Here is a 56,708-nt window from a genome sequence, read left to right as displayed (position 1 = left end):
ATGTAGGAGGGGGCCGCATAGACGTGCATGTGAACGGTGAACAGCTTGCGCTGGATCAGATCGGACTGCACCGGCTGACGTAGACGGATGGCGCAATCCGCGTAACGCATGTTGACGTCGACTTCCTCGTTGTCGAGGATCAGCTGGATCTGGACGTCCGGATAGAGCTGCATGAACTCCTGGATCTTGTCCGTCAGCCACCCTTGGCCGAGGCCGACCGTCGTGGTGACGCGCAGCTTTCCGGTCGGCGTCTCCGTCGTTTCGGTCAGCTGCATCTTCACGGTTTCGAGCTTCAGCAGCACGTCGTGAGCGGTGCGATAGAGCAGTTCGCCCTGTTCCGTCAGGATCAGACCGCGCGCATGGCGGTGGAAGAGCTTGGTGCCGACATCCTGCTCTAGCGCGCTTACCTGGCGGCTGATCGCGGACTGAGATAGGTGCAGTTTATCCGCAGCGTGCGTGAAAGAACCCGCTTCGGCAGCCGCGTGAAAGATACGCAGCTTGTCCCAATCCAATGGCATTCCACCACCCCTCATAGCCGATCCTACTCCGCGGCCACGGCAACGGGCATATGACCCGTCAGATATCGTTCGGCTTCGAGAGCTGCCATGCATCCCATGCCGGCGGCGGTTATCGCCTGGCGGAACGTATCGTCGGTCACGTCACCTGCGGCATAAACACCTTCGAGGCTGGTCGCCGTCGAATCCGGTGCGGTCCAGAGATAGCCATTGTCCTTCAGCTTCAGCTTGCCCTTGAAGAGCTCAGTCGCCGGAGCGTGGCCGATTGCAACAAAGACGCCGTCGACCGCAACCTCGGTGATTGCACCCGTGCGCGTGTCGCGCAGGCGAGCGCCCGTAACGGACGGCGGCATTGGCGGCTTGGACGGCGTGCCGGTGATTTCCGCGACCTCGGTGTTCCAGAGGACTTTTATGTTTTCCTTCGAGAACAGACGTTCCTGAAGGATTTTCTCCGAACGGAAGCCGTCGCGACGATGCACGACCGTCACCGACTTGGCGATGTTCGAGAGGTAGAGGGCTTCCTCCACAGCACTGTTGCCGCCGCCGACGACGATGACGTCCTTGTTCCGATAGAAGAAGCCGTCGCAGGTCGCGCAAGCCGAGACGCCGAAGCCTTGGAAATGTTGCTCACTCTCGATCCCCAGCCACTTCGCCTTGGCGCCGGTCGCGATGATCAGCGTATCGGCTGTCCAGACCTGACCGGTATCCGTGCGGGCCACGAACGGGCGCTGGTTCATCTCGACTTCGGTGACGATGTCGTTGACGATCTCCGCTCCGACATGCTTTGCCTGCTGGAGCATCTGATCCATAAGCCATGGTCCCTGTATGGGATCGGCAAAGCCCGGATAGTTCTCCACATCGGTAGTGATCATCAGCTGTCCGCCTTGCTCCATGCCGGCGATCAGAACTGGCTTCAGCATTGCACGGGCTGCATAGACGGCAGCCGTGTAGCCGGCAGGGCCGGAGCCGATAATGAGCACCTTGGTGTGGCGGGCGGACATGGGTATTTCCTTTCGACTGTCAGGAGAGCGGCGGCTAAGAGGCGAATGAGGCCGTTTCGCGATCCATTCGCCATTTATGAACGTCCAGTGCTTTTATTCAAGGGCAGCCTTGCGTTACCAACAAGGCTTTCTCGGGCGCGCTGTGCAACGATCCATCGCTGAGTTGAAACTTTCTTGCGAATTCCGTCGCTTTATATAGAAGCTGGCGATCACGAATTAAAGGAAGGGCAGGATTGTGCTTCGCGCCGAACTCGATGCCATCGATATAAAGATACTGCGTGAGCTGCAGGCAGACGGACGGATGACCAATGTCGAGCTCGCCGACCGCGTCGGCATTTCGGCACCGCCTTGCCTTCGCCGGGTGCGAAAGCTCGAAGAGACGGGCGTCATCGAAGGCTATCACGCGATGCTGAACAGCCCGAAGCTCGGCTTCGATCTTGTTGCCTTCTGCATGGTTGGCCTCAAGCATCAGTCGGAGGCCAACCTCAAGGCCTTCGCGGCGGCGACGGCGCAGTGGCCTCTGGTGCGTCAGGCCTGGATGGTTTCAGGAGACAGCGACTTCCTTCTGCATTGTGTGGCAGAGAACCTGACGCGCTTCCAGGACTTCGTTATCGAGGTGCTGACGGCGAACGAGCACGTCGATACCGTCCGGACGATGCTGACGATCAGACAGGTTAAGCGCGTGGGCTTGGTCGAAGTCTGAGCGGCCAAAGAGCAGCAAGCAATGCTCTATGAATGAAACGGCTTATGCCTTAATGAAGGCGCTTTGCTAGCCGTTTTGCCACGAAAGAAGACACGAAGCTCGTTCAATGTCCAAGTTGCCTATTTCCGCGTTCATCATTTGCTTGAACGAAGAAGCGTACCTCGGCAATTGCATCGAGAGCCTGGATAAGTGCGCGGAGATTGTGGTCGTTGACTCTGGTTCGACGGACGGCACCGTTGCCCTGCTGCAATCCTACATCGACAAGGGATGGCCGATCCGGTTGTTTCACGAGAGGTGGCGTGGCTACGCGGGGCAGAAGCAATTTGCGCTTGATCAGTGCACGCAGCCCTGGCGCTTGAATATTGATTCCGATGAACGGCTCGATGCGCCGTTGAGAAAGCTTTTGCCAGAGCTTATTGCCGCTTCAGACGATATCGTTGGCTGGCGTGTAGCGCGCCGCCCCTATCTGATCGGCTACGGTTATACGCCCGAGCATGTGCACGAGCGGAAGAACCTACGGCTCATCCGCAAAGGCAGAGGCGCTTATGATCTCACGCAAACTGTTCACGAAGGCATCGTGCCGACCGGGCGGGTTCAGGATGCCCCATCGGGGAGCCTGCTTCACTACCGGCCACTGGTCATCGACGAGCAAATCCTCAAGGAGAACAAATACTCGACCTTGAAGGCTGACCAGCACTTCGCCTTGGGCGAGGGTACAACCTTTGTCAGGCTAATTTTCAGTCCGTTGCTCTATTTCTGGCGTCTGTATTTTCACAACGGCCTGTGGCGCTGCGGACAATCGGGCTTTATCGAGGCAATGACTGGCGCGGTCTACGCGTTTCTCACGCAGGCGAAGTTGTATCAGCGCAGGGCCGCGGAGCGGCATCCGAGCTTTGACGACGCAGGAAGACACTAAGGTTCCATCGCGATGAAGGTAATGCATATTCATTTCGGCAAGGAGGGTGGTGCCGAGCGTTTCTTTGTCAACCTCGTCAACGCGCTCCACGATCGTGACATCGAGCAACGCGCGCTCATTCGCCCCGATCGCAGCTGGCGCAAGGATATAGAAAAATGCGGCGAGGTTTATGAGGGGACGTTTCGGCGCATTTCGCTCTCGCGCTTTATCTTATCGGCGCGCATGCGCGCCATCCTGAATGAATTTCAGCCAGATGTGATCATGTCGTGGCAATTGCGCGCGAGCCGTTTCATGCCGCGGTACAAGAACGCTCGGCGCATTTCGCGGCTCGGAGATTATCCGGAGCACCTCGGCTACTATCGCAATTCCGAAACGCTCATTTGTATTACGCCCGATATCGCCAAGCGGGTACGCGAACTCGGCTGGACGCGCGGCGTTGAAGTCATTGCAAATTTCACCCGCTCGGCTCCAAGCGAGCCAATTGCTCGGGAAGCACTGCAAACACCTGCCGATGCCTTCGTCGTCATCGGCATGGGGCGCTTCGTAAAGCGGAAGGGCTTCGATGTGCTGATCAAGGCCATCGCAAAGACACAGGGCGCATTTCTGTGGCTGCTGGGCGATGGGCCAGAGCGCGAGAATCTTGAAAAACTTACTGATGAGCTCGGCTTGCGAGACCGTGTTCGATTTGCGGGATGGCAGATCAACGCCTATGCGTATCTTGCGTCCGCCGATGTCTTTACAGTGACCTCGCTGCACGAGCCGCTTGGGAACGTGTGCCTTGAAGGGTGGGGCGCCGGCAAGCCTACGATTGGTTCTCGCGCCGAGGGGCCGAGCTGGGTGATGACGGACGGCAAGGACGCGCTGATGGTCGATTGCGGCGATGTCGATGGGCTTGCGAATGCGATCGCGCGCGTTCGCGACGATCCGGCCCTGCGCACCTCGTTGATCAAAGGCGGCCAAGACACCCTTGCGAACCGTTTCTCCGAGGAAGCGATCACGCAGGCTTACATCCGTTTGTTCGAAACCGGGAAGAGCGAACCGTGAGGGTGATGCATTTCCACTTTGGCAAGGATGGCGGAGCCGAGCGGTTCTTCGTGCATCTTGTCAACGCTTTGGCCCTGCGCGGTGTCGAGCAGAGCGCGGTCATCCGGCCCGATCGGATCTGGCGCAAGGATCTACCGGCTTCAGTCGGGATTTATGAAAGCAACTTCCGCAACCTGTCGCTGGATCGGATTCTCCTGCCGCTGAGAGTTGCTCGTGAGGCCCGACGGGTTCGGCCAGATGCGATCATGGCCTGGGCACCTCGCGCGAGCGAACTGATGCCTGACCACAAGGGATGCATCAAGATCTCCAGGCTGGGGGATTATCCGACCAATCTCAGCTATTTCAAAAACTCCGACATTCTCGTCTGCAACACGCCTGGCATTGCCGAACATGTGCGCGAGCTGGGCTGGACGAGGGGAGTCGAGGTGATCTCGAACTTCACGAGCACTGGGCAAGTGCCCCCGGTCGATCGTGCGACGTTCGACACGCCAGCGGATGCGCCCGTCGTGATGTCAATGGGCCGTTTCGTGCCGCGCAAGGAGTTCGCGCTGCTGACGGCGGCGGTTGCGAAGCTTCCGGGCGTCTATTTGTGGCTGGCGGGCGAAGGCGAGGAACTGGAGAACGTCAAGAAGGTTGCGGCGGATCTTGGCGTGACGGACAGGGTGCGTTTTCTCGGCTGGCAGAAGGACACGCGACCGTTCGTGGCGGCTGCCGATATCTTCGTCATGCCGTCAAACCACGAGCCGCTTGGCAATGTCATTCTGGAGGCCTGGGCGCAGGGCAAGCCCGTCGTTTCCAGCCACTCCGAAGGCCCTTCCTGGTTCATGCGGGATGGCGACAATGGGCTTCTCGTTGATATCGGGAATACTGATGGGTTCTCGCAGGCCATCGAAAGGCTAATCGACAATCCGGTGCTCGCCGCAAAGGTTGCCGCGGGTGGGCGCGAAACGCTGATGAAGCAGTTCTCCGAAGAAGCGATTGCCAACGCCTATCTTGAGCTTTTCAGGCGCAAACCTTGAGGCTGTCGCTCAAAGCGACTGGTAGACCGCGCTGAGCTTTCGAGCTTCACCTTCAATGCTGAAGGCAGCGGCTGTGTGGGCGCGCGCGCGAACCGAGGCCTGCTGGCGGCGGTTTTCGTTGTCCATGAAGAGACCGGAGGTTTGAACCATTGCATCGAGATCGTCGCGCGGGACGATAACGCCGGTTTCGTCGGCGCCCGTTACCAGCAGTTCCGGGAATGCGCCGACGTCGGTGGCGACAACAGGGACGGCCGTTGCCATCGCTTCGAGCGGCGTCAGACCAAAACCTTCCCAGCGCTGCGGCGCAATGAAGAGGTCGAGCGTTCGGTACCAATCGTTGATATTGGTGTGTTCGCCGACGAAAAGAATACGCTCGACCAGGCCGGCTGTAGCGACACGCGCTTTCAGTTCCTTCTCGAACTCGGCGTGCTGGGCTGTTGCGCGTCCGGCAACAATGGCGATCCAATCCGGCCGGGTTGGCAGCAGGCGGATCATGCCGTCGACAAAAAGATCCGTGCCCTTCTGATGGCGCACGCGGCCGAAGCAGCCGACGATCTTCTTCGTGGCATCGAGACCAAGCAACTGTTTGGCAATTACCTTGTCATCAGCCGGCGAGAAGCGGGTCGTATCTATTCCGTGCAGCACGACCGTGTTCGGGACTTCCAGATAGTTCGCCGTCTTACCGCTGGTTGCGATGACGGCATCCATTCTGGAGATCAGCCATTTGGTCCAGCCGGTGTGGCGGCGCTGAGAGGCTGACGTGAAGACGATCTTCAACGGCATGCGCAGGATATCGCGCATCAGAATGGCAGGCAGCATCTCGATGTTGCGACGGGCGTGCCATATGCGAAAGCGCTTGCCACGCGGCGGCTGCCATAGCTTCAACAAGTCACGAAAGTGGATATGCGGCAGGGATGCCGGAAGGCCCGGTCCAAGAGCGGCAATCTTCTCGCCGAGTGCGCGCTGGACCGGAATCAACTGAATGATGGTTGAGGTGACGCCGGAGAGCCGCTTTTTGAAGTTCGGCGCAATAATCTCGACGTCACTAACGTTGACGATAGCCGGTTGGCCGAGACCGTCCACGGATCAATCAGCCCCAGGAAATGGAAAGGACTTCGTAGGCCTTGGAGCCGCCGGGCGCATTGACTTCGATGGAGTCGCCGACTTCCTTGCCGATCAGTGCACGAGCGATCGGGGACGAGATGGAAATTCGCCCGGCCTTAACGTCGGCTTCTTGATCGCCAACGATCTGATAGGTCTTTTCTTCTTCGGTGTCCTCGTCGACGAGTTTCACCCTGGCGCCGAACTTGATCTTGTCACCGGACATCTTCGACAGGTCGATGACTTCGGCGCGCGCAGTCAGGTCTTCGAGCTCGCTGATCCGGCCTTCGTTGTGGCTTTGGGCTTCCTTGGCGGCATGGTATTCGGCATTTTCCGAAAGGTCACCATGCGCGCGGGCTTCGGCGATCGCCTCGATGATCCGGGGACGCTCCTCCTGCTGACGCCAGCGCAGTTCTTCCTGCAGCTTGACGAAACCACCCTGCGTCATCGGTACCTTATCAACCATTTTTTTGTCCTTCACTCCCCGCATCCGCTTAGCCGCGGACACAAAAGAAAACAGGTCCCGAAGGGGAACTTCGGAACCGTGCAACAATCCTAACTTTTCTCCTTATAGCAGATCGCCACCGCTGATTTCCATAAAATTCGTATCGCTACTCGAAGGCGCGCTGTTTGCGACTGTAAACCCGGGCAATCTGACTTTTGGGGACTGAAACCCATAGTGAATAGAGGATGGTAGGTTCTGAATGTAGAGCATTACCGCTGTCAGCTACAGCAGGCGGAGCCAAGGCTGGTGATCTCAACGGGCCGCGGCATTGTTTGCGCTCTCGGGTTGCGGTCGAGCGTTGGCGTCTTCGGGTTGAATCTGTAAGCTGATACGATCGTCCTAGGCGGTATGGGCTGGTTGGCGCAGGAGGGGAAGATGAGCGACAACTATATCATCAGTGCCAGAAAGCGGTCCGGCGATGCATTAATTGCCGAACCTGGACCGATTAAATTTCTGAAGGTACCTGCTGCGCTCGACAGCTACGATGCGCGCCAGGCAGTCTCCAGCGCGAAGGACTGGGTCGCGGAGGTGCAGGGGCTTGCGGATGGGGACGAAAACCCGAACTCGATCGGTCCGCGCGGCGATGTGCTCATCTTCGTGCACGGCTACAACAACGACATTCCGACGGTTTTAAAACGCATCAGGCAGCTTCGCGCCGACATGCGCGCGGAAGGCTGGCATGGCGAGATCGTGGCCTTCGACTGGCCGAGCGACAATCAGACACTGAACTATCTGGAGGACCGATCGGATGCCGCCGCTGTCGCAAGCGAGCTTGTGGCCAAGGGTATTCGTCTCCTGAAGCAGAGCCAGCAGACAGGCTGCGAAACCAATGTGCATCTGCTTGGTCATTCCACCGGCTGCTATGTGATCATGGACGCCTTTGCACAATCGGACAAACAGGGCGATCTTTTCAAGGCAGACTGGCGCATCGGCCAGGTGGCGTTTATTGGTGGCGATGTCTCTACCGACAGCCTATCGCTTGCGAGCGATTGGAACCAGCCGATGTTCCGCCGGATCATGCGGCTCACCAACTATTCCAACCCCTTTGATTCCGTGCTTGCCGTTTCCAACGCGAAGAGGCTCGGTGTCGCGCCCCGCGTCGGTCGTGTCGGACTGCCGGCGTCCGTCAACGCCAAGGCGGTGGATGTCAATTGCGGTGAATATTTCAAGACGGTCGATCCAGCTTCGCAGCCGCAGATTGGTTCATGGACCCACTCATGGCACATCGGCAATCGGGTTTTTGCCCGCGACCTTGCCATGACGCTGGAAGGTGCGATCGATCGCCACGCCATTCCGACGCGGCGTGAAGAAGGGGGTAAGCTCATTTTGCAGGATCGGCCGCGACCGGCCTTTCAGGATGCCTGGAACGTCAAGGCGGACGCGCAGGATGCGAGGGCGCGAATCTAACGATTTCGACGCCGCAAGAAGAAAGGCCGGCGCTGATGGCGCGCCGGCAGCCGGCGCTGATGGCGCGCCGGCCTTATTTATCAGAAGTAGCTCTGCAGCGGACGAACTTCGAGGTTGCCGGCTCGTAGTGCCTTGATCGCCTGGGCGGCTGCCTCAGCGCCGGCCATGGTGGTGTAGTAGGGGACCTTCTGCATCAGCGTTGCACGACGCAGCGACTTAGAGTCCGAGATCGCCTTGTTGCCGTCGGTGGTGTTGATCACCAGTTGGACCTGGCGGTTGCGGATGGCGTCCTCGATATGCGGGCGACCTTCCAGAACCTTGTTGACCTTCGTCGCGGTGATCCCGTTTTCGGCCAGGAAACGCTGCGTGCCGCCGGTCGCCAGCACCTTGAAGCCTTCGCCGACGAGAACGCGGATCGCAGGCAGAACGCCTGCCTTGTCCGCATCGCGGACGGAAACAAAGACGGTGCCTTCACGCGGCAGCTCAACGCCCGCCCCGAGCTGCGACTTGGCGAAGGCTAGCGCAAAATCGGTGTCGAGGCCGATGACTTCACCGGTCGAACGCATTTCCGGGCCGAGCAGGGTATCGACGCCCGGGAAGCGCGCAAACGGGAAGACGGCTTCCTTGACGGCAATATGCTTGAGCGCGCGCGGATCCGGCTTTTCGCCGTAGGCGGCAAAAGTGGCGTCCAGCTTCTCGCCTGCCATGACGCGCGCGGCGATTTTGGCAATCGGAGCCCCAATCGTCTTTGCGACGAAGGGCACGGTTCGCGATGCGCGCGGGTTCACTTCGAGCACATAGACGGTGCCGTCCTTGATGGCGAACTGTACGTTCATCAGACCGCCGACGTTCAGGGCCTTGGCCATGGCCTTCGCCTGACGCTCCAGCTCGTCGATCAGCTCCTTTGAGAGCGACCGCGGTGGCAGCGAGCAGGCGCTGTCACCGGAGTGAATGCCAGCTTCCTCGATATGCTCCATGATGCCGGCGACATAGACGTCATCGCCGTCGCAGAGGCAGTCGACGTCGACTTCGATGGCGTTGGTCAGGTAGCTGTCGAAAAGCAGCGGGTTCTTGCCGAGCAGCGTGTTGATCTGGCCCGTCTTGTCGTTCGGATAGCGCTGCTTGATGTCTTCAGGCACGAGTTCCGGAACCGTGTCCAGCAGATAGGTCTGCAACTGGCTTTCGGCGTGGATGATCTGCATGGCGCGACCGCCCAGAACGTAGGACGGACGCACGACTAGCGGGAAGCCGATTTCGGCGGCGACAAGGCGGGCTTGCTCGACCGAGTAAGCGATGCCGTTGTTCGGCTGGTTGAGATCGAGCTTCATCAGAAGCTTCTGGAAGCGGTCGCGGTCTTCGGCGAGGTCGATCATATCAGGTGCGGTGCCGAGGATCGGGATGCCATTCTTCTCGAGCGCTTCGGCAAGCTTCAGCGGCGTCTGGCCGCCGAACTGGACGATGACGCCGACGACTTCGCCCTTTTCCTGCTCGGCGCGCAGGATCTCGATCACGTCTTCGGCCGTTAGCGGCTCAAAATAGAGCCGGTCTGAAGTGTCGTAGTCTGTTGAGACCGTTTCCGGGTTGCAGTTGATCATGATCGCTTCATAACCGGCATCCTTCAGCGCGAAGGCGGCATGGCAGCAGCAATAGTCGAACTCGATGCCCTGACCGATACGGTTCGGACCGCCACCGAGGATGACGACCTTCTTGCGGTCGGAAACCTGGGCTTCGGAGCGCAGCGCGCCGACGAAGGGCGTTTCGTAGGTCGAGTACATGTAGGCGGTTGGCGAGGCGAACTCGGCAGCGCAGGTGTCGATGCGCTTGAAGACCGGACGGACGTTCAGGCTGTTGCGGAGCTCGGCGATTTCCTTCGGGCGCTTGCCCGTCAACGTGGCGAGGCGGGCGTCGGAGAAGCCCATGGCTTTCAGCATGCGCAGGTTCGCGGCGTCGGTCGGAAGACCATGTTCGCGGATGCGGGCTTCCATGTCGACGATCGACTTGAACTGGGCGATGAACCACGGGTCGATCTTGGAGCCTTCGTGTACCTCTTCCGGGCTCATGCCGGTGCGAAGCGCCTGGGCGACCATGCGCAGACGGTCGGGTGTCGGCGTGCCGATTGCGGCTCGGATTGCGTTCTGGCTGGATTCGCCTTCCTCAACATCCGGAATTTCGATCTCGTCGAGACCGGTGAGGCCGGTTTCCAGACCGCGAAGTGCCTTCTGCAGCGATTCGGCGAAGGTGCGGCCGATTGCCATGACTTCGCCGACAGACTTCATCGCGGTGGTGAGCACCGGCGAGGCGCCAGGGAACTTCTCGAAGGCAAAGCGCGGGATCTTGGTGACGACATAGTCGATCGACGGCTCGAACGACGCTGGCGTTGCGCCGCCGGTGATGTCGTTTTCCAGTTCGTCCAGCGTGTAGCCGATGGCGAGCTTGGCGGCGACCTTGGCGATGGGAAAGCCGGTGGCCTTCGAGGCGAGGGCGGACGAGCGCGAAACGCGGGGGTTCATTTCGATGACGACGAGGCGGCCATCCGCTGGGTTGACGGCGAACTGCACGTTCGAGCCGCCGGTTTCGACGCCGATCTCGCGCAGCACCGCGATCGAGGCGTTACGCATGATCTGGTATTCCTTGTCGGTCAGCGTTAGCGCAGGCGCAACGGTGATCGAGTCGCCCGTATGGACGCCCATCGGGTCGATGTTCTCGATCGAGCAGATGATGATGCAGTTGTCCGCCTTGTCGCGGACGACTTCCATCTCGTACTCTTTCCAACCAAGCACCGACTCTTCGATCAGAACTTCGGTGGTCGGCGAGGCGTCGAGGCCGCTGTTGACGATCTCGAAGAATTCCGAGCGGTTGTAGGCAATGCCGCCGCCGGTGCCGCCGAGCGTGAAGGACGGGCGGATGATAGCCGGCAGGCCAACGTGATCAAGCGCCTGTGCGCCGATTGCCATGGCGTGTGCCATGTAGCGCTGCTTGCGGTCGCTCTCTCCGAGGTTCCAGTGGTTTTCCAGCTCGTCGAGCGCCCTGTCGAGCTCGGCGCCTGAGAGGCTCTCGCGCAGCTTGGCGCGCTCGGCTTCATGGGTCTTGCGGTCGGCGTCCTTGATGTCGGTGGCGTTTGCCAGCATCGAGCGCGGGGTTTCGAGGCCGATCTTTGCCATCGCCTCGCGGAAGAGGGCGCGATCCTCTGCCTTGTCAATGGCGGCGGGCTTCGCGCCAATCATCTCGACATTGTATCGATCGAGAACGCCCATGCGTTTCAGCGACAAGGCGGTGTTAAGTGCCGTCTGCCCACCCATGGTCGGCAGCAGCGCATCGGGCCGTTCCTTGGCGATGATCTTGGCGACGACCTCAGGAGTGATCGGCTCGACATAGGTGGCGTCGGCAAGACCCGGGTCGGTCATGATCGTTGCCGGGTTGGAGTTGACGAGGATGACGCGGTAGCCTTCCTCTTTCAGCGCCTTGCAGGCCTGGGTGCCGGAGTAGTCGAATTCACAAGCCTGGCCAATGACGATCGGTCCCGCGCCGATGATGAGGATCGATTTGATATCTTGGCGCTTCGGCATGGGCTTTTTTCCGTTTCCTAGCTGCGCAGAAAGCCGGCCAGGGTGGGAGGCACCGGCCGGGTCGCGCATGTGATGGTCTTTTCAGGCTAGAAGCGGCTTATAGGCAAATGTATTTGTAAACGGAACCCCATAAATTGCGGAATCGACAGGAATTGGCAGAGCTTGCGAGAGCCTAGTCGATACCCGGTACGACAAGCGCCCTGATCTCGCCCCTGCGGGCGGGGTTGGAGATGGCTTCGACTGCCGCCTCGAGGCCGATTCGACGGGAGATCAGCGGCTCGACCTTGATGGTTCCTGACGCGATGAGATCGGCGGCTCGCCGGTGCGTGAACGGATTGATAAACGAGCTTGTAAGCTTGATCTCTCGAAAGAGGAGATCGAACGGTTCGATCTCGACTTTCACACCCTGCGGCATGACCCCGAGGATGATGACCGTGCCACCGCGACGCGCGAGGCCCGGCGCTTGCTCGATCGTCTCGGCAACGCCAGCGCATTCGATCACGACGTCGCCGCCGCCGGGCAGCAAGCCGTTTGCCGCCGTCAGCTGTGCGACGATGTCCCCAATCGAGGGGTCCGCGCTGGCGGTCGCGCCGAGCTTCTCGGCGAGCACGCGCTTCTCCTCGCTGCGAGTCGCGAGGACGACGTTGGTCGCTCCCGCGAGCCGGGCCAGCTGGACGACGAGCAAACCGATCACGCCGCCACCGAGCACGATGACGGAAGAGCCGGTGCGAATTTCGGCCAGGTCGACTCCGTGGATGCAGCAGGCAAGCGGCTCGCAAAAGGCGCCGTAGAGGGGAGGCAGCGTGTCGGGCAGCTCGAAGGCCTGCTGCTGCGGGATGCAGACATACTCTGCAAAGCCGCCGTCGCGATGGATGCCGATCGCCTGCAGGTTATGGCAGAGATTGACACGGCCGCGCTGGCATTCGGGGCAGCGACCGCAGACAATATTCGGATCGCCGGTGACACGCATGCCTTCGCGAAAGCCGCTGACACCGTCACCTACCTTTTCGATGATCCCGGCGAACTCGTGGCCGAGCGTGACCGGGGACTTGGATGGAAACTCTCCGAGGAACAGATGGCGATCGGTGCCGCAAATACCGCAGGCCTCCACGCGAACAAGCAATTCACCGTGAGCTGGTTCTGGCCGCTCCATCTCACGCAAGGCCAGCTTTCCGGGCCTTTCGAGCCGCACTGCTTTCATCGCCTGTCTCCTCTCAGACTTCCTTGCGCAAAGAGGCCCGATCGCCGGTCCTTCGTCAAGGAGCCCGGCTTTGGAAGTGCTCGTTGCCTTGCACGAAGAAAATATTCGTTCTGGCTCGTGTTTTTAACTGCGCTGGTTCGTAAAAATTAATAATTAGGGTGCTTTCTATTTGTCATCGCATACCGGAGGGCGGATTGCTTGCGGGGCGTCTTGAATCAACAATGGCTAATCGCGACAAAAAACTTACAAATCTCAGAGGTTGGTCTTTCGAGTTGCTGTCGCATGTTTGCGCTCGGGTCGGAGCGGACTGCTGGCTCTATTTGGCGGTTGCAGCCTATTTCGCAATCGGTGTCGTGTTGTTGGCCACATATGGTCACGCCGAGATAGCGTCCTACGCGCTATACTTCGACCAATGGACCTATCTTTTCCTGTTTCTGATGCCACTTATGGCCGCGATCTTTGACTACGCGTGGATTTTGCTTCGTTTTGAAGGGAAACGGTCGCTCGCTGCGCGAAGGACATTCTCGCCCCACAGGTTGGCTCATCTTCTTTCCGGCATGTTGCTGCTGATGGCGCTTATGGTCTTTCAGGGCACGTTCACGTCAATTAAGAATCTGTTGCCGATCATTCGAGGCGGCTTTCTCTACGATGAGGGACTCGCAAAGATCGATGCACTGCTGTCGTTTGGCCCGGATCCGTGGAAAATCCCGCCGTCGATTGCCGGGCACGCTGCGATCGTCAAGATTGTGGACTGGAATTACAGCGTATTGTGGTTCGTGGTTTGCTTCGGAGCGCTTTTCTACGTGGCAACCTCGCCGCGGGCTAGGTCGGTGCGCGTCCGCTATGTCTGCATGTTCATGTTTGTTTGGGTGGTCTGTGGAAACATCTTTGCCGGAATCTTCATATCCGCTGGGCCGGTCTTCTACAGCGCAGCAACCGGCGACAGCCAGCGCTTTGCAGAACTGGCGAACTTCCTGGCATCGCCTGATGGTCCCACGACAGCGAGCATGTTTCAGCATTACCTATGGTCGCTTCACGAGCACGGATCGTCTGGACTCGGCTCGGGCATCTCGGCGTTCCCGAGCGTACATGTTGGGCTGATCGCCCTGAATGCTTTTTTCGCTGCAGAGGTCTCGCGCAGGCTGGGGATCATCGCCTTTGGTTACACGGCATTTGTGATAGCAAGCTCCGTTTATCTCGGTTGGCACTACGCGATTGATGGCTATGCGTCGCTGCTTATCGTTGGGTCAGGCCATTTTGCTCTCAAGACGCTGATGGATCGCGAATCGAGATCGGTCTCGGACACTCGACAGGTTAGCGCCGCAACCGCCTAATGGACTGAGCAGAACCGAACCTCGGGCCAGATTGTTCGATCGTTCTCTGCCAACAACAGCTCCCTCGGGTAACTGGAATTTCCTGATTGCCGGGATATATACATTACCCTGTAACGACCGAAGGTTTAGCTCGAGGGAGCAGTCATGGAATGGAAAGGCCGGCGTCAGTCCGACAACATCGAGGATCGTCGTGGCGATCCTTCCATGGGCGGATTGGGCAGAGGTGGAGGCTTCAGTTTTCCATCCGGTGGCGGCATGGGCCGGCGTGGCGGTGGCTTGAGCATCGGCACGATCATCTTCCTCGTCGTCATCTACCTTATCTTCAAGGCCATGGGCATCGACCTGCTGCAGGTCCTTGACGGCGGCATGACCACCGGCGGACCGGGCTACGAGCAGAACGAATCGGGAGGCCAGACACCCGCCAACGACGAAATGACTGCATTCGTTCGCACCGTGCTTGCCGAGACTGAGGACACCTGGAACGGGATCTTCCAGTCCATGGGCCGTCAGTACGAAGAGCCTCGCCTCGTCCTCTTTTCCGGGCAGACGCAGTCTGCCTGCGGCTTTGCCTCGGCGGCGACCGGTCCCTTCTACTGCCCGAGCGACCACAAGGTCTATCTCGACACGGCCTTCTTCAGCCAGCTCAGCCGCCAATTCGGCGCCTCCGGCGATTTCGCCGAAGCCTACGTCGTTGCGCATGAAGTCGGCCATCACGTTCAGAACCTGCTGGGCATCCTGCCGAAATTCAACCAGGCACGTCAGCGGATGAGCGAGGCGGAGGCTAACAAGATGTCCGTTCGCGTCGAACTGCAGGCTGATTGTCTTGCCGGCATCTGGGGTAAGTTCACTGATCAGAAGGGCATTCTCGAAGCCGGCGATCTTGAGGAGGCGTTGAACGCAGCCCAGCAAATTGGCGATGACACGCTGCAGAAGCGCAGTCAGGGCTACGTGGTGCCTGAGAGTTTCAACCACGGTACCTCGGAGCAGCGGGCGCGGTGGTTCAAGCGCGGCTTCGACAGCGGGCAGCTGACCGCCTGCGATACGCTGTCAGGGCCTGTGTGATCTGAAGCAGCCTCTCCGTGCGGAGAGGCTGGCCATCATCACTTCTCGCTGTCCATGTGCTTGAGCTGTGCGTCGGGATAGCGGGCACCGGCTGCGGCATCCTTCGGTACGGCTCTTTCGATAGTAGTCATGTCCTCGGCCGACAATTGCACGCCGCGCGAACCGAGTGCTTCGGTCAGCCGGTCGCGTCTGCGCGCACCGACGAGAGGCACGATATCCTGCCCTTGAGCGGCCACCCAGGCTATGGCGATCTGAGCGACAGAAACCCGCTTTGCGTCCGCGATCTTGCGCAGTTCCTCGACGAGCGCGAGGTTCTGATCGACATTGCCGTCCTGAAACCGCGGGCTCATGCCGCGGAAATCGCCTGCGCCGCGTCCTTGCCCCTTTTGCCAATGCCCGCTGATCAGGCCGCGAGAGAGAACGCCGTAGGCGGTGATGGAGATGCCGAGCTCGCGGCAGGTCGGCAGGATCTGCTCCTCGATGCCGCGTGAGATCAGCGAGTATTCGATCTGCAGGTCGCAGATCGAATAGGTGTTGGCGGCGCGACGAATGGTCTCCGCGCCGACTTCCGACAAACCGATATGCCTTACATATCCTGCCTTGATCATGTCGCCGATCGTGCCCACCGTTTCCTCGATTGGAACGCTGGGATCGAGCCGGGCAGGGCGGTAGACATCGATGTAGTCGACGTCGAGGCGTTTTAGCGTATAGGCAAGGAAGTTCTTGATTGCCGCCGGTCGGGAATCGTAACCGCTCCAGTTGCCGGCTGGATCGCGCAGGGCGCCGAATTTGACGCTGATGACGACGTCGTCCCGCTTGCGGCCCTTCAGCGCCTCGCCGATCAGCATTTCGTTGTGGCCCATGCCATAGAAATCGCCGGTATCGAGCAGATTGATGCCGACGTCGAGGGCGGCGTGAATCGTCGCAATGCTTTCACCACGGTCGGATGGCCCGTACATGCCGGACATCCCCATGCAGCCCAGGCCGATGGCCGACACCATGGGCCCGGTTTTTCCCAAACGATGCTTTTCCATTTCGGTCTCCTTCGTCGTGTCGGTGTTGATCGTTGGGAGTGGTTTTACCGCGCCTGGCGTCGTGCGATAATCCGTATCGATGCGAACGGCCTGTACGGAAAAATGCACAATGGAAGATCTTCCCCTCAATGATTTGGATGCCTTCACGGCCATTGCAAGGGAGCGCAGCTTTCGCGCCGCTGCCCTCAAGCGCGGTGTCTCGGCTTCTTCGCTCAGCGACTCGCTGCGGCAGCTGGAGAAGCGGGTCGGCGTTCGCCTGCTCAACCGGACGACCCGCAGTGTTACGCCGACGGAAGCGGGCGAGCGGCTGCTGGAGCGTCTTACACCTGCCCTTTGCGAGATCTCCCTGGCCCTGCAGCAACTCGATAGTTTTCGCGATAGTCCGAGCGGGACACTTCGCCTCAATGTGCCGACAATTGCAGCGCGGTTTTTTCTGCCCGATCTCGCCAACCGTTTCCTCAGGCGCTATCCGCAAATCTCGCTCGATATCATCGGCGAGGATACATTCGTTGACGTGCTGGCGGCCGGTTACGATGCCGGTATCCGCTATGACGAGCGGTTGGAGCGCGACATGATTGCAGTGCCAATCGGACCTCGCAGGCAACGATATGTCACGGCGGCCGCGCCTTATTACCTGAAGCGGCGCGGTGTTCCGCGTCACCCGCGCGACCTGCTCGAGCATGATTGCGTCCGGCATCGCTTCCACAGCGGTGCTGCGTTGCCCTTTGAGTTCGAGCGGGGCGACGAGACGCTGATGATTACGCCGAAGGGGCCGATCATTGCCAACGCGATCGACATGCAAGTTTCGGCCGCAGTCGCAGGACTCGGCGTCATCCGGACCTTCGAGGAGGCCCTGACGCCTGCCATGGAGACGGGAGCGCTGGTGCCGATCCTCGAGGAATGGGTGACGGAATTCTCCGGCCCCTTTCTTTACTATGCGAGCCGCAGGCACATGCCGCCCGCACTTCGGGCCTTCGTCGACTTCGTCAAAGGCGAGCAGCGGAAAGAGGCTAAGATCGCCGTTTGTTCCGCTTCTCGATCAACATAAGTCGTGAGCCTATCAAAAGATTTGAAATGTTCACGGATTGTTTCCTGAAATGCGTGAGCTATGTAACATGACCGGCGACGAGATCGTCTTTTCAGAAAACAACCTGCTGTAGAGATGTTTGATGCTCGATCCGAAATTCGTTCGCCGTGGCCTTTTCCTCGTCTTCATGATCCTGTTTCTCGACGTGATCGGGATCGCGATCATCATGCCTGTGTTGCCGGCCTACCTCGAACAATTGACCGGGGGATCCGTGAGCGAGGCGGCACTCGACGGTGGGTGGCTGCTCGTCGTCTACGCGGTCATGCAATTCCTGTTTGCGCCATTCCTCGGCAATCTCAGCGACCGCTTCGGGCGGCGACCGATTCTGCTTCTGTCAGTGCTGACGTTTGCGATCGACAACTTCATCTGCGCGGTGGCGACGAGCTTTTGGATGCTCTTCATCGGTCGCGCCCTTGCCGGGTTCAGTGGCGGCAGCTTTGCGACCTGTTCCGCCTACATCGCCGATATCAGCAATGATGATAATCGGGCGAAGAACTTCGGCTTGATCGGCATTGCGTTCGGCGTCGGTTTCACGATCGGTCCCGTCATCGGCGGCTTCCTCGGCGAGTTCGGTCCCCGCGTGCCATTCCTTGGGGCTGCGGCTCTGTCGTTTGCGAATTTCGTTGCCGCCTACTTCATGCTTCCCGAGACGTTGGAGGCAAAGCATCGCCGGACGTTTGAATGGAAGCGTGCCAATCCGTTGGGCACTCTGAAGCAGATGCGAAACTACGCCGGCATTGGGCCGATCTGCGCGGTCATGTTCCTTTTTTGGCTGGCGCATGCCGTCTATCCCGCTGTCTGGTCCTTCGTGTCGACCTATCGCTATGGCTGGAGCGAGGGGCAGATCGGGCTGTCGCTAGGTATCTATGGTATTGGCGCTGCCTTCGTCATGGGTGTCGTCCTGCCGAAAATCGTGCCGGTGCTCGGTGAGTGGAAGACAGCAGTCCTTGGTCTTTCTTTTTCCGTCGTCGGGCTGACAGGTTACGCCTTTGCCTGGGAGGGCTGGATGGTCTACGCGGTGATCGTGCTGACCGTCATGGAAAACGTTGCCGACCCGCCGCTGCGAAGCATTGCGGCCGGCAAGGTGCCGCCGTCAGCCCAAGGCGAGTTGCAAGGGGCACTCACAAGCCTCAGCAGCATCACCACGATCGTCGGGCCACTCATCTTTACGCAGATGTTCGGCTACTTTACGGGGCCAGAAGCGCCGGTGCGCTTTGCAGGTGCGCCGTATCTGCTGGCGGCCATTATCATCCTGATTGCAGCGATCGCGTTTCTCGCCAAGGTCCGTACCGTCAAGACGGCTAAGGTGGTAGAGCAGCCGGCAGAATGAGCTATCAGGATTTGTGATGCGATGATGAATTTTTCATCATTTGCATAGTTTTGAGTAGTTCTTTGCCGGGCTTTGATCTAAGCCCTCCTGATTACGTTGCCGCAATTTGCGGCCAATCAGCGATTCAATCACAGGACTGGTGTCATGGACACGCCGATCGACGCGCGCAAGCTTGCGCCGAAAACCGATAACCATTGGGCTGCGCATTTTTGCGCCACGCTGGCGCTCGGCATCCCGCTGATCGGCGCACAGCTTGCCCAACTCGGCATCAACACGACCGACGTGATGATCGTGGGGCGCCTCGGCGCCGAAAATCTTGCCGCCATGGTGCTCTCGGCGCAGTTCCTGTTCACGATACTCGTCTTCGGCTCGGGGTTTGCGATCGCCGTCATACCGATGGTCGCGCAGGCCTACGGCAGAGGCGATGTCGTCAGCGTACGCCGGTCGCTGCGCATGGGGCTCTGGGTCGTGCTCGCCTATTGGGTGATCATGCTGCCGGCATTCTTCAATTCCGAGCGGATCCTGCTTGCCGCCGGGCAGAAGCCCGAGGTGGCGGCGCTGGCGCATGGCTACATCCTGATCGGTCAATTCGGCGTGTTGCCTGGCCTGCTCTACAACGTCATGCGCGCGCTGGTCAGTGCGATCGGTCGCGCCGCCGTCATTCTCAATGTGACGATCACGATGCTCGTGCTGAATGCCTTCTTCGCCTATGCGCTGGTGCTTGGGCATTTCGGTTTTCCGGCGATGGGGCTGGAAGGTGCGGCGATCGTTTCAGTGGTCGTACAGACTGCCGGCTTCCTGTTCATCCTCGGCTACGTGCAGAGCAGGGCGGACACGCGCCGCTACGAGATCTTCGTGCGGTTCTGGCGTCCCGACTGGAAGGCATTCTGGGAGGTCGTGCGTCTCGGTCTGCCAATCAGCGTCACGATCCTGGCCGAAGTGAGCCTCTTCACGGTTGCCTCGTTGCTGATGGGCCATATCGGGACGATCGAGCTTGCGGCCCACGGTATTGCTCTGCAATGGGCCTCGATCGCGTTCATGATCCCGCTCGGCTTGTCGCAGGCGGCAACCGTTCGTGTCGGCGTGGCGCACGGGCAGGGCGATTACACGGCGATTGTTCGGGCCTCGATCGCAGTCGTCGTCATCGCCTGCCTGATCGCGGGTGTCGGTGGCATCCTGTTTGCCGTTGCGCCTGAGTTCCTGGGAAGCTGGTTCCTTGATACGAAGTTGCCGGAGGCGCCACAGGTGCTTGCCTATGCCGGGCCGTTGATCGTTGTGGCAGGGCTCTTCCAGTTGGTCGATGGCCTGCAGGCGATCGCCAATGGCCTGCTGCGCGGTCTGAAGGATGCGCGTGTGCCGATGATCCTGGCGCTGATTGCCTATTGGCCGATCGGCTTCTTCCTCGCCTGGGCCTTTGCGTTCCCGCTTGGCTTCGGCGGCATCGGCATCTGGTTCGGATTCCTGGTCGGGCTTGCGGCGGCAGCCGTGATGCTTTGCGGACGCTTCTATCTGCTTCTCCGCCGCGAAAAGAACATGGCCGGCGTCTAGCCGGCCATTCGGGATCAAGCTGCGATCGGCTTGTAGTTGGCAATGTCGGCGCGAATGCCGAGCCGTTGAAACAGCGCCTGCGGGTCGAAGTTTCGGGCGCGATGGGCAGCCTGCACCACGGCCTTCACCCGGTCGACTACCTCAGCGCTTTCCCATTGGGCGATCGTCACGAAGTTGAATTCGCCCGGGCCCGACACCTGTTCCAGAACCTGATGGCTGATGAAGCCCTCCTGTGCCTGCAGGACTTCGTGCGTTTTCAAGACGTTCATCAGGAATTCCTCGCGCGCAGCCTCCGGAACAGCAAACTTGTCGATCCGGTAAAACGCTCCGTTCATTCTTGTCTCCGTTGCTTTGGATGTCACAAAGGCGGATGTAATTCCTCAAGTTAAGTTGAGGTCAATAGGTCGAAACAAAGGTGCTCGCTCGAAAGCCCAGGCCCTAACTGAAATTTGGGATACTTTCTGTCGCAAATTGTCTGTCGCGAGACTCTGACTTTTGAGAGTGGATTTTGCGACGGGAAAGTTCAGCGCGCAGTTCCGACGCCAAAGTTAGAATTCCCGCGACTTTGGCATCGAATCCATCGGCGTAACGGTGAATAGATAAGCGGGTCCGGGCCAGCGTGCTATGAAGAGAAAGGTTGCTTTACAAGGTATCGTCTCTCTGTCGTTTCCTGATGAACTCGGAATCCGTGTCGCAGGTAAAAGTCCACGGCCGGATTGGTGGTCAGGACGCTTAGGCGTACTGGAAGTTCAAGTTCTTCGGCGTCCGATATAAGGCTCAGTAGAACTTTCGAACCAATTCCCCGTCGCTGAAATGTTGGCGCGATGAATAATTCATCGCGCCATAGATGGTCGAAGTGCTTCTCAACAGTGACACAACCGACATCGTAGTCGTCGTCGGCGATGATCTGGCAGCCCACAATAGAGTTCCGCACGCTCAAATCCTCCGACCACGCGCCCCAGAGCGCAACGGCGTATTCACGCATGCAAGTCTCTTCAAGCCAGATAAGAAAGGACTTATCGGCTTCGATGGCCGCTCGCTTGGAAATCATTGCTTTAACCTCGTCTGGCTCGATCCGAGATGCGAAGAAAGTTTCGCGGAGATATTCCCGGCAAGATTCACCGCCCAAAAAGCCGATGCCACAAGGAATACCGTATCAATATCTATCTGGATTCCACATTTGAGTTAGAGGCTGGGCTCTAGAGCGGGCATTCTCAAGCCAAACGAATGGATGACGAGGGCGCCCGACGAGCGCGTCCTGCCAGCCTGGACCAGCACAATGGCTAGTAATTATACATCGACATCGGATCATTGACGCAGGCGTAGTCCAGCAGGCACTGCTTGCCGGTACGGTCACGCAGACTGGCAGTACTCAGCTTGTCCCCGGGACCGCATTGGGCCGGCGGATAGCGAAAGTTGCGGCCCCCGAAGCCGAGGCGGACATAGACCTTCTTGGATTGCCGGATAATCTGCGCGAGCTGTGCGCAGCTGTAATCCTTTGCATCGACCTTCACGGGCCCGGCGGCAAGAGATACCGTCGGGAGCAAGCACGCAACTGCTAGAACCAAGCATCTCATGGCTGGCTGCCTCCCTGACCGATGCTCAGTAAATCAGCACTTTCGACACTATTCAAACGGATATCGCGTGGCGGCGGCCGTCGTTACGCGCAACAGCTGCAAAAACAAAAAGCCCGCTCAGAGGCGGGCTTTCGAAACGATGAAATGATTGCGTCTCAGCGTTCGGCGAGGGCTTCCTCGCCCTTCTTTGCGCGCACCAGATTGACGAAGCGGCGGAAGAGGTAGTGGCTGTCCTGCGGACCGGGGGAGGCTTCCGGGTGATGCTGCACCGAGAAGATCGGCTTGCCCGATACCCGCAGGCCGCAATTGGTGCCGTCGAACAGGGAAACGTGAGTCTCTTCAACGCCATCCGGCAGAGACTTCGTGTCGACCGCGAAGCCATGGTTCATCGAGACGATCTCGACCTTGCCGGTGGTGTGGTCCTTCACCGGATGGTTGGCGCCGTGATGGCCCTGGTGCATCTTCTCGGTCTTGGCGCCGAGCGCGAGGCCGAGCATCTGGTGACCGAGGCAGATGCCGAAGACCGGGATGTCGGTCTTGATCAGCTTCTGGATGACCGGAACGGCGTATTCACCTGTTGCGGCCGGGTCACCCGGGCCGTTCGACAGGAAGATGCCGTCGGGCTGCATCGCAAGCACGTCCTCGGCGCTCGTCGTAGCCGGCAACACTGTGACCTTGCAATCGAGGCCGGCAAACAGGCGCAGAATGTTGCGCTTCACGCCGTAGTCCAGACAAACGACGTGGTACTTGGCATTTTCGGGCGCAAGCTCGCCGTAGCCTTCATTCCAGATCCAGGGGGTCTGAGCCCACTGCGAGGATTGGCCTGACGAAGCGACCTTGGCGAGGTCGAGGCCTTCGAGGCCGCTCCAGGCCCTGGCTTCCGCCTTCAGCGTCTCGACGTCGAAGACACCGTTCGGATCGTGGGCGATGACGGCGTTCGGCGAGCCGTTTTCACGGATCCAGGCGGTCAGCGCGCGCGTGTCGATGCCGCAAAGGCCGATGATGCCGCGAGCCTTCAACCAGGCATCGAGGTGCTTGACGGCGCGATAGTTGGACGGATCGGTGATGTCGGCTTTGAAAATGACGCCGACCGCGCCATGGCGTGCTGCCGGCGTCAGGTCTTCGATGTCTTCGTCGTTGGTGCCGATGTTGCCGATATGCGGGAAGGTGAAGGTGACGATCTGGCCGAGATAGGAGGGGTCCGTCAGGATCTCTTCGTATCCAGTCAGCGCAGTGTTGAAGACCACCTCGGCCTGGACCTTGCCGGTCGCACCGATGCCCTTGCCTTCAATGACGGTTCCGTCTGCAAGAACGAGCAGGGCAGTCGGCTTTTCGGTTGTCCAGGGTGCTGTCGCGGTCATCTTCATCCCGTTTCCGGCAGCCACACGTCCTTGGGTAACGTTGGCCGGCCATTTGGTTCGCAAGCATTTGCGCGCGGCAAGGCACGCGCTCTCAGGCCTGATCACGAATTTTTGGTGCAGGTGGCGGTAAATACCCACGCTATTGCGCAAGGTCAATCTTTGTACCGCACGTTCTGCCGGTTTTTCTCGCGCTTTCTCCTGGCATTTTCCGCAATTTATTTGATCCCATGCATTCGCGTGGTTTATGAAGCGGCATTCAAACAGGAGTGATTATGATGTTGCGCGATCAACTCGCCGCCGCCCTCAAGGATGCCATGAAGTCCAAGAACGCCGAGCGGCTTTCGACCGTTCGCCTGATTCAGGCCGCGATCAAGGACCGGGATATCGCCAATCGCGGCGCCGGCAAGGAGGCCGCCAGTGACGACGAGATTCTGCAGATCCTCGCCAAGATGGTGAAGCAGCGCGACGAATCGGCGAAGATCTACGAAGAAAATGCACGTCCGGAACTGGCAGCCAAGGAGCGTGCCGAAATCACCGTGCTGCAGGATTTCCTGCCGAAGCAGCTTTCCGACGCGGAAGTGCGCGGCAACATTGCGGCGATCATCGCCGAGATCGGCGCCGCCGGCCCGAAGGACATGGGCAAGGTGATGGCCGTTCTGAAGGAACGCTATGCCGGCCAGATGGATTTCTCCAAGGCCTCCGGAGCCGTCAAGGAACAGCTGAACTGATCAGCGCAGGCTCGCCGTCTTTCTGGCGGCGGGCCCCAGCACCGCCTCCGCGGCGGCGTCGATAACGGCGAATTTTGCCGCCTGATATCCCCAATATTCCATGACAAAGGCATGCGATATCCAGGTGTCGCCCTTATAGGGCGGCTGGGTCCAGCCGATGCTTCCCATTTCGGACGCCTGCGTCAGCAGGCGTTTCAGGTGGGTGTTGGAGATCATGAACTGGTTACGGATTTCCTTGAGCGGCAGGGGTCCGATGTAAGCCCGTTCCGAGCTGCGATCGAACTTGTCGATACGGCTCATGAGGTAGTCCATGATCAGGCCGCCGGAATTAGCCCAGTTGAACAGACTGTAGGTTGCGCCGGGGTCACGCACGGCGTCGCTATCGATGATCGCCTTGGAAATCAGCGGCTGTATTCTGGAGAAGGCTGCCGGGTCGGCGTTGATCCGGTCCAGCCGATTACCGCCGTCCAGACTGTCGAGAATGAAAAGATGAGTGGCGAGCCATCTGAAAAAGTGTTCGTGGGCGGTTTCTGTCGGCTCCAGCAGGCGTGTGCGCTTGTCGCTTCTACTGTCGACCGGACGAAGGAACCGGTAGGCAAGCATTTCCTGGATGAAGGCTGCGGCGGTGTTTCGGCTTGCAATCTTGTTGGCCACGACGAAGGCGATAAAGCGGCCTGAATAGAGGCCGAGTTTCGGTTCGCCCGGGTAGCCGAAATGAAGGGCGAAGCCGGCATGCGCCATCAGCCAGCGCTGTTGCGCGGCAAAGATCGACGCGATGCGCGGACTCTCGCGATAGATTGTCAGCATTTCGCGGGCGCAATGCAGCACGGCCACGAAGAAGGCGTCGCTCTCTAAAAAATCTTCAACTTTATGTGGCATTCGACCATCCCGATAGGTCGCTTTCATTAGGCATTGAGCGATAACTGTCAATGCCTTCAAAGGACGCTGATGGAGGCGGAAATATCGAACCTGAAACTTCTGGGTGAAATTAAAGAAGGCAGGAGCTGGGGGTGCTCCTGCCTTCTTGCTCTTTGCTTCCGGTGGCGACGCAGGACCGAGATCCAAGCCACCGGTTACTTGCAAAGACACCCTTGCGAGGCGGCGCCGGGGGTAGGGATGGTGCCTCGCACGGGGATCGCTGTGTCGGCCTTGAAGTTATTGCGACGCGGCAAGTGATTCAAATTACAAAAAAATAATGATTGGCGCCGGGGGCTGCCTTATGTGTGTCATTGGTGTGGTAGGCTGTCGCGTCGCGATAGTCGGTCACCGTTGGCGCAATTGCGAAGCTATTGTTCTGTCATCGATTTTTGACGATTGGCAAGAAATGGGCGTTTGGAACGCTAGCCTCGCATACACGCAGAACGCGGGTGCGGCTTTCAGTGTCGCACCCCCTGTCGCAGGGGTGGTAACGCATTTTTGAACACCCATCCCTAGAGAATTTCCAAGGTTGTGGGCCCCTGTGAATAGCGCGTCCTTTGGCCAAATGCCGTGGCATGTGCTGATGAACCTGCTTATATGGACCGCAGTTAAGAGGTTCACATGCGCTTTTCCAATTCCTTTCTCGACGAGATACGCGATCGCGTGCCGATTTCGGACGTGATTGGGCGTCGTGTGAGCTGGGATAAGCGTAAGACCAACGTCTCGCGCGGCGATTATTGGGCCTGCTGCCCGTTTCACGGAGAGAAGTCGCCGAGCTTTCACTGTGAGGATCGCAAGGGGCGCTACCACTGCTTCGGCTGCGGCGTAACAGGCGACCACTTCCGGTTCCTGACGGATCTGGAGGGGCTAAGCTTCCCGGAGGCCGTGCAGCAGATCGCCGCCATTGCGGGTGTTGCCATGCCGGTTGCCGATCCAGTCATGGAGAAGCGTGAAAAGGAGCGCACGTCGCTTCTCGACGTGATGGAGCTTGCGACCAAGTTCTTTCAGGATCAGTTGCAGACCGCTAACGGCGCGCGGGCGCGGGCTTATCTGCGCGATCGCGGATTGACGGGGCGCACGATCGAGACCTTCCGGCTCGGCTTCGCGCCCGACAGCCGCAATGCGCTGAAGGAGTTTCTGGCGGGAAACGGCGTCACCAAGGAGCAGATCGAGGCTTGCGGCCTGGTTGTCCATGGTCCCGATGTGCCGGTCTCCTATGACCGCTTTCGCGACCGGATCATGTTCCCGATCCTGTCGTCCCGTGAGAAGGTGATTGCTTTCGGCGGGCGAGCCATGTCTCCGGATGCGCCGGCCAAGTATCTCAATTCCAACGAAACGGAGCTCTTCCACAAGGGCAATGTGCTCTACAATTTCGCGCGCGCCCGCCGGGCGACACAGGGTGCCAACGGCGAGGGCACGATCATTGCCGTCGAAGGCTATATGGATGTGATCGCGCTCAATCAGGCCGGCGTCGAGAATGCCGTGGCGCCGCTCGGGACGGCGCTAACCGAAAACCAGCTTGAACTCCTCTGGAAGATGACGCCGCAGCCGGTGCTTTGCTTCGATGGCGACGGCGCCGGCATTCGCGCCGCCAATCGCGCCGCTGATCTGGCGCTTCCGCATATCAAGCCGGGGCGCACCGTGCGCTTTGCCCTGCTGCCCGACGGCAAGGACCCCGACGATCTTGTGCGCAATGAAGGCCGGGCGCCCTTCGACAAGGTGATGAGCCAGGCCAAGCCGCTGGCTGAGATGATCTGGAGCCGCGAGATCAATACCGGGCAGTTCGAGACGCCTGAGGCCAAGGCAGAACTCGAAGCACGGCTGAAGCAGCTGGTTGCCGTCATTGCCGATGAAAATGTGCGTCGCCACTACCAGCAGGATATGCGCGACCGCCTGAATGGCTTCTTTCAGCCGCAATTCCAGAATCGCGGCAATGAGCGGCGAAGCTTCGATCGCGGTGCTGGCCAATCCCGCGGTCGCGGCAACGAGGGACCGCGCGGTCCGCGTCTTTCCGGCGGCGGCATTTCCGACCGGCTCGCACGTTCCGGGCTTGTGAAGGGACATCAGGAAACCCCGGCCTTGCGGGAAAGCGTGCTGGCGCTGACGGTCATCAATCATCCTGCATTGATGCAGGACGAGTATGACGAGATCGCCTCCATCGACTACGACAACCGCGAACTGCAGCGGCTTTGGTCTGTCATGCTCGGGGCTGCGGCCGCCGTCGCCGGACCGCATCTGACCCGCGAGTATCTGTTGGAGCGTATGGAAGAGCAGGGCTTTGGCCCGTTGCTGCAGGGGCTTGAACAGCAGATCCGCAATGCCCGCCTCTGGATTGCCACATCGGAGGCGGCAATGGAGGATGCGCGCGAAGGATATCGCCAGGCGCTCGCCTTCCATAAGCGCGCCAAGGCTCTGCGCTTCCAGAAGATCGAGCTTGAGCGCGAGATTGCCGAGGCGACCGAGGCGGGCAACGGCGACGTGATCGACCAGTTGATGCGCGCACTGCAGGAGGTCCATTTCGAGGGACTTCGCCTCGAAAACCAGGAAGCCATTATCGACGGTTTCGGCGTGCTCTCCGGCCGCGTCAAGGGAGCGGCGAGCCACTGATGGATTCCGCAGATCGGCAATTTTCCGCTGGCGATGCGTTGTTCGGTGCGGAGCGTTCGCCGCTTGGCATTCTCAACCGCGTCTACGGCTATCCCGCCTTCCGTGGCAAGCAGCAGCAGGTGGTTGAGCACATCGTCTCTGGCGGCGATGCGGTGGTTCTTTTTCCGACGGGGGCCGGCAAGTCGCTTTGCTTCCAGATTCCGGCGCTCTGCCGCGAGGGCGTAGGGATCGTCGTTTCGCCGCTGATCGCGCTGATGCGCGATCAGGTGGAGGCGATGAAGCAGCTCGGCATCAGGGCGGCAGCACTGAACTCCGCGCTATCACGCGAGGAGTTTATCGAGGTCCGTCGGGCGATTTCTGCAGGCAGGCTCGATCTCCTCTACGTCACGCCGGAGCGCATTCTCATGGATGGCTTTCGCGATACGATCGGCAACGCGCGGATCTCGCTTTTCGCCATCGACGAGGCGCACTGTGTCTCTCAGTGGGGCCATGATTTTCGTCCGGAATATCGCGAACTCGGCAGGCTTGCCGAACACTATCCCGGGGTGCCGCGCATCGCGCTGACGGCGACGGCCGACCCTCACACCCGCGACGATATCGTCGAACGGCTGGCGCTGAACAATGCCAAGGTCTTCACGACCAGCTTCGACCGCCCGAACATTTCCTATGAAATTGTAGAGCGCGACCAGCCGCGCCAGCAGTTGCTGCGGTTTCTTTCCGGACACAAAGGCAACAGCGGTATCGTCTACTGCCTGTCCCGCGCCAAGGTTGAGGATACGGCGGAGTGGCTGAACGGGCAGGGCATTCGGTCGCTTCCGTACCATGCCGGCATGGACCGGGCGCTTCGTGATGCCAACCAGGATGCCTTTCTGAAAGAGGATGAGCTTTGCCTCGTCGCTACCGTCGCCTTCGGCATGGGGATCGACAAGCCGAATGTGCGCTACGTCGCACATCTCGATCTGCCTGGCTCGGTCGAGGCCTACTATCAGGAGACAGGCCGCGCCGGGCGTGACGGCCTGCCTTCCGAAGTCTGGATGGCCTACGGCATGGCCGACGTCATCCAGCGCCGCCGGATGATCGACGAGGGTGGTGCAGCCGACGAAATCAAGCGCGTCGAGCGCTCCAAGTTGAACGCCCTGTTGGCGATTTGCGAGACCGCCTCGTGCCGCCGCCAGGCGATCCTCGCGCATTTTGGCGAAACCCATGCGGGCAAGTGCGGCAGTTGCGACACCTGCCTGAAGCCGGTCGAAACCTGGGACGGGACGGAGGCAGCCATCAAGGCGCTTGCGGCGATCTACAGAACGGGCGAGCGGTTCGGCACCGGGCACGTGGTCGACGTGCTGCTCGGCAACGTCAACGAGAAGACGGAACGCTTCGGCCACACGACGATGCCGGTTTTCGGGGCCGGAAACGATCTGGCGGCCCGTACATGGCAATCGGTATTCCGGCAACTGCTTGCGATGGGACTGGTCCGCGTCGACCATGAGGCGTTTGGCGCCCTGAAGCTCGAGCCGGAGGCCCGTGCCGTCTTCAAGCGCGAACGGTCGGTCTTCTTCCGCAAGGATCGACCGGCGGCGGAACGGCGTTCGAAGCGAACGGCGCAGGTCGAGCGTCGCTCCGTTCTATCCGGCGGAGATGGCGTGCTCTTCGAAGCCTTGCGCGCGGAACGGACGGCGATCGCGCGTTCGCTCGGCGTGCCGCCTTATGTCGTCTTTCCCGATACGACACTCATTGCGTTTGCGACCGAGCGGCCGCGGACGCACAAGGAGATGCTCGGCATCTCGGGTGTCGGCCAATCGAAGCTTGAACGATATGGCGATGCGTTTCTCGATGTGATCCTCAGTCACGACGACTAGTCGCTGGATACGCCTTGAAGGTCTACGCGCGCGAAACCGGGCGTTGACGACGGCAAGACAGGCGCTTGGCTATGTGCTAGTGCAGGGCATCGGGAAACAACACGAGAAGGGCCATCAAATGACCTCGCAATTCCTCTCCCACCTCCGCACCGAACTTGCTGCACTGAAGGACGCCGGGCTTTACAAGTCCGAGCGTGTCATCACGTCGAAACAGGCCGGCGAGATCGCCGTCGCCTCCGGTGAGCGGGTTTTGAACTTCTGCGCCAACAACTATCTCGGGCTCGCCGACAACGAGGAGCTTGCCGAGGCCGGTAAGAAGGCGCTCGACCGCTATGGCTATGGCATGGCTTCGGTGCGCTTCATCTGCGGCACGCAGGAGGAGCACAAGCAGCTTGAGGCGCGCATTTCCTCCTTCCTCGGCATGGAAGACACGATCCTCTATTCCTCCTGTTTCGACGCCAACGGCGGGCTTTTCGAAACGCTGCTTGGCGAGGAGGACGCGATCATCTCGGATGCATTGAACCATGCCTCGATCATCGATGGCGTGCGCCTCTCCAAGGCGAAGCGCTTCCGCTACGCCAACAATGACATGAAGGCACTGGAGGAAGAGCTGAAGAAGGCCGAAGGCAGCCGATTCAAGCTGATCGCCACCGACGGTGTCTTCTCGATGGATGGCATCATCGCCAACCTGCGGGGCGTCTGCGATCTCGCCGAGAAGTATGGCGCGATGGTCATGGTCGATGACAGCCATGCCGTCGGCTTCGTCGGGAAGCACGGACGCGGCTCGGCCGAGCATTGCCGGGTCGAGAGTCGGGTCGACATCATCACCGGTACGCTCGGGAAGGCGCTCGGCGGTGCCTCCGGCGGCTATACCTCGGCCAAGGCCGAAATCGTCGACTGGTTGCGGCAGCGGTCGCGCCCCTACCTGTTCTCGAATACGCTGGCGCCAGTCATTGCGGCTGCGTCGCTCAAAGTCTTCGATCTCATCGAGAACGGCGATGCGCTGCGCGAGCGGCTGGCAGCCAATGCGGCGCTGTTTCGCTCCGAAATGACGAAGCTCGGCTTCACGTTGGCGGGTGAGGGACATCCGATCATTCCGGTCATGCTCGGTGACGCCAAGCTGGCGCAGGATATGGCGGCGCTGATGTTGAAAAAGGGCGTCTACGTGATCGGCTTCTCCTTCCCTGTCGTGCCGAAGGGACAGGCGCGCATCCGCACGCAGATGTCGGCAGCGCATTCGCGTGCCGACGTCGAACGGACGATCGCGGCCTTCGCGGAAGCCGGCCGCGAACTCGGTGTCATCTAAAGGGTTTGGGAGAGTAAGATCATGTCGAACATGATGAAGGCACTGGTCAAAACGAAACCGGAAGTCGGGCTTTGGATGGAGCATGTCCCGGTTCCCGAGGTCGGGCCGAACGACGTGCTGATCAAGGTGAAGAAGTCCGCGATCTGCGGCACCGATGTCCATATCTGGAACTGGGACCAGTGGGCGCAGAAGACCATTCCGGTGCCGATGGTGGTCGGCCACGAATTCTGCGGCGAGATTTCGCAAATTGGTTCGGCCGTCACGAAATACCATGTCGGCGAGCGCGTCTCCGGCGAGGGACACATCGTTTGCGGCAAGTGTCGCAACTGCCGCGCGGGCAGGGGGCATCTGTGCCGCAATACGCTTGGCGTCGGTGTCAACCGTCCCGGTTCCTTCGGCGAGTTCGTCTGCATTCCCGAGGCGAACGTGGTGCCGATCCCTGATGATATTCCCGATGAGATCGCCGCGATCTTCGATCCGTTCGGGAATGCGGTGCACACGGCGCTTTCCTTCGACCTCGTCGGCGAGGATGTGCTTGTCACCGGCGCCGGGCCGATCGGCATTATGGGAGCGCTGGTCGCCAAGCGATCGGGCGCCCGCAAGGTGGTCATTACCGACATCAACCCGCATCGGCTTGATCTCGCCCGCAAACTCGGCATCGATTATGTCGTCGATGCCTCGAAGGAGAACCTTGCTGATGTGATGAAGTCGATCGGCATGACCGAGGGCTTCGACGTCGGGCTGGAAATGTCCGGGGCAGCACCGGCTTTTCGCGACATGATCGACAAGATGAACAACGGCGGCAAGATCGCTATCCTCGGCATTGCGCCCGCCGGTTTCGAGATCGATTGGAACAAAGTCATCTTCAAGATGCTTAATCTGAAGGGCATCTACGGCCGCGAGATGTTCGAGACCTGGTACAAGATGATTGCCTTTGTGCAAGGCGGGCTGGATTTGTCGCCCGTGATCACGCACCGGATTGGAATCGACGATTTCCGGGAAGGATTCGAGGCGATGCGCTCGGGCAACTCGGGCAAGGTCGTTATGGATTGGAACTGAGGACGATCGATGCTTTACGAAGGAAGCTGCCATTGCGGCAAAATCGAATTTGAAGTGGAGGGAGAGTTGACTTCGGCTCTCGACTGCAATTGCTCGCTGTGCCGGCGGCGCGGGGGACTGTTGGCCTTCGTGCCGCGCGACAAGTTCACCCTGAAAACGCCCCGCGAGAACCTGTCGACCTATACGTTCAACACGCACACGATCCAGCACCGCTTCTGCGGCACGTGCGGCATCGCTCCTTTTGCGGAAGCCAAAATGCCTGACGGCGCCGAGATGGCCTGTATCAACGTCCGCTGCATTCCCGCGGTCGATCTTGCAAGTCTGGAGATCCAACCCTGGGATGGGCAATCTCATTAAAGCTTGCCCAACACGAACAACTGGCAGCGGGCACCACGAATCTTGGCGGCAACTTTGCCGCCTAAGAAGAATGCCGGCCGCTCTTGTCTTCTTGTGGTGACATCCTATCTAAGCTTGGCAATCGCTTGAGCGGTTCCGGGCCTGTGGATAAGGCTTTTTCCGGGTTTTCTGAGGCTTTTTTGCTAGAAAAGCTTGACGAGAACAAAAAATGTGGGAATCACCGTTCAACTTGGAAAGCGGTGAACTGGGTCAAGGGCGGATCGCACAACCATGGCCGGACATATGATGACTTTTAAGTTCTGTCGTCCGGCGCCGGCAATCGTGGTTAATCAGGCATTAAATCTCATCCCATTAGGTGGGACTAGGTGATTCGAGACGGTCGTTTGCGGCGTATCGGTTGCGCACGGCCGTTCACTGCGGCGAGTTTGAATAGCGTCAGGAAGGCGACGACATAAATGGCAACGAAGGTCAAAGAGAACGAAGAAGCGGAAGTCGAACGCGACGGCGGCACCGACGGCCCTCTTCTCGATCTTTCCGATGACGCGGTCAAGAAGATGATCAAGGCCGCGAAGAAGCGCGGCTACGTTACGATGGACGAGTTGAACGCCGTTTTGCCGTCCGAAGAAGTGACGTCCGAGCAGATCGAAGACACGATGTCGATGCTGTCGGACATGGGCATCAACGTCATCGAGGACGAAGAAGCCGAGGAAGCCACTGCCGGCGGCGACGATGATGATTCCGGCTCCGACGAGGAAAGCGAAGGCGGCGAGCTCGCACCTTCCGGCGGCACCGCTCTAGCGACCGCCAAGAAGAAAGAGCCGACCGATCGCACCGACGATCCGGTGCGCATGTATCTGCGTGAAATGGGTTCGGTGGAACTGCTGTCGCGTGAAGGCGAAATTGCGATCGCAAAGCGCATCGAGGCCGGCCGCGAGACAATGATCGGTGGCCTCTGTGAGAGCCCGCTGACGTTCCAGGCGCTGATCATCTGGCGCGATGAACTGAACGAAGGCACGACGCTGCTGCGCGAGATCATCGATCTCGAAACGACCTATTCCGGTCCGGAAGCCAAGGCTGCGCCGCAGTTCCAGAGCCCCGAGAAGATCGAGGCTGACCGCAAAGCCGCCGAGGAGAAGGAAAAGACGCGCCGTGTCCGCTCCGGCGACGACGACATCACCAATGTCGGCGGCGAGGGCCTGCCTCCGGAAGAGGAAGAAGAGGACGAAGACGAGTCCAACCTGTCGCTCGCCGCCATGGAAGCGGAACTGCGTCCGCAGGTCATGGAAACGCTCGACATCATTGCCGAGACCTACAAGAAGCTGCGCAAGCTGCAGGACCAGCAGGTCGAGCAGCGTCTCGCTGCCACCGGCACGCTGTCGTCCGCCCAGGAGCGCCGCTACAAGGAACTCAAGGATGAGCTCATCAAGGCCGTCAAGTCTCTGTCGCTGAACCAGAACCGCATCGATGCCCTCGTTGAGCAGCTCTACGACATCAACAAGCGCCTCGTTCAGAACGAAGGCCGCCTGCTGCGTCTGGCTGAATCCTACGGCGTCAAGCGTGACTCGTTCCTCGAACAGTATCAGGGCGCCGAGCTCGATCCGAACTGGATGAAGTCGATCGGCAATCTGGCGGCACGCGGCTGGAAGGAATTCGCCAAGGGCGAAAACACGACGATCCGCGACATCCGCCAGGAGATCCAGAATCTCGCAACCGAAACCGGCATCTCGATCTCGGAATTCCGCCGTATCGTGCACATGGTGCAGAAGGGCGAGCGCGAAGCACGTATCGCCAAGAAGGAAATGGTCGAAGCGAACCTTCGCCTCGTCATCTCCATCGCCAAGAAGTACACGAACCGTGGCCTGCAGTTCCTCGACCTCATTCAGGAAGGCAACATCGGCCTGATGAAGGCGGTCGACAAGTTCGAATACCGCCGCGGCTACAAGTTCTCGACCTATGCGACGTGGTGGATCCGTCAGGCGATCACCCGCTCGATCGCCGACCAGGCCCGCACGATCCGTATTCCGGTGCACATGATCGAAACGATCAACAAGATCGTTCGTACCTCGCGCCAGATGCTGCATGAAATCGGTCGCGAGCCGACGCCGGAAGAACTGGCCGAAAAGCTCGCCATGCCGCTCGAAAAGGTCCGCAAGGTCCTGAAGATCGCCAAGGAGCCGATCTCGCTCGAAACCCCCGTGGGCGACGAAGAAGATTCACACCTCGGCGATTTCATCGAGGACAAGAACGCACTTCTGCCGATCGATGCCGCCATCCAGGCGAATCTGCGCGAGACAACGACGCGTGTTCTGGCATCGCTGACGCCGCGCGAAGAGCGCGTCCTGCGTATGCGCTTCGGTATCGGCATGAACACCGACCACACGCTTGAAGAAGTCGGCCAGCAGTTCTCTGTCACCCGCGAACGTATTCGCCAGATCGAGGCGAAGGCACTGCGCAAGCTGAAGCATCCGAGCCGCTCGCGCAAACTGCGCAGCTTCCTGGACAGCTAAGCTTCCATCTTCGACCAAATGCATCCGAAAGCCGGGCCTTGTGCCCGGCTTTTGCTTTTGGCGCGCGTCCGCGGGCGACGGTGTTTCTTGTTGTCGAATGGGGACAGGAGTAAGGTACATTCCACGGGGGACAGGACCGACCACAGCGCATGAGCGAAGGTCGCCATAGCCTGTTGCGTAGGGCCAAAACCCTCCGTGTGGAGGTGTGCAATGACCACTTATGTCATGCTTATCAACTGGACAGATCAAGGCATTCGCACTGCACGCGACTCGGCAAAGAGACTGGACGCAGCAAAGAAGGCGCTCGGTGATATGGGCGGCTCCTTCAAGAATTTCTTTCTGACGATGGGCGACTACGACATGGTTGCCGTCTGCGAGGCGCCGGACGATGCTGTGATGGCACGGTTCACCCTGCAGCTTGCGACGGCAGGCAATGTGCGCACGCGAACGTTGAAGGCATTTCCTGAGGCCGCCTACCGCGAGATCATAGGGTCGCTCGGATAGCCTTGGGAGGCGGCACGGCCCAGGGCAACCACTGCAAAGATGTGGATGATGGGTCGCACGGACGCGGTCGCGTCCGTGCGACAAGAGGCTTTTTTGTTTTACGGCTTGATGATGCCTTCTTAAAAGGCCACATCGGTAGCGTGGCGTAGGGCATCGTTCATAGGTATGCAGCAGGTTTCGGCGAAGAAGTGGGGCGTATTCGGCTGGGGCATCGCGGCCTCCGTGCTGTTGCACCTTGCCGTCGTCGCCTTCTTTCTCGTGAAGCTGCCCGTGCCTGCTCCCCAGCCGGAGGAGGAGACGGTCAGTGTCGACCTCGTGCCGCCGCCGGAGGAGAAGAAGCCCGAGGAGAAGGCGCCGGAGCTGAAGATGCCGGAGGAGCCCAAGCCCGAAGAGCCTAAGCCGGAAGAGAAGAAGGCGGAAGAAAAGCCGGTTGAGAAGCCCCCGGAACCGCCGAAGCAAGAGAAGGCTGAGCAACCGCCGCCTCCGCCTCCGCCCGAGCAGGCAAAGGCGCCAGAAGAGAAGCCGCCGGAAAAGCCTCCGGAAGCAACTGCAAAGGATGCCCAATCCAAGGAGCAGGCTGCAAAGCCGCAGCCCCTGCCGGTGCTGCGGCCCGTGACGGAATTTGGCGACAAGGATACCGGACCGGAAAAATCGACTGAGGGAGATGCGTCCGCCGCCGGCGTGAAGTCGGATACGCCGAAGCCTTTACCGGAGACCAAACCGGAACCCCAGGCGGATCAGGCGAAGCCGGAGGAAACGGCAGAGGCGGCCAAGGCACCTGAAAGTAAGGACCCGCTGGCCAATCCGGTTCCCGATGATGTCGAACTCCCGCAGGTCGACCTGGCGGATAGCCATGCCGAGAAGAACGGCCCTGCCGCCGGAGCCGAAAGCGAGGCCAAGACGAGCTTCGAGCAGCAAAAACCGCCTGCTGCCGCAAAACCCGATGCGACGGCAACTGCCCGGGCGGACAAGCCGATCGAACTGACGGAGGCGAAGACACTCTTCTCGCAGAACATGACGAACGACCCGGTGGCGCGAACCGCAATGGGTGATCTGCCGCGCCGTGCTCGTGTGGCCGAACTGTGCAGTTCGGAGCTGCGTCAGCAATTGATACACTCGCCGCCGGGGTATAGCCCTGAAATGGTACCGCGCGCTGGATTGGCGCAGGGAACCGTCCTTGAACTGAGGGGAGTTGCATTCCGTGCCAGTGCCCGCTGGTATGATCTAAGCTTTCGATGCGAAGTCGATGCCGATGCTACAAAGGTCGTATCCTTTGCTTACGACGTGGGAAATCCGATTCCGAAGAGCCAATGGAAGAGTCGAGGGCTTCCAAGCTTTTGACTGTGGGAAAGGCCGCTGCGAAACTGGCTCCAGTTCGGCACAAGACAGCCGGGATAGCTTTGCCTCATCGCCACATGTCAGTGGCGCGTGAAAGGACAATGAAATGTCGAACGAGATCGAGCGCTTCTTCGAACTACAGGATGAAGCAACCAAGGCTGCCTTTGTCGAGAATCGCGGGGACGAGCTTACCGACATCCTGGTCGCCGCGCTTGAGGACGTTTTTGCGATTCTTGCCGGCGACGATCTTTGCGAAACGATCCATTGATCAGCCACGGGCATTGATCGCTGACGCGCTCGCCCCCCACCTTCGCATTGTTTTCAGTGGCCTACGCTGGCACTATGCGTCGTTCGCTCGGAAGCGCACATGGCTCGCAATCAATTTCGCATGTTCAGGTCGGCCATCCCCGGCATCGAGGCGGTCGCGGCCGATAGCAACCAAAGCTTCGCGCGCCATACGCATGAGCAGTTCGGCATCGGGCTGGTTTCGTCAGGTGCGCAAAAGTCCCTGAGTGGTCGCGGCATGGTCGAGGCGAGTGCTGGCGATATCATCACGGTCAACCCGAATGAAGTGCATGACGGCACGCCGATCGGTGAGGGCCGGTCTTGGCGGATACTCTACTTCGATCCCGATATGATCGCTGCCTACGTGTGCGAGATTACCGAGGGACGACGATCGGCTGTCGAGATTTCTCATCCGGTCCTGCATGACCAAGCGATCGCCATGCACTTCGACGCGGCCTTCTCGCTTGTGACCAATGCGGACGAGCATGGATTAAAGCGTGAGGAAGCACTTCTTGAACTCGTCGCTCGTGTTGTCGCGGAAGCAGCGCCAGGGGATGGGCAGGCGGCTCCTCTGTCCATCCTGAGGGCCAAGGAGTTGATTGACTGCGATCCGACGGCCTCGATCTCGCTGTCCGACCTTGCCCGCACAAGTCGGCTGAGCCGGTTTCAGGTGTTGCGAGGCTTCGCCAAGGCGACCGGCATGACGCCGCATGCCTATCTGGTTCAGCGCCGCATCCATCTTGCCCGACGTCTAATTGCCGGCGGCACGCCCTTGGCGGAAGCTGCCGTTGGCAGCGGCTTCGTCGACCAGAGCCACATGACGCGGGTGTTCGTGCGCAAGTATGGCGTCTCTCCACGCGCCTATGCGAATGCGGTCGCCTGACTGCGCCTGCAATTTCATACAAGATCGCCAGGCGGTTTTCGTTTTTCTTCTGCGCAAACAGGAGAAGATGATGCAGCGACACTTGCAGGGTTACCTCTATCTGACTTTGGCCATGATTACCGTTGGCAGCACGGTCGTCGCAAGCCGGGTCATCGCGTCTGGTATGCCGCCATTCACCGCGACTGCGCTGCGCTTCGCCGCAGCCTTTCCATTCTTTCTATTGCTGATGCGCGTGACCCGGACGCGCTTGCCGAGCTTGCCGCCTCGTGACTGGATCATCCTCGTCGTTCAGGCCGGTGCGGGTAGCGTTGGCTACACAACATTGCTGATCTCGGGCCTGAAGCTGACCACGGCCGCCGACGCGGGTGTCATCATCGGAACGCTGCCGGTTGTGGCGGGTGCCCTTTCCGTTGTGGTTCTCGGCGAACGGCCTGATTCATCGATGGTGCTCGCAATCGCGCTGGCTGCAATCGGCGTTCTCTTCATTGCTCTTTCGCCCGATGCAGGGAGTGGCTCTCTGCTTGGGAACGCGTTGGTTTTTGGAGCCGTGGTCTGCGAGAGCCTGTTCATACTCCTGAACAAGAACCTCAGTTCACCGATCCCGGCGCTGACGCAATCGGCGCTGATGACGGGGATCGGCTTCGTCGTTGCCATGGTAGTGGCCGCTGGGGTGGAAGGGGTGCCGAACACATTTCCAGTAGGCGCGACGTCGGCGGTTATCTATTACGCACTGGTGCCGACCGTTGCCGGCTTCATTCTCTGGTACGCGGGAGCGGAGCGTGTGAGTGGTGTTGAGGCGTCGCTTTTCACGGCGGTCGCGCCGGTCTCTGCGCTGTTAATGGCTTTTGTGGTGCTCGGTGAGCCGCTTTCCGGATACCAGATCGGCGGCGTCGGGTGCGTGCTGGCGGCTGTCCTTGGGCTTGGGCTGTTTCAGCGGCGGGCGGCCACGACCAATTAGCGTTGTGCTCGAGCTATCGCCGTCGGAAGAGGGCCGATCGTTCCTGGCTAGAGCGCTGCAGTCTCCGAAATCCGCAGGAGCCGGGCAGGCTCCTGCAATATGATGTGGCAACTCCTATATTTAATTTCTGACTGAAAGGAGCTGCCGATGTCCGCACAACCGATGAAGATTCCGGGTCCCGATCATCCAATCACGGTCAGACCAAATCCGGCGCGCGTCGTCGTAAAGCTGCGCGGGCACATCATTGCCGACAGCCGCAAGGCGCTAACGCTGAAAGAAGCGTCCTATCCCGCCGTGCAATACATACCGCGCACCGATGTCGACATGGCGCTTTTCACTCGAAGTGATCACCACACCTATTGCCCTTACAAGGGGGAGGCTTCGTATTTTGATATCGTTTTGGGCGGTGAACGCTCCGCAAATGTGGTCTGGACCTATGAAAGTCCGTATGCGGCCGTCAGTGAGATCGCCGAATATCTGGCTTTCTATCCCGATCGGGTCGATTCTATCGAGGAATTGCCAGGCTAGCGTCGTTCCAAGGGAGCCGCGGTCGTACGTGAGGACGGTCCGCCCTAAGGGCAGATATTTCGCCGCGGAAGGGCGGCACGCTTGGAAGGAAACAAGGACTGGTCCGGCAGGGAAACCGGACCAATCCCCGTCACTGATCGGAGGTCAATCGGATCAGAAAACGCAATACTTCAGCGGCGCCCCAGGTTGATCCAGGGCGCCGGGATTTCAAGTTAGAACGCGCGCTGCAGGCGGAAGAAGCCCTTGGTTACTTCGTCGGCGTCGTCCGGATCGGTGTAGTCCACCGTTGCCTTGGCGTAGAGGTTATCGACAATCTGATAGTCGACGGTGATGCCGACCTTCCATGCGTCGCCAAGACCGTCGAACGAGTCGCCGTGGAAGTTGTCGAGATCAGGCACGTAGTTACCGAAGTACTGGGCCATCGGGGTGATGGTCCACTTGTCGGTTGCCTTGATCGCGTATTCGGCAGCAACAGTCCATTCCGACTGAGAGTAGTAGGAGTTCGGGCCAGACGCGTAGACAGCTGCCAGGCCGAGCGTGCCAGGGCCGATATCAGCGAAGATCATGCCGCGGACCGCACCTTCTTCGTTGTCGGTGTCGTAACCGCCGATGAGCTGATAGCTGACCACGCCGGCCTTGCCGCCAACGCCGAGAGCAACGCCGACGTTGTTCGGGTTTTCGCCGGTCTTGAAGTAGCCGTCTTCCAGCTCGTCTACGCTGATGCCGGCGTAGAAGTCGCCGTTTTCGTACTGGTAGCGGATGGAGTTGTGCAGCGTTTCAAAGCTGGAGAGAACGTCCGGCTCGCCAGAAAGATCGTCATCCCACCAGGAGTAGAACAGACCGGCACGGAGGCCAGCGATGTCGATGTAGGCAGAATCCAGGGTTGAATTGGTCGAAGCGTTGTCGCCGTTGTTACGCAGAACGATTACGCCGGTGAGCGGACCATATTCCGTGTCGCTCTTGGCCGTGAACTGAACCTGAGCGCGGGTTTTTGCGTTCCAGTCTGACGTGCCCTTCTCATCGGGGCCAGCGTCTACCTGAAAGCGGATGTAACCGCTAACCTTGAGGCAGGTTTCGGTACCCGGGATGTAGAAGTAGCCTGTGCCGTACGCGTCGCAGACGCGGACGTATTCAACCGGCTCGGGTTCGGCTGCAACGATTGCGTCAGCAGCAAAGACCGGCGTGGACGCAGCAGCAAATGCTGCTGCGGAGGTCAACAAAGCCATCCGTATGTTCATTTAAAATCCATTTCCTTTTCGATTGAACCGCCGCCTCGGGAGATGGGGCCGTTCCGATAGTTTGCCTTTCGGCTGGCGGATCAGCGAACCGCTGAAGCCTTCATTTCATCCTTGATTAAATCTATCAATTCTCCCGGTAACGAAAACCGTGCTTGCGACAGCTCTTTGATCTTCAATGTGGTTTTTATGCAACAATATCAAATACATAGGCGCAGAATCGACTCTCGCCGACAGTTCGGCGGATATCGGGATGACCAACGCTGTTTTCGGAGGCTCGAGAGAGCGCGTTTGGCGCCATCAGTGCAATGGCGCCAAAGGAAATCTCCCCGCAGATAGTCCCGGCGGCGACTGGTTTGAAGGGCAGCGATTGGAACGCAGTGTTCCAAATTTGGAACGAAAACTTGTGTTGGACGGTTGGCATCGCCCGTCGGGAACGCTAAGCGATAGCAGTTGCAGGCCATCGCGTTTATCGAAAGAGGTGCCCAGATGCTCAACGCAGAGGGTGTTTTCCAGGATCTGAACGATTTCGTCTATTTTGCCGCAGTTGTTCGCCACAACGGTTTCTCTGCTGCCGGGCGAGTGCTGAATATGCCGAAATCGAAGCTCAGCCGGCACATTACTGCGCTGGAGGCGCGGCTTGGTGTCAGACTGCTGGAGCGGACGGTAAACCGGTTCCGGGTAACGGAGATCGGGCGCGCCTTCTACAATCACTGCGAAAACATGTTGCGTGAAGCAGATCGCGCGGCGAAGGCAATCAACGATGCAACAGGCGAGCCACAGGGACTAATCCGTATGAGCATGCCTTCCGGATTGCTGGAGGGCTCGCTTGGCGCGATTATTCCGGAGTTTCTTAATCGATACCCCAAGGTTCAGCTACAGATACTCACCACGGATCGACGGGTCGACGTCATAGATGAGCGTCTCGATCTTGCGGTTCGCGCGCAATTGATTGAGGAGACTGATTCCGAGCTAACGATGCGGGTGCTCAGCAAGGTGGATTTGATTCTTGTCGCCAGCCAGAAGGTGGCGAGCTCGCTGCCGTCGATCGAAGGCGTCGAATGTCTTGTCGACGCTCCAACGGTATCGTTTGCCGGGCCGCTGACAGAGTGGCAGGACTTGGACGTCTGGGAATTCACCGGACCGGATGGCACTCGATACCGGCACCAGCACAAACCTCGCATGAGCTGCCGAAGCGTCTCGGCAGTGCTGGAGGCTATCTATGCCGGCGTCGGGGTAGGGCTTCTGCCCGACCATATCTGTGCAGAAGGAATACGCGACGGCCGGTTGGTCCGCCTTCTGCCGGATCACCAGATGTCGCAGGCGACAATCTATCTCGTCTTCACCGCATCGCGAGGACTGCCGACGGCAGTTCGGGCGCTTGTCGATTTTCTCGTGGAACAGTTTCGAACATTGCGCGTCACAACACAGTGCCAGAAGGCCGACATGCAGGCGCAACCAAGGGATCGGGCGCAGCTTGTCGAGCTGTCGGGCGCTCAGCCGGCGTAGACCTCATCGAGCGCAGCGACATTGATCTTCACCATCTGCATTCCTGTACGGAAGTTGCGGCAATTCACTTGCCTGTCGCCGATCCTGCCTAATCTTAGTTCGCAGAGGGATGTCGGTCCAAGCCAACTCCGTTCGTCCTTGGACGTGCAACAACGCAGAAGGGAGAAAAACATGTCCTATGTCGATGGGTTCGTCGTCGCCGTTCCGCAGAAGAACATCGAGGCGTACAAGGCCTTTTCCGCCACGACCGGCGCGGTATGGAAGTCATACGGTGCCAAGGAGTATGTGGAATGCATTGCAGACGACGTGCCCTATGGGGAATTGACCTCGTTTCCGCGCGCTGTGCAGGCGGCGGACGATGAAGTCGTCATCTTTTCCTGGATCGTCTATGACTCACGTCAGGCGCGGGACGAGATCATGACGAAAGTGATGGCGGATCCTCGTCTTCAAGGCGACGAGTGGAAGTCGATCTTCGATGGCAAACGGATGATCTTTGGTGGGTTCGTTCCCTTCCTGCAGCTTTGAGCAGGATAGCAGCGGGGAAACCTGCATTGACATGAGGGCAGCTCGACGCCACGTCTGACAAAAGAGACGTAGGTGGAATCGTGGCCGTGGCCCAAAAGATCATCAACATTTCCACCAGAGGCCAGGGCCTCTACGAATTTACCCCGGAAGCGGTCTCCTTCGTTCGCGCCAATGGCGCGGCCGAGGGGCTGCTGACAGTGTTCGCGCGCCACACCTCGTGCTCGCTGCTCATCCAGGAGAATGCCGATCCGGATGTTCGCACCGACCTCGATGCATTCTTTCGGCGATTGGTACCGCCGAGCTCCGATCCCTCGATGCGTTGGATTGTTCATACTACCGAGGGACCTGACGATATGCCGGCGCATATCAAGGCCGCACTGACCCAGGTTTCCATCGGTATTCCGGTTATCGGCGGTCGGCTCGCGCTTGGCACATGGCAGGGGATTTACCTGTTCGAACACCGCGACCGGCCACATCGGCGCGAGATCGTGCTGCATCTCGGTGGCTGAACCGCAACTGAACGGCCGGTTCGAAGATCGTTCATTTTCATAGGGTTATGGTCTGCAGAATCCCGCACGGGAGATGCAAGTTATCGTTCAGAGAGTAGTATCATGACCCATTTCCTCGCCAAGGCTTCGTTTGCCGCCCTCATCGCGTTGGCCTCGATTCCGTTCGCGGCACCGAATGCTTCGGCTTCCGAACTGGGACGCCCGCCTGTCGTCAGCGTCCAATATCGTCCCGTGTATGCCTGCTCGCCAGTGCAGGCTGTTCGGAAGGCGCGCTTTGCGGGGTTGCACTACGCGCGCATCACCAATGTTACACCGCGCCGTGTCGTCGTCTCCGGCCGGAATTACCGGGGCTGGGATCAGATGGTCTTCGCCAACGTTCGTGGCTGCCCGCTGATCCGCCGCTAAATTGTTTCATCCACAATGGCGCCCTCGGCTTGCCTTGGCCGCGCCATTTTCAGCCTGCTTTGTGCGAATCGCATATGAATGCGCAAATCCGGAGAGGTTGCACCTGACCTTGCCGGGAAGAGTGTAGTGGGGCGGGCCCTTCCGTACCCTGATGGAGAACTTTCAATGATGCAATTTCTGGCCAAAGCGGGCCTTGCGACGCTGCTCGCTGCCGGCACCGTAGCCGGAGCGGTTGCACCGGCTTCCGCCCAGGTAGACGTCTACATTGGCAGCGGTCGCCCGCCACCGCCCCCCGGCTACTACCGTCCCCCACCGCCTGACTACGATCGGCCCCCACCGCGTGTGCGTGGCTGTGACCCGCGGCTTGCAGAAGACATCGCACGCGACTACGGCTTCCGTCGTGCACGCGTGGTCGATGTCACGCCTCGCCGTGTGATCGTCGAGGGCTGGACGCGCCGTGGCGCGGATGAAATCAGCTTCGGCAACGTCCGTGGCTGCCCGGTCCTGCGCCGTTAACGACGATCGCCAGACTCCGAGCAATTAGAAACCGCCTTTGCCAAGGGCTTTCGACCCCGGCGAAGGCGGTTTCTTTTTAGGCTTGAGAAACCGCGTGCGAAGCAGTTTGAGCTGGTCGCTCTACCTCGACGGTCTCGTTGGTCGAGGTTGCAAGCGGCGCCTGGTTGTCGGCCGAAACGACGGCCCGCGGTAACGGCGTTCCGCGCTTCTTTTCACGAGCCAGTGTCAGCAAGCCCGAGCAGACAATCAGAACGATACCGGCCGCCATCGGAAGGTCGATCGTATCATCGAAGATCAGATATCCGAATGCGATTGCCCAGAGCATCTGGCTGTACTGGGGAGGGGCAACGAGGTTTGCCGGCGCCAGCCGCGCGGCGGTCATCAGCAGCACGTTGCCGGCGGCGCCGAGCAGGCCATAGCTTGCGATGAAAAGCCATTGACGTGGGGTCGCAACAACCATCTCGGACAGCATGAGGACGCCGCTGACGGTAATCGTGCCGAGCAGTGCGGCACCATATAGCGACAGGCGCTTTTCGGCTGGACCCATCTTGCGCATCACGACGATCGAGATTGCCGCAGCCAAACCACCGATCGCCGCCGCTAGATGGCCAACCGATAACTCGCGGAAGCCCGGACGCAGCACGACCAGAACACCGATGAAGCCGACGATCACCGCGGCCCAGCGCTGCCAGCGCACATCTTCTGCGAGGAAGATAACGGATAGTATTGTCACGAACGACGGCAGAAGAAACAACAGGCAGAAGGCTTCTGCCATCGGCAGTTTTGTGAATGTGATGATCGAGGCGATCGCCCCTATCGCACCGCAGGCGAACCTTAGCAGCCACAAAGGGCGGTTCGTGCTCCTGAGGACATCGAACCAGGAATCGCCCCTTCCTTTGATGAAGGGGAGTGCAGCACAGCCGAAAAGTGCGCCGACGAAGGCGATCTGATAGGCAGGCACGCCGCCATGAAGGATCTTGATCGATGCATCGCTGAAGGCAAATACGGCATAGGCGCCAAACGCGACGAGAACACCGCGCAGTACTGAAGAAGGGGCTGTCATGAATCAGATTCGTCTGGAGGAGGGTCTTTTAACTTTTAGGGACAGCCAGTGGCAAAGCGATAGCCGATCGCGAATAGCTGCCATGCACAATCGCGAGCGCGGCCGTCATCGGTTCTTAGCTCACATATGCTTCCACCGGGCTCTGTGACCGCCGTCGAAGGAAATCCACGAGCAGCGGTTGCTGTCCTTTCAAGATCTTTTGCTCGGCATCAGACAGTGTGAACCATTCGGCTCGGTCGACTTCGGGAAATTCCGCCATCACCCCAGAGCGCGGCGGCCACTCCATCCGGAAGTGATTGCTGGCGATTGCCTCAAGATCGATGTCGGCTTCGACAGCCCAGGCCGCGACGATCTTGCCACCGGGCTGCTTGTATTCGCCGAGATGATGAAAGCTGCCTTCGACGTCTATCCCCAGCTCTTCGCGGGCTTCGCGTCTCGCTGCATCAAGTTCATCTTCGTCCTCTTCGACGAGACCCTTGGGGATCGACCACGCTCCTACGTCCTTCTTTGCCCAGTAGGGGCCTCCGGGGTGAACCAACAGAACCTCGTAGTCACCGTCATGGAGGCGGTAGATCAGCAGGCCTGCACTTCGCTTCGCCATATCGACTGCGTCCTTCTGCTTGTCGGGAGGAGTGCCGGGCGTGAGGCGCCCAGCACGCGGTCTCAATTCGGGGTCTGGCGAAGAGCCACGCCGTAGTCGCGATAAACGCTCAGGCAATCAGTATAGCTGAGCGAGCCGTTCTCGCCGTAAATGACATGGGCGCTGGACGCGCTGGTCGCCGCTTCTTCGGATACGAAGAGGATCGCCTCGCCAAGCGACTTTCCCATGATCGGCTCCTCGGTGCCGTCTTCCTGCATGATTCCTTCTATGATTGCCGCTATCTGGCGGTGGCTAAAGACCGCCCGTCTGTCTTCCGGTGTCATCGTTCTTACCTCTGCTTGAAATCAATGGATCTATCTGCCTGGCCGAGCGGCTTTCATGATCTCATGGCAGCCTCCAGTGGAGAGCTGCGCCGCTCATCGGATTGCCCTAATGGGGGCGGCGGGCGCTTAACGTGACCGTCGCCTGACATCACCGTGCGCAAACCGCAGCTGCCGGCCGGCTTGGTTCGCGATCCATAATAGGTCGCGACACTCACTAGATAGAGTCGGATCATCGACCGGCAAGATGGCTGGTAACAAGTATCGCCATCTAGTGATATCGTCGCGCGTCCTGCCGATCACGATTGCGTTTGGCAATCGGTATCTGTGTCCCTATATCGACGCTCACCACGCAAACAGAAGCGATAACGGATATGTTTCAGGCTGCGACGATAAATTCCGCCAACAAGGCCGAATTCTACCGGGAGCTTTGCCAGCAGCTGAAGGGTCTGCTGCATGGCGAGACCGACACGATCGCCAATGCTGCGAATACGTCGGCTCTCATGTTCGAGATGATGCCGGATCTAAATTGGGCGGGCTTCTACTTTCTCAAATCGGAAAAGGAACTGGTCCTCGGACCATTTCAGGGCAAGGCCGCGTGCGTTCGAATCGCCGTTGGCCGCGGAGTATGTGGAACCGCGGTGGAGAAGGGGACTTCCATCCTCGTTGAGGATGTGCATGCCTTTCCTGGGCATATCGCCTGCGATGCCGCCTCACGCTCGGAGCTCGTCGTGCCGCTTCATCACAATGGCAAGATCCTGGGGGTGATCGATCTCGACAGCCCGACCGCATCGCGCTTCGACGCGAAGGATAAGGCGGGCGTCGAAGCTCTGGCTCGGATTTTCATCGAGGCAAGCTACTGAGCTGCTACGGGCTCAGCGGTACGTTTCCTGTCTATAGCCGAGATCCTGATATGGCCCATGTATGTAGAGCAGGGGCGCGGCTTTGGAGCGCGCGCCCTCAATTGTTTTGCAGACATGCGAGGTCGCTATTGCTTCTTCTTTTTTGCCTCGTCGTCCATAAGCTCATACCACATGGCATTGAGGACAGCGAAAGCGGCCGCTAGCGGCAGGCCGAGGATCCATGCGAAGTACCACATCGTCTTTCTCCTTCAGTAAGCGTGGCCGCTTTTGTCGTTGACCGTCGCTTCGTCGACCTTGCCCCAAAGGACCTTGTAGACCCAGGCGGTGTAGGCGAGGATGATCGGCAGGAAGATCAGCGACACGACGAGCATAACGAACAACGTCGTGTGGCTCGAGGACGCATCCCATACCGTCAGGCTCGAATTCGGATCGAGCGAGGATGGGAGGATGAACGGGAACATCGAGAGACCGACGGTCGAGATGATGCCAAAGATCGAGAGCTTGCTGAAGAGCAAGGTCGCACCCTCCCACTTTGCCCGCATCGCGAGCAACGCTGCCGCTGCTCCAAGGAAGCCAAGAGCCGGCGCAATCATCATCCACGGATAGACTCGGTAGTTCGCCAGCCAGGAGCCGTCGTGTGTGGCGGTCTTCAGAAGCGGGTTTGAGGGGCCGGCCGGGTTGATCTCGCTGGTGATGTTGTAACCGTTCACTCCGAGCGCAAGGAAAATACCGCCGAGCGCGAAAAGCACGATAACGGCGACCGCGGCCAAGCTGCCATAGCTTCTTGCTCGCTCAGCGACCGGGCCGCTGGCTTTCAAGACCAGCCAGGAAGCGCCGTGCATGATGAGCATGGCGACCGAGAGCAGGCCGCAAAGCAGCGCATAGGGGTTCAACAATCCGAAGAATGACCCTTCGTAAAAGATACGCATGTCAGCCGGGTCGAAGCGGAAGGGTACGCCCTGCAGTACGTTGCCGACGGCGACGCCAAAGATCAGCGATGGCACAAAACCGCCGATAAACAACGCCCAATCCCAGTTGTTGCGCCAGCGCGCACTCTCACGCTTCGAGCGGTACTTGAAGCCGACCGGCCTCAGGATGAGCGCCAGCAGGATCGCGAACATCGCAAGATAGAAGCCCGAGAACGACACAGCGTAGAGTGGGGGCCAGGCGGCGAAAGTGGCGGCTCCGCCGACGATCAGCCATACTTGGTTTCCTTCCCAGACGGGGCCGATCGTATTGATGGCGACACGACGCTCCGTATCCGTTTTGGCGACGATGGGCAGCAGCATGCCGACACCAAGGTCGAAACCGTCAGTGGCGGCAAAACCGATCAGGAGCACACCGAGAAGCAGCCACCAGATCAAGCGCAGGATTTCATAGTCTATGAGTTGGTGCAGGATCATGATGGTCACTCCGCGGCTGGAACGAGGGTTTCGGAGATCAGATCGGCTTCCGGCTCATTGTCCGGCTCCGGTCCCTTTTGGATTGCCCTGATCATCAGCGTCATCTCGACGATAATCAGCGTGGTGTAGAGCGCGGCAAAGCCGCAGATTGTCAGCAGAACCGTGCTTGCCCCAAGGCTCGACACGGCCATCGCCGTCGGCAGCACACCTTCGATAACCCATGGCTGGCGGCCGATCTCGGCAACGATCCAGCCAGATTCGATGGCGATCCAGGGAAGCGGGATGGCGAAGACGGCTATCTTCAGCAGGAGCGGGTACTTGTCCAAGTGGCGCCGCGCCGACAGCCAGAAGAAGGTGGCCGTCAGGACGATGAAGAACATGCCGAGCCCGACCATGATGCGGAACGCCCAGAAGAGTGTCGGCACATGCGGGATGGTGTCGCGCGCGGCCTGGGTGATCTGTGCGTCGGTTGCCTGGCGTGGATCGTCGACATAGCGCTTGAGAAGAAGGGCATAGCCGAGCTGGTGGCCGAGATCTTCGAAGGAAGCGCGGACCGCTGGTGCAACCCCATCAAGCGTTGGGGCGGCGCGGATCTGCATCAACGCATCGTAGGCCTTTATGCCGTCACGGATGCGGGTTTCTGCCTGCTGCTCAAGCTTGTCTATGCCCGGAATTTCCGTTGTCAGCGAGCGCGTGCCGATCAGGCCCATAACCCATGGAATGTGGATGGCAAAATGTGTTTCGCGGGCCTGTTGATCAGGGAAGCCAAAGGCGGTGAAGGCAGCGGGTGCCGGTTCCGTCTTCCACATGGCCTCGATGGCCGCGAGCTTCATCTTCTGGTTTTCAGTGGTGAGGTAGCCACTCTCGTCACCGAGGACGACGACTGACAGGGCCGACGCCAGGCCGAAGGAAGCGGCCACCGTCATCGAGCGCTTGGCGATTTCAAGGTGACGGCCCTTCAGCATGTACCAGGCCGAAACGCCGAGCACGAAGATCGAGGCGCAGACGTAGCCCGCCGAGACGGTGTGGACGAACTTTGCCTGGGCGACGGGATTGAAGACCACGTCGAAGAAGCTGGTGATTTCCATGCGCATGGTCTGCGGATTGAGCGCCGAACCGACCGGGTTCTGCATCCAGCCGTTGGCGACCAAGATCCAGAGCGCCGAGAAGTTGGAGCCAAGCGCCACACACCATGTCGCCACCAGGTGACCGACTTTCGAAAGCTTGTCCCATCCGAAGAAGAACAGGCCGACAAAGGTTGCCTCGAGGAAAAAGGCCATCAGCCCTTCAATTGCGAGCGGTGCGCCGAAGATATCGCCGACGTAGTAGCTGTAATAGCTCCAGTTCATGCCGAACTGGAATTCCATGACGATGCCGGTGGCAACACCGATCGCAAAGTTGATGCCGAAGAGTATGCCCCAGAACTTCGTCATCTGCCGCCAGATCTGGCGGCCCGTCATGACGTAGACGGTTTCCATGATGGCAAGCAGCACTGAGAGCCCGAGCGTCAAAGGCACGAATAAAAAGTGGTAAAGCGCGGTAAGCGCAAATTGAAAGCGCGATAGCGCGACTATGTCCAGTTCCATTGTCTTTCTCCCACGACCCCACGGGGTATGAAGAGTTTCCGCCAAGCCGGATTGCCAGGCGGTCATGCGGTATGGCTCAGTCCGGTCTCAGCCGATTCAGAGCCTTTTCGAACGCCGCCTCTCCACGGCGTGAAACTTGTACGACGCGCCCATCCTCCATCACTGCGATGACATCCGCTATTGCGGCTTCGCGACGGATATGCGTGGCGATGACGAGCGAGCGTCCAAACGCTTTGTCCGACAGACGGTTCATGACGTCGCGCGCCGTTGCGCCATCGAGACCTTCCGTCGGCTCGTCCAGTAGCCAGAGCGGCGTGTCGCGGAGGAAGAGGCGAGCAAGAGCAAGCCGGCGTGATTGCCCGCCTGAGAGCCCCATGCCACCTTCGCCAAGAGGCGTGTCGAGGCCGCGCGGCAGGGCGGCGACATCCTGCAGGAGGCCAGCGGCGGCAAGTGCCTCGCGCAATGCCGCATCCTTTGCGCCGGGGTTTGCGAGTTGGAGATTGCCGCGAAGGCTATCCCGAAAGAGCTGCGTGCGCTGGGTGAGCAGGGTGGCTTCGAGGCACTCGACACTTCCCTGGCGGGTGTGCATTTCGGCCGCAAGCAGCGAAAGGAGTGTCGATTTGCCTGCGCCGCTGGCGCCAACCAGCGCTAGTCTTGCGCCCGTTTTCAGGTTGAGGTCGACGTTGTGAAGCACGGGTGTCTCCGCGTCGTATCCGGCGGTAATTCCTTCCAACCGAAACGCAAATCCAGGATGGGGCGTCGTGTTGCTGCGTACCTCTTCATTTGCCGACAGGCGAGGCGCGATTCGGCGTGCGGAAAGAAGGGTGCGACCTAGCTCCATGGCGCCGCGGCGCAGCGCACCGAAGGGTTCGACTGCGGTGAATGTGATCAGGATACCCAGTGTCGCGACCGGCGGGCTGATTTCGCCCCCGCCGGCCAGCGCCGCAACTGCCAGCAGTGAACCCGCGAGCAAAGCGGTCGTTGTGAGGCCGAAACCGAATGCGACGCCGGCTTCGATGCTGTTCAGGCGATGATCGGCACTTGCGGCGTAGCGGTCGGCATCGGCAATTGCCGCCCGCTGGGCATCGAGGCGTCCAGCCATCAGCAAGTCGGTCTGTCCCGCGACGAGGTCGATGGTGCGGGCGCGAATGGCTTCGATGCCATAGGTGCGTCGACGGGCGTGCTTAACTGCTCGACTTCCGGCGAACAGGGGAATGCCGAGACCCGCGACAAGCAAGACGCCGCCGACAGCCAGTCCGAAATATGGGTTCATGAGGCCGAGAGCGACGCTCGCGGCAAGTGCTGCGACGATCGCAACCGCCGCCGGAACCAGCACCCGCAGATAAAGAGAATCGAGCGCGTCGATGTCGCCTGTCAGGCGAAAGAGGAGGCCGGCCGGCCGGCGTATAAGCTCGCGCGCGGCGCCGGGTGCCGCCCATCCACGGAACAGGGCCTCGCGGAGAGCGGCGAGTACGCTCAGCGTCGCGTCATGGGTGGTTAGTCGCTCGCCGTAGCGCGAAGCGGTGCGGCCGAGCGCAAGCAGGCGAATGCCGGCCGACGGCATGAAGACGTCGAAGGTCGCAATCGTTGCCGCGGAAAGTCCAGCGATACCGGCTGCAGTGATGAACCAGCCGGAGACGCCGAGCAGGGCAATCCCGGCCGATACCGTGGTCGCCGAAAGCGTGGCCCCGAGCAGCAGGCCACGGCGGCGTTCGGAAAGGAAAAGCCTGACGATTGGCTTGAGGTTGGAGAGCGACGCACTCATTCCGCGGCCCCCCGTGCACTCTCGGGATCGAGGACGACAGTCCGGTCCATGCGGGCAGCAAGCCGCGGATCATGGGTTGCGACGATCAGCGTCCGACCCTTGGCAAGAGCAAGCAGGCTCTCGGTGATCTCGTTTGCGGTTTCGGCGTCGAGGTGTGCGGTCGGTTCGTCGCCAAGCACGATACAGGCTTCTGGATTGCAGGCGGCGCGGGCGATGGCGAGGCGTAGCGCTTCGCCGCCGGATATTCCCGCACCACCATCGCCCAGCGGACGGCGAGCGTGAAGGCGGGCGAAGCGGCCGAGCTTTGCGAGATTGAGCGCTTCTGCGACGGACTGCGTGGAAACGTTCCGCCGGCCAAGCGAAATGTTGCCTGCGATGGTGCCGGCAAATATGTGCGGCTTCTGGCCGACCCAGGCGATTTTGGCTTGGAGGGCGGGATTGGCGGGCTGTCCGTCGATCGTGACGCTGCCCGTCTCGCAGTCTGCATGGCCGGCGATCAATGCGAGCAGGGTCGACTTGCCCGAACCGCTGGCGCCGAGCAGCGCAACGTGCTCGCCCGGACGAATGCTGAGATTGAACGCCTCGATCGCGGCGTTGCCGTCCTTATCATAGCGGAAGCCGATATTCTCCAATCGGATCGCACCGCCCGCTCTTTCGCCTGCGGGGGCATCGGCCTCGATGGGCAGTTGAAGACCCTCCGCACTCAGCGCATCGATCGCCTTAATTGCCGCTTCGCCTGCGGCCCGGTCATGCCAGACGGCGGAGAGTTCGCGCAGCGGCTCGAAGAAGGCGGGGGCAAGCAGCAGCACGAAGAGGCCGCTGGTCAAGTCGAGGCCGCCGGCCCAGGCGCCGAAGCGGATCTCGCCAAGCAGGGAGAAGCCGATGTAGACCGCGACCAGTGCGACGCCGAGCGCCGCGAAGAGCTCCAGAATAGCCGACGACAGGAAGGCGATCTTCAGGACAGCCATGGTGCGAGTCTTCAGCGAAGAGGCGTCGGCCCTGAGCCTTGTCGCGGTCGCATCGACGGCACCGAGAGAACGGATCGTGGCCATGCCACGCAGGCGATCGAGCAGGAAGCCGTTGAGGCCACCGGTCGCAGCAAGCTGCTTCTCGCTGGCGGCCTGTGCACGCCAGCCGATCAATGCCATGAAGACCGGAATGAGCGGCATGGCGACGAGGAGAACGAGGGCGGCAATCCACGAGATCGGGAAGACACAGGCCAGGATGGCGAGCGGCACGGCACTCGCCTTGAAGCGCGCCTGCTGAAAGCGCGAAAGATATGGAACGATGATCTCGGCCTGTTCACCGATGATGCTTGCGGCTTCGCCGGAGCTTGGTCTTGCGCTGTCGATCGGCGAGCGCCGGGCAAGCGCTGCCGTGGCAAGTTCGCGCCGCGCCGTCAGTTCGGCGCGTGCTGCGCGAAATGCCATGCGGCCGCCAGCCGCCTCGAGACAGCTTTTCGCGATCCCAAGCAGTGCGATATAGACGGCGAGCCACGAGACGTCGTTGAAGCCGCCACCGTTTGCAATGCGGCCGACGGCGGTGGCGAGAATTGCCGCTTGTGGGATCCAGACGAGCGATGCCAGCGTCTGGACGGCAGCTGCCTTTCGGAGCCCGCCGTGCCTGGGCACAGCTCTTTCCGGCTTGCCGAAAGCCTGCTTTCCATTTGCGTTTAAGTAAGCACTCCCCATAGCGCTAACTCTTGTTCGCAGGATTGGGCCGGCGGCTGCGTCCGAGCGAAACGACTCGGTCCTTGGCCTCCAGCAGCTTTGTCACTTTCGCACCTAACGAGAGTAGCGTTGCAAGCCGCTCGGTTTCAAGTTGTTTTACGTCTTCATACCAATGCGTTAGCTGTTCGATCAGCGCATGCATCTCGCTCATGCGCTCCTGAGCATGGCGTTCGGCTTCGCTAGCGGGCCGCTGCATCAGGATTTCGCGGAGCACCGAGAGAGTGGGGTCGACCTCGCGCTTCTTGCGCTCTTCCGCCAGGGTCCGCAGGATATGCCAGACGTCGTCGGGTGTGGTGAAGAAGTCGCGCCGGTCATCCGGCTTGTGCTTCAGCAGGACAAGGTTCCAGGTCTGCAGTTCCCGCAGGCTCATCGAGACATTCGAGCGCGAAATGCCGAGGGAATCCGCGATTTCCTCGGCGCAGAGCGGCGAAGGGGATACGTAAAGCAGCGCATAGATCTGGCCGACCGTGCGATTGATGCCCCAGCGCGAGCCCATCTCGCCGAAGTGCAAAACGAAGGATTGAACAAGCGGCGGGAGGTTCATTTCGGTTTCCGTTATGTCTGTGATTTCAGAAATTTCTGAAATCACTATAGCTGGACCGGCTCTATGGGCAATTGGCAAGTCGGGGCTGCGGCAATTTGGTGCCGCGGTCAGCCGCGAAAAGATCCGCCGGCGCGGCCGGCGTCGAATGCCGACACTTTGATAGCGATCAAGAAAACGCTGTTCTCTCGCTGCGGCTGTAGTCTATGTTTTTGCGTGGAGCTGATTTGATGCGCAAAGACATACATAATTCAAACATACCAGTGCGTTGCATAAGCTGTGAGGTCCGCCACAAGGGCATGTGCGGTGCACTCAGCGCCGACGAGCTGCTGGCGCTATCCGCGCATACGCGCCTGGTCAATCATGCATCCGGCGATGAGTTGGCGGGCGAGAAGATGCCGGTCGAATCCTATGCCACCGTGATCCGCGGGGTCGTGAAACTCACGAAGACGCTGGAGGACGGACGCCAGCAGATCGTCGGCCTGCAGTTTGCACCCGATCTTCTCGGCAGGCTGAATGCGGATGAGAATGACGTGTCGGTGGAGGCGGCTTCCGACGTCAACCTCTGTCGCATTCCAAAGGCTGTCTTGGAGCGCATGGTCAAAAACAATCCTACGCTTGCCGGGCGCCTGATGGAACAGACGCTGCGCGAGCTGGATGAGGCGCGGGACTGGATGGTGACGCTCGGGCGCAAGACGGCGGCAGAGAAGGTCGCAAGCTTCCTGTTTCTAATCGCGACCCATCTCGATCCCGAGGCTGTCGGCGAAAAGCGCCAATTCGACCTGCCGCTGTCGCGGGCCGACATTGCCGATTTTCTGGGGCTGACGATCGAGACAGTGTCCCGCCAGATGTCGAAGCTGAAAACCGACGGCGTGATCTTTATCGTCGCCAACAGACATATCAGGGTGCCGAAGCTGTCGAAGCTCAAGGCCTGCTGCGGTTCCTGACGATCCCTGGGTAAGCGGTCTTGAATGCTTGTTGCCGAGTGGGCCCATTCCGTGCAGGAGTCATGGTTCACCTCGTTCAATTAAGAGATCTGCATGTCTGCCTTTACCAATCCGCTCGTTTCCCGCCTGTCGCCGCCACCCATTCCCTCGGTGCTCGCCTGGGCTCGCGAATACAAGGGCGGCAAGGGGCCGTTGGTCGATCTTTCGCAGGCGGTGCCCGGCTACCCGGCCCACCCCGAAATGTTGCGGTTGCTTGGCGAAGCGGCATCTTCGCCAATGACGACGGGCTATGGTCCGATCGAGGGCGAGGGCGTGCTGCGAAATGTCTACGCACAGCATATGTCTGATGTCTATGGCGCGTCGGTTTCCGCCGCCAACATTCATATCACCGCGGGCTGCAATCAGGCCTTCATGTCAGCGGCAATCGCGCTCGCCGGCTCCGGCGATACGGTGGCCTTGACCAATCCGTTCTACTTCAATCAGGAGACGACGCTGTCGATGCTCGGCATCAAGCGTGTTCTGGTCGAGTGCGATGCTGAGAATGGCTTTCTGCCCGAGGTTCAGTCGGCGGAAAAGGCCCTGGCTGGCGGTGCCAAGGTGCTGGCGGTCGTCACGCCGAACAATCCGACGGGCGCCGTCTATCCACCTGAGTTGCTGCTTCAGCTGTTCACTCTTTGCCGCAAGCACGGGGTGTGGCTGATCGTCGACGAAACCTACCGCGACTTCCTTCCCGAAGGCTACGGCGCTCCGCATCCGCTGCTTGGCATTCCGGGCTGGGAAGATACGCTGATCCTGCTCTACAGCTTCTCGAAGTCGTTCTGCATTCCCGGCCATCGTCTTGGAGCGATTACGGCCGGCGTCAACGTCGTTGCCGAGATCACCAAGGTCATGGACAACATGCAGATCTGCGCACCGCGCGCAGCACAGGTTGCCGTTGCCGCGGCGATGCCGATCCTTGCGGATTGGCGCGCGCAAAACCGCCTGGAGATCGCGCGCCGCGCCGACGCACTGAGGACGGTAATGTCGAAACTACCGGGCTGGGATATCGGTGCCGTCGGCGCCTATTTCGCTTTCATCCGCCATCCTTTCGAGGAACTCAGCTCGGCCGCTGTCGCAGAGCGTCTGGCGAAGGAAGCCGGCGTAGTCTGCCTGCCAGGGAGTTATTTCGGGGAAGGGCAGGAGCATTATCTCAGGCTCGCCTTTGCCAACGCCGACGCGGCCTCGATCGGCCTGCTGGCGGATCGTCTTCGGTAGTTTGAAATGATAAAGGCCGGTTGCCCGGCCTTCAGACCGCTGACAAACCCGTCGATATTTTCGGCGGGTTTTGCTTTTGGGATCGCCGGTTTTGTTCAGACTTGTTTTGTCGGAGATGAAGAAGGGTGCCTTGGCTTACGCCATGCTGGGTTTTGGTGCTTTGGTCAGCGCCATTGCGATCTTCTTGATGTTCTGGGCTGCGGCGGCCAGCAGGCACTGGCATGCGACGCGGATTTGACTTCGGAAGCGGGCATAGCGGTGGCCGTGCAACTGCTTGGCGTCGGCAAAGGAGCGTTCGACCGTCTCCTTTCGGCGTTTGTAGATCGCCTTGCCCCAGGGGGTCAGACGATGGGCATCGGTGCGCTGGCGGGCGTCGGCCCAGACATGGCGGGTGATGGTGCGAATCGCCTTGGTGTTGGTGGTGCAGGAGGCCAAGAGCGGGCAATCTTCTTCCTTCAACGGCTTCTGACCATGCAGCGTCCGCTCGGTCTCGATCGCCCGGTCGAGATCGGCCCAGTAGTCGGAGCGTGACTTCTCGATCATCGCAAGATCGTATTTGCCCTTGTCGGCATTGGCCTTCAGATGGGTCGAGTCGGTATAGAGCACCGTACCGTCGACCAGCCCATGGGCGATCGCCTGCTCAACGATCTGATCGAAGATGGCTTGGGCCACATCCGTGTTGTTGAAGCGGCGACGCCGGTTCTGGGAAAGCGTCGAGGCGTCGAACACAGCATCCGTCAGCTGCATCCGCAAGAACCAGCGATAGGCGACATTGACCTCGATCTCGCGCA

54 protein-coding genes (1 of these 54 running past the window's edge) are annotated in these 56,708 nt (G+C 59.9%); 31 read left to right on the top strand and 23 right to left on the bottom strand.

The window, feature by feature from the left end:
* Both ATY79_RS03045 and trxB read right to left on the bottom strand, forming a co-directional pair.
* Positions 1-518, bottom strand: partial view of a LysR family transcriptional regulator VtlR gene (locus ATY79_RS03045; RefSeq protein WP_007534166.1) — the 5' portion only. 379 nt of this gene lie to the left of the window's left edge; only the first 518 of its 897 coding nucleotides appear in the window; its start codon is at positions 516-518; its stop codon lies beyond the left edge, outside the window.
* Between the two features lie 23 nt (positions 519-541).
* A complete protein-coding gene (trxB, locus tag ATY79_RS03040) occupies positions 542-1,516 on the bottom strand; it encodes a thioredoxin-disulfide reductase (RefSeq protein WP_088703047.1) in 975 nt (324 codons plus the stop codon).
* Positions 1,517-1,751: 235 nt separating this feature from the next.
* Between trxB and ATY79_RS03035 the strand changes: the two genes are divergently transcribed.
* From ATY79_RS03035 to ATY79_RS03020, 4 genes are all read left to right on the top strand, one after another.
* On the top strand, positions 1,752-2,219 hold the full coding sequence (locus ATY79_RS03035) for an Lrp/AsnC family transcriptional regulator (RefSeq protein WP_007534169.1): 468 nt from the start codon (positions 1,752-1,754) through the stop codon (positions 2,217-2,219).
* Positions 2,220-2,325: 106 nt separating this feature from the next.
* Positions 2,326-3,135, top strand: a complete 810-nt coding sequence (locus tag ATY79_RS03030; protein ID WP_088695362.1) for a glycosyltransferase family 2 protein — start codon at positions 2,326-2,328, stop codon at positions 3,133-3,135.
* Positions 3,136-3,147: 12 nt separating this feature from the next.
* On the top strand, positions 3,148-4,179 hold the full coding sequence (locus ATY79_RS03025; RefSeq protein WP_088703046.1) for a glycosyltransferase: 1,032 nt from the start codon (positions 3,148-3,150) through the stop codon (positions 4,177-4,179).
* Positions 4,176-5,198, top strand: a complete 1,023-nt coding sequence (locus ATY79_RS03020) for a glycosyltransferase (RefSeq protein ID WP_088695364.1) — start codon at positions 4,176-4,178, stop codon at positions 5,196-5,198. The genes ATY79_RS03025 and ATY79_RS03020 overlap by 4 nt, the downstream gene beginning before the upstream one ends.
* 9 nt (positions 5,199-5,207) lie before the next feature.
* Here ATY79_RS03020 and ATY79_RS03015 read toward each other — a convergent pair whose 3' ends face one another.
* Together ATY79_RS03015 and greA are read right to left on the bottom strand one after the other, a co-directional pair.
* Complete coding sequence (locus ATY79_RS03015) at positions 5,208-6,257, bottom strand: glycosyltransferase family 4 protein (protein WP_189637282.1); 1,050 nt, start codon at positions 6,255-6,257, stop codon at positions 5,208-5,210.
* Between the two features lie 31 nt (positions 6,258-6,288).
* Positions 6,289-6,765, bottom strand: a complete 477-nt coding sequence (gene greA, locus ATY79_RS03010) for a transcription elongation factor GreA (protein WP_007534180.1) — start codon at positions 6,763-6,765, stop codon at positions 6,289-6,291.
* A gap of 414 nt (positions 6,766-7,179) precedes the next feature.
* Between greA and ATY79_RS03005 the strand changes: the two genes are divergently transcribed.
* Positions 7,180-8,211: an alpha/beta fold hydrolase gene (locus ATY79_RS03005; protein ID WP_088695366.1), complete on the top strand. Its 1,032-nt coding sequence runs from the start codon at positions 7,180-7,182 to the stop codon at positions 8,209-8,211.
* A gap of 80 nt (positions 8,212-8,291) precedes the next feature.
* Here the strand turns inward: ATY79_RS03005 and carB are convergent, their stop codons facing one another.
* Positions 8,292-11,777 (bottom strand): carbamoyl-phosphate synthase large subunit, encoded by a 3,486-nt coding sequence (gene carB / locus ATY79_RS03000; RefSeq protein ID WP_088695367.1) that lies wholly within the window; start codon positions 11,775-11,777, stop codon positions 8,292-8,294.
* A gap of 172 nt (positions 11,778-11,949) precedes the next feature.
* Positions 11,950-12,978, bottom strand: a complete 1,029-nt coding sequence (locus tag ATY79_RS02995) for a zinc-dependent alcohol dehydrogenase family protein (protein WP_088695368.1) — start codon at positions 12,976-12,978, stop codon at positions 11,950-11,952.
* A 221-nt stretch (positions 12,979-13,199) separates the two neighbouring features.
* Between ATY79_RS02995 and ATY79_RS02990 the strand changes: the two genes are divergently transcribed.
* Both ATY79_RS02990 and ATY79_RS02985 read left to right on the top strand, forming a co-directional pair.
* The gene (locus ATY79_RS02990; RefSeq protein ID WP_088695369.1) at positions 13,200-14,312 is read left to right on the top strand and encodes a phosphatase PAP2 family protein; all 1,113 of its coding nucleotides are present in this window, start codon (positions 13,200-13,202) and stop codon (positions 14,310-14,312) included.
* A 144-nt stretch (positions 14,313-14,456) separates the two neighbouring features.
* Positions 14,457-15,374 carry a neutral zinc metallopeptidase gene (locus ATY79_RS02985; RefSeq protein WP_088703045.1) on the top strand — a complete coding sequence of 306 codons (918 nt, stop codon included), beginning with the start codon at positions 14,457-14,459 and terminating at the stop codon, positions 15,372-15,374.
* 38 nt (positions 15,375-15,412) lie between these two features.
* Here ATY79_RS02985 and ATY79_RS02980 read toward each other — a convergent pair whose 3' ends face one another.
* Entirely contained in the window at positions 15,413-16,408 is a 996-nt protein-coding gene (locus ATY79_RS02980; RefSeq protein WP_088695420.1) for an aldo/keto reductase, read from the bottom strand.
* A 109-nt stretch (positions 16,409-16,517) separates the two neighbouring features.
* On the opposite strand from ATY79_RS02980, the gene ATY79_RS02975 reads away from it, so the two are divergent.
* The 3 genes from ATY79_RS02975 (at position 16,518) to ATY79_RS02965 (ending at position 20,373) form a co-directional block, all read left to right on the top strand.
* Positions 16,518-17,456, top strand: a complete 939-nt coding sequence (locus ATY79_RS02975) for a LysR family transcriptional regulator (protein WP_088703044.1) — start codon at positions 16,518-16,520, stop codon at positions 17,454-17,456.
* 121 nt (positions 17,457-17,577) lie between these two features.
* A complete protein-coding gene (locus ATY79_RS02970; protein WP_088695372.1) occupies positions 17,578-18,825 on the top strand; it encodes a TCR/Tet family MFS transporter in 1,248 nt (415 codons plus the stop codon).
* A gap of 144 nt (positions 18,826-18,969) precedes the next feature.
* Complete coding sequence (locus ATY79_RS02965) at positions 18,970-20,373, top strand: MATE family efflux transporter (protein WP_088695373.1); 1,404 nt, start codon at positions 18,970-18,972, stop codon at positions 20,371-20,373.
* A gap of 14 nt (positions 20,374-20,387) precedes the next feature.
* On the opposite strand, the gene ATY79_RS02960 is transcribed toward ATY79_RS02965, so the two are convergent.
* The 4 genes from ATY79_RS02960 to carA form a co-directional block, all read right to left on the bottom strand.
* Positions 20,388-20,708 (bottom strand): antibiotic biosynthesis monooxygenase, encoded by a 321-nt coding sequence (locus ATY79_RS02960; RefSeq protein ID WP_088703043.1) that lies wholly within the window; start codon positions 20,706-20,708, stop codon positions 20,388-20,390.
* A gap of 287 nt (positions 20,709-20,995) precedes the next feature.
* On the bottom strand, positions 20,996-21,424 hold the full coding sequence (locus ATY79_RS02955; protein WP_088703042.1) for a GNAT family N-acetyltransferase: 429 nt from the start codon (positions 21,422-21,424) through the stop codon (positions 20,996-20,998).
* Between the two features lie 232 nt (positions 21,425-21,656).
* On the bottom strand, positions 21,657-21,950 hold the full coding sequence (locus ATY79_RS02950) for a hypothetical protein (RefSeq protein ID WP_088695376.1): 294 nt from the start codon (positions 21,948-21,950) through the stop codon (positions 21,657-21,659).
* Between the two features lie 155 nt (positions 21,951-22,105).
* Positions 22,106-23,311 (bottom strand): glutamine-hydrolyzing carbamoyl-phosphate synthase small subunit, encoded by a 1,206-nt coding sequence (gene carA, locus ATY79_RS02945; RefSeq protein WP_088695421.1) that lies wholly within the window; start codon positions 23,309-23,311, stop codon positions 22,106-22,108.
* 275 nt (positions 23,312-23,586) lie between these two features.
* On the opposite strand from carA, the gene ATY79_RS02940 reads away from it, so the two are divergent.
* Positions 23,587-24,039 (top strand): GatB/YqeY domain-containing protein, encoded by a 453-nt coding sequence (locus ATY79_RS02940; RefSeq protein WP_088695422.1) that lies wholly within the window; start codon positions 23,587-23,589, stop codon positions 24,037-24,039.
* Here ATY79_RS02940 and ATY79_RS02935 read toward each other — a convergent pair whose 3' ends face one another.
* Positions 24,040-24,918 carry a hypothetical protein gene (locus tag ATY79_RS02935; RefSeq protein WP_088695423.1) on the bottom strand — a complete coding sequence of 293 codons (879 nt, stop codon included), beginning with the start codon at positions 24,916-24,918 and terminating at the stop codon, positions 24,040-24,042.
* 660 nt (positions 24,919-25,578) lie between these two features.
* Between ATY79_RS02935 and dnaG the strand changes: the two genes are divergently transcribed.
* The 12 genes from dnaG to ATY79_RS02875 all read left to right on the top strand — a co-directional run bounded on the left by dnaG (position 25,579) and on the right by ATY79_RS02875 (position 39,145).
* The gene (gene dnaG / locus ATY79_RS02925; RefSeq protein ID WP_088703041.1) at positions 25,579-27,564 is read left to right on the top strand and encodes a DNA primase; all 1,986 of its coding nucleotides are present in this window, start codon (positions 25,579-25,581) and stop codon (positions 27,562-27,564) included.
* Positions 27,564-29,420 (top strand): DNA helicase RecQ, encoded by a 1,857-nt coding sequence (gene recQ / locus ATY79_RS02920; RefSeq protein ID WP_088703040.1) that lies wholly within the window; start codon positions 27,564-27,566, stop codon positions 29,418-29,420. The genes dnaG and recQ overlap by 1 nt, the downstream gene beginning before the upstream one ends.
* Before the next feature lie 118 nt (positions 29,421-29,538).
* On the top strand, positions 29,539-30,726 hold the full coding sequence (locus tag ATY79_RS02915) for a glycine C-acetyltransferase (protein WP_088703039.1): 1,188 nt from the start codon (positions 29,539-29,541) through the stop codon (positions 30,724-30,726).
* A gap of 21 nt (positions 30,727-30,747) precedes the next feature.
* Positions 30,748-31,785, top strand: coding sequence for an L-threonine 3-dehydrogenase (tdh, locus tag ATY79_RS02910; protein WP_088695380.1), 1,038 nt, complete (start codon positions 30,748-30,750; stop codon positions 31,783-31,785).
* Positions 31,786-31,794: 9 nt separating this feature from the next.
* Positions 31,795-32,142, top strand: a complete 348-nt coding sequence (locus ATY79_RS02905) for a GFA family protein (RefSeq protein WP_088695381.1) — start codon at positions 31,795-31,797, stop codon at positions 32,140-32,142.
* A gap of 455 nt (positions 32,143-32,597) precedes the next feature.
* Entirely contained in the window at positions 32,598-34,649 is a 2,052-nt protein-coding gene (gene rpoD / locus ATY79_RS02900) for an RNA polymerase sigma factor RpoD (RefSeq protein WP_088695382.1), read from the top strand.
* A gap of 210 nt (positions 34,650-34,859) precedes the next feature.
* Positions 34,860-35,153 carry a GYD domain-containing protein gene (locus ATY79_RS02895; protein ID WP_088695383.1) on the top strand — a complete coding sequence of 98 codons (294 nt, stop codon included), beginning with the start codon at positions 34,860-34,862 and terminating at the stop codon, positions 35,151-35,153.
* A gap of 165 nt (positions 35,154-35,318) precedes the next feature.
* Positions 35,319-36,494: a DUF930 domain-containing protein gene (locus ATY79_RS02890; RefSeq protein WP_088703038.1), complete on the top strand. Its 1,176-nt coding sequence runs from the start codon at positions 35,319-35,321 to the stop codon at positions 36,492-36,494.
* 103 nt (positions 36,495-36,597) lie between these two features.
* Entirely contained in the window at positions 36,598-36,759 is a 162-nt protein-coding gene (locus ATY79_RS30715) for a hypothetical protein (protein ID WP_189637953.1), read from the top strand.
* A 99-nt stretch (positions 36,760-36,858) separates the two neighbouring features.
* The gene (locus tag ATY79_RS02885) at positions 36,859-37,659 is read left to right on the top strand and encodes an AraC family transcriptional regulator (RefSeq protein ID WP_088695385.1); all 801 of its coding nucleotides are present in this window, start codon (positions 36,859-36,861) and stop codon (positions 37,657-37,659) included.
* Positions 37,660-37,729: 70 nt separating this feature from the next.
* Positions 37,730-38,617, top strand: coding sequence for a DMT family transporter (locus ATY79_RS02880; RefSeq protein WP_088703124.1), 888 nt, complete (start codon positions 37,730-37,732; stop codon positions 38,615-38,617).
* 147 nt (positions 38,618-38,764) lie between these two features.
* Positions 38,765-39,145: a DUF427 domain-containing protein gene (locus tag ATY79_RS02875; protein ID WP_088703037.1), complete on the top strand. Its 381-nt coding sequence runs from the start codon at positions 38,765-38,767 to the stop codon at positions 39,143-39,145.
* A 212-nt stretch (positions 39,146-39,357) separates the two neighbouring features.
* Here the strand turns inward: ATY79_RS02875 and ATY79_RS02870 are convergent, their stop codons facing one another.
* Positions 39,358-40,383 (bottom strand): porin, encoded by a 1,026-nt coding sequence (locus tag ATY79_RS02870; RefSeq protein ID WP_088695387.1) that lies wholly within the window; start codon positions 40,381-40,383, stop codon positions 39,358-39,360.
* A gap of 486 nt (positions 40,384-40,869) precedes the next feature.
* Here ATY79_RS02870 and ATY79_RS02865 point away from each other — a divergent pair, with 486 nt between their 5' ends.
* The 5 genes from ATY79_RS02865 to ATY79_RS02845 all read left to right on the top strand — a co-directional run bounded on the left by ATY79_RS02865 (position 40,870) and on the right by ATY79_RS02845 (position 43,844).
* Positions 40,870-41,889: a LysR substrate-binding domain-containing protein gene (locus ATY79_RS02865; protein WP_088703123.1), complete on the top strand. Its 1,020-nt coding sequence runs from the start codon at positions 40,870-40,872 to the stop codon at positions 41,887-41,889.
* 171 nt (positions 41,890-42,060) lie between these two features.
* Complete coding sequence (locus ATY79_RS02860; RefSeq protein WP_088695388.1) at positions 42,061-42,414, top strand: DUF1428 family protein; 354 nt, start codon at positions 42,061-42,063, stop codon at positions 42,412-42,414.
* An 86-nt stretch (positions 42,415-42,500) separates the two neighbouring features.
* Positions 42,501-42,923 (top strand): secondary thiamine-phosphate synthase enzyme YjbQ, encoded by a 423-nt coding sequence (locus ATY79_RS02855; protein WP_088695389.1) that lies wholly within the window; start codon positions 42,501-42,503, stop codon positions 42,921-42,923.
* 102 nt (positions 42,924-43,025) lie between these two features.
* Complete coding sequence (locus ATY79_RS02850; RefSeq protein WP_088703036.1) at positions 43,026-43,328, top strand: hypothetical protein; 303 nt, start codon at positions 43,026-43,028, stop codon at positions 43,326-43,328.
* Between the two features lie 165 nt (positions 43,329-43,493).
* A complete protein-coding gene (locus ATY79_RS02845) occupies positions 43,494-43,844 on the top strand; it encodes a hypothetical protein (RefSeq protein WP_088695391.1) in 351 nt (116 codons plus the stop codon).
* Between the two features lie 76 nt (positions 43,845-43,920).
* Here the strand turns inward: ATY79_RS02845 and ATY79_RS02840 are convergent, their stop codons facing one another.
* From ATY79_RS02840 to ATY79_RS02830, 3 genes are all read right to left on the bottom strand, one after another.
* The gene (locus tag ATY79_RS02840; protein ID WP_088695392.1) at positions 43,921-44,907 is read right to left on the bottom strand and encodes a DMT family transporter; all 987 of its coding nucleotides are present in this window, start codon (positions 44,905-44,907) and stop codon (positions 43,921-43,923) included.
* Positions 44,908-45,022: 115 nt separating this feature from the next.
* Complete coding sequence (locus tag ATY79_RS02835; protein ID WP_088695393.1) at positions 45,023-45,508, bottom strand: NUDIX domain-containing protein; 486 nt, start codon at positions 45,506-45,508, stop codon at positions 45,023-45,025.
* Positions 45,509-45,570: 62 nt separating this feature from the next.
* On the bottom strand, positions 45,571-45,831 hold the full coding sequence (locus tag ATY79_RS02830) for a hypothetical protein (RefSeq protein WP_088695394.1): 261 nt from the start codon (positions 45,829-45,831) through the stop codon (positions 45,571-45,573).
* Between the two features lie 371 nt (positions 45,832-46,202).
* Here ATY79_RS02830 and ATY79_RS02825 point away from each other — a divergent pair, with 371 nt between their 5' ends.
* Positions 46,203-46,691 (top strand): GAF domain-containing protein, encoded by a 489-nt coding sequence (locus tag ATY79_RS02825; protein WP_088703035.1) that lies wholly within the window; start codon positions 46,203-46,205, stop codon positions 46,689-46,691.
* A 125-nt stretch (positions 46,692-46,816) separates the two neighbouring features.
* Here ATY79_RS02825 and cydX read toward each other — a convergent pair whose 3' ends face one another.
* The 6 genes from cydX to ATY79_RS02795 all read right to left on the bottom strand — a co-directional run bounded on the left by cydX (position 46,817) and on the right by ATY79_RS02795 (position 53,719).
* The gene (gene cydX / locus ATY79_RS02820) at positions 46,817-46,927 is read right to left on the bottom strand and encodes a cytochrome bd-I oxidase subunit CydX (RefSeq protein WP_018857158.1); all 111 of its coding nucleotides are present in this window, start codon (positions 46,925-46,927) and stop codon (positions 46,817-46,819) included.
* A 12-nt stretch (positions 46,928-46,939) separates the two neighbouring features.
* The gene (gene cydB / locus ATY79_RS02815) at positions 46,940-48,094 is read right to left on the bottom strand and encodes a cytochrome d ubiquinol oxidase subunit II (protein ID WP_088695396.1); all 1,155 of its coding nucleotides are present in this window, start codon (positions 48,092-48,094) and stop codon (positions 46,940-46,942) included.
* 5 nt (positions 48,095-48,099) lie between these two features.
* Positions 48,100-49,680, bottom strand: a complete 1,581-nt coding sequence (locus tag ATY79_RS02810; RefSeq protein WP_088695397.1) for a cytochrome ubiquinol oxidase subunit I — start codon at positions 49,678-49,680, stop codon at positions 48,100-48,102.
* 76 nt (positions 49,681-49,756) lie between these two features.
* Positions 49,757-51,445: a thiol reductant ABC exporter subunit CydC gene (cydC, locus tag ATY79_RS02805; protein WP_088703034.1), complete on the bottom strand. Its 1,689-nt coding sequence runs from the start codon at positions 51,443-51,445 to the stop codon at positions 49,757-49,759.
* The gene (cydD, locus tag ATY79_RS02800; RefSeq protein ID WP_088703033.1) at positions 51,442-53,136 is read right to left on the bottom strand and encodes a thiol reductant ABC exporter subunit CydD; all 1,695 of its coding nucleotides are present in this window, start codon (positions 53,134-53,136) and stop codon (positions 51,442-51,444) included. Before cydD ends, cydC begins: the two co-directional genes overlap by 4 nt.
* Before the next feature lie 4 nt (positions 53,137-53,140).
* Positions 53,141-53,719 (bottom strand): GbsR/MarR family transcriptional regulator, encoded by a 579-nt coding sequence (locus tag ATY79_RS02795; protein ID WP_088703032.1) that lies wholly within the window; start codon positions 53,717-53,719, stop codon positions 53,141-53,143.
* Between the two features lie 296 nt (positions 53,720-54,015).
* Here ATY79_RS02795 and ATY79_RS02790 point away from each other — a divergent pair, with 296 nt between their 5' ends.
* Positions 54,016-54,663, top strand: a complete 648-nt coding sequence (locus tag ATY79_RS02790; protein ID WP_088703031.1) for a Crp/Fnr family transcriptional regulator — start codon at positions 54,016-54,018, stop codon at positions 54,661-54,663.
* 93 nt (positions 54,664-54,756) lie between these two features.
* A complete protein-coding gene (locus tag ATY79_RS02785) occupies positions 54,757-55,917 on the top strand; it encodes an aminotransferase (RefSeq protein WP_088703030.1) in 1,161 nt (386 codons plus the stop codon).
* Positions 55,918-56,052: 135 nt separating this feature from the next.
* On the opposite strand, the gene ATY79_RS02780 is transcribed toward ATY79_RS02785, so the two are convergent.
* Positions 56,053-56,708 (bottom strand): transposase (locus ATY79_RS02780; protein WP_189637951.1); only part of this gene is annotated, 656 nt, incomplete at its 5' end.

Origin of the sequence: Rhizobium sp. R693 (assembly GCF_002211315.1) — a bacterium.
In the GTDB taxonomy this organism is placed as follows: domain Bacteria; phylum Pseudomonadota; class Alphaproteobacteria; order Rhizobiales; family Rhizobiaceae; genus Rhizobium.
This window is presented reverse-complemented; position numbering and strand designations above follow the sequence as displayed.

Coding starts and splice junctions, on each gene's coding strand:
- trxB (WP_088703047.1), bottom strand. CDS start 1,516: ATGTCCGCCCGCCACACCAAGGTGCTCATTATCGGCTCCGGCCCTGCC.
- ATY79_RS03030 (WP_088695362.1), top strand. CDS start 2,326: ATGTCCAAGTTGCCTATTTCCGCGTTCATCATTTGCTTGAACGAAGAA.
- ATY79_RS03025 (WP_088703046.1), top strand. CDS start 3,148: ATGAAGGTAATGCATATTCATTTCGGCAAGGAGGGTGGTGCCGAGCGT.
- greA (WP_007534180.1), bottom strand. CDS start 6,765: ATGGTTGATAAGGTACCGATGACGCAGGGTGGTTTCGTCAAGCTGCAG.
- ATY79_RS03005 (WP_088695366.1), top strand. CDS start 7,180: ATGAGCGACAACTATATCATCAGTGCCAGAAAGCGGTCCGGCGATGCA.
- carB (WP_088695367.1), bottom strand. CDS start 11,777: ATGCCGAAGCGCCAAGATATCAAATCGATCCTCATCATCGGCGCGGGA.
- ATY79_RS02995 (WP_088695368.1), bottom strand. CDS start 12,978: ATGAAAGCAGTGCGGCTCGAAAGGCCCGGAAAGCTGGCCTTGCGTGAG.
- ATY79_RS02990 (WP_088695369.1), top strand. CDS start 13,200: ATGGCTAATCGCGACAAAAAACTTACAAATCTCAGAGGTTGGTCTTTC.
- ATY79_RS02985 (WP_088703045.1), top strand. CDS start 14,457: ATGGAATGGAAAGGCCGGCGTCAGTCCGACAACATCGAGGATCGTCGT.
- ATY79_RS02980 (WP_088695420.1), bottom strand. CDS start 16,408: ATGGAAAAGCATCGTTTGGGAAAAACCGGGCCCATGGTGTCGGCCATC.
- ATY79_RS02975 (WP_088703044.1), top strand. CDS start 16,518: ATGGAAGATCTTCCCCTCAATGATTTGGATGCCTTCACGGCCATTGCA.
- ATY79_RS02970 (WP_088695372.1), top strand. CDS start 17,578: ATGCTCGATCCGAAATTCGTTCGCCGTGGCCTTTTCCTCGTCTTCATG.
- ATY79_RS02965 (WP_088695373.1), top strand. CDS start 18,970: ATGGACACGCCGATCGACGCGCGCAAGCTTGCGCCGAAAACCGATAAC.
- ATY79_RS02960 (WP_088703043.1), bottom strand. CDS start 20,708: ATGAACGGAGCGTTTTACCGGATCGACAAGTTTGCTGTTCCGGAGGCT.
- ATY79_RS02955 (WP_088703042.1), bottom strand. CDS start 21,424: ATGATTTCCAAGCGAGCGGCCATCGAAGCCGATAAGTCCTTTCTTATC.
- ATY79_RS02950 (WP_088695376.1), bottom strand. CDS start 21,950: ATGAGATGCTTGGTTCTAGCAGTTGCGTGCTTGCTCCCGACGGTATCT.
- carA (WP_088695421.1), bottom strand. CDS start 23,311: ATGACCGCGACAGCACCCTGGACAACCGAAAAGCCGACTGCCCTGCTC.
- ATY79_RS02940 (WP_088695422.1), top strand. CDS start 23,587: ATGTTGCGCGATCAACTCGCCGCCGCCCTCAAGGATGCCATGAAGTCC.
- ATY79_RS02935 (WP_088695423.1), bottom strand. CDS start 24,918: ATGCCACATAAAGTTGAAGATTTTTTAGAGAGCGACGCCTTCTTCGTG.
- dnaG (WP_088703041.1), top strand. CDS start 25,579: ATGCGCTTTTCCAATTCCTTTCTCGACGAGATACGCGATCGCGTGCCG.
- recQ (WP_088703040.1), top strand. CDS start 27,564: ATGGATTCCGCAGATCGGCAATTTTCCGCTGGCGATGCGTTGTTCGGT.
- ATY79_RS02915 (WP_088703039.1), top strand. CDS start 29,539: ATGACCTCGCAATTCCTCTCCCACCTCCGCACCGAACTTGCTGCACTG.
- tdh (WP_088695380.1), top strand. CDS start 30,748: ATGTCGAACATGATGAAGGCACTGGTCAAAACGAAACCGGAAGTCGGG.
- ATY79_RS02905 (WP_088695381.1), top strand. CDS start 31,795: ATGCTTTACGAAGGAAGCTGCCATTGCGGCAAAATCGAATTTGAAGTG.
- rpoD (WP_088695382.1), top strand. CDS start 32,598: ATGGCAACGAAGGTCAAAGAGAACGAAGAAGCGGAAGTCGAACGCGAC.
- ATY79_RS02895 (WP_088695383.1), top strand. CDS start 34,860: ATGACCACTTATGTCATGCTTATCAACTGGACAGATCAAGGCATTCGC.
- ATY79_RS02890 (WP_088703038.1), top strand. CDS start 35,319: ATGCAGCAGGTTTCGGCGAAGAAGTGGGGCGTATTCGGCTGGGGCATC.
- ATY79_RS30715 (WP_189637953.1), top strand. CDS start 36,598: ATGTCGAACGAGATCGAGCGCTTCTTCGAACTACAGGATGAAGCAACC.
- ATY79_RS02885 (WP_088695385.1), top strand. CDS start 36,859: ATGGCTCGCAATCAATTTCGCATGTTCAGGTCGGCCATCCCCGGCATC.
- ATY79_RS02880 (WP_088703124.1), top strand. CDS start 37,730: ATGCAGCGACACTTGCAGGGTTACCTCTATCTGACTTTGGCCATGATT.
- ATY79_RS02875 (WP_088703037.1), top strand. CDS start 38,765: ATGTCCGCACAACCGATGAAGATTCCGGGTCCCGATCATCCAATCACG.
- ATY79_RS02870 (WP_088695387.1), bottom strand. CDS start 40,383: ATGAACATACGGATGGCTTTGTTGACCTCCGCAGCAGCATTTGCTGCT.
- ATY79_RS02865 (WP_088703123.1), top strand. CDS start 40,870: ATGCTCAACGCAGAGGGTGTTTTCCAGGATCTGAACGATTTCGTCTAT.
- ATY79_RS02860 (WP_088695388.1), top strand. CDS start 42,061: ATGTCCTATGTCGATGGGTTCGTCGTCGCCGTTCCGCAGAAGAACATC.
- ATY79_RS02850 (WP_088703036.1), top strand. CDS start 43,026: ATGACCCATTTCCTCGCCAAGGCTTCGTTTGCCGCCCTCATCGCGTTG.
- ATY79_RS02845 (WP_088695391.1), top strand. CDS start 43,494: ATGATGCAATTTCTGGCCAAAGCGGGCCTTGCGACGCTGCTCGCTGCC.
- ATY79_RS02840 (WP_088695392.1), bottom strand. CDS start 44,907: ATGACAGCCCCTTCTTCAGTACTGCGCGGTGTTCTCGTCGCGTTTGGC.
- ATY79_RS02835 (WP_088695393.1), bottom strand. CDS start 45,508: ATGGCGAAGCGAAGTGCAGGCCTGCTGATCTACCGCCTCCATGACGGT.
- ATY79_RS02830 (WP_088695394.1), bottom strand. CDS start 45,831: ATGACACCGGAAGACAGACGGGCGGTCTTTAGCCACCGCCAGATAGCG.
- ATY79_RS02825 (WP_088703035.1), top strand. CDS start 46,203: ATGTTTCAGGCTGCGACGATAAATTCCGCCAACAAGGCCGAATTCTAC.
- cydX (WP_018857158.1), bottom strand. CDS start 46,927: ATGTGGTACTTCGCATGGATCCTCGGCCTGCCGCTAGCGGCCGCTTTC.
- cydB (WP_088695396.1), bottom strand. CDS start 48,094: ATGATCCTGCACCAACTCATAGACTATGAAATCCTGCGCTTGATCTGG.
- ATY79_RS02810 (WP_088695397.1), bottom strand. CDS start 49,680: ATGGAACTGGACATAGTCGCGCTATCGCGCTTTCAATTTGCGCTTACC.
- cydC (WP_088703034.1), bottom strand. CDS start 51,445: ATGAGTGCGTCGCTCTCCAACCTCAAGCCAATCGTCAGGCTTTTCCTT.
- cydD (WP_088703033.1), bottom strand. CDS start 53,136: ATGGGGAGTGCTTACTTAAACGCAAATGGAAAGCAGGCTTTCGGCAAG.
- ATY79_RS02795 (WP_088703032.1), bottom strand. CDS start 53,719: ATGAACCTCCCGCCGCTTGTTCAATCCTTCGTTTTGCACTTCGGCGAG.
- ATY79_RS02790 (WP_088703031.1), top strand. CDS start 54,016: ATGTGCGGTGCACTCAGCGCCGACGAGCTGCTGGCGCTATCCGCGCAT.
- ATY79_RS02785 (WP_088703030.1), top strand. CDS start 54,757: ATGTCTGCCTTTACCAATCCGCTCGTTTCCCGCCTGTCGCCGCCACCC.